The sequence below is a fragment of the Anaerobutyricum hallii DSM 3353 genome, assembly GCF_000173975.1.
GTDB classification, from domain to species: domain Bacteria; phylum Bacillota; class Clostridia; order Lachnospirales; family Lachnospiraceae; genus Anaerobutyricum; species Anaerobutyricum hallii.
Window position 1 is genome coordinate 1 of the sequence record NZ_ACEP01000106.1, and the last position, 57,671, is coordinate 57,671.

At 39.7% G+C, this 57,671-nt stretch carries 56 protein-coding genes, 3 pseudogenes and 2 riboswitches; of the genes and pseudogenes, 50 read left to right on the forward strand and 9 right to left on the reverse strand.

Going from position 1 to position 57,671, the window contains the following annotated elements:
• The 8 genes from EUBHAL_RS14905 to EUBHAL_RS10655 form a co-directional block, all read left to right on the forward strand.
• Nucleotides 1-665, forward strand: a 665-nt coding sequence (locus EUBHAL_RS14905) for a stage II sporulation protein R (RefSeq protein WP_005349249.1), incomplete at its 5' end; no start/stop codon positions are given.
• A 151-nt stretch (nucleotides 666-816) separates the two neighbouring features.
• A complete protein-coding gene (locus EUBHAL_RS10625) occupies nucleotides 817-1,776 on the forward strand; it encodes a transglutaminase-like domain-containing protein (RefSeq protein WP_005349252.1) in 960 nt (319 codons plus the stop codon).
• 354 nt (nucleotides 1,777-2,130) lie between these two features.
• Nucleotides 2,131-3,186 carry a type II secretion system F family protein gene (locus tag EUBHAL_RS10630; protein WP_005349253.1) on the forward strand — a complete coding sequence of 352 codons (1,056 nt, stop codon included), beginning with the start codon at nucleotides 2,131-2,133 and terminating at the stop codon, nucleotides 3,184-3,186.
• A 16-nt stretch (nucleotides 3,187-3,202) separates the two neighbouring features.
• A complete protein-coding gene (locus EUBHAL_RS10635; RefSeq protein ID WP_005349255.1) occupies nucleotides 3,203-3,541 on the forward strand; it encodes a hypothetical protein in 339 nt (112 codons plus the stop codon).
• A 179-nt stretch (nucleotides 3,542-3,720) separates the two neighbouring features.
• Nucleotides 3,721-4,206, forward strand: coding sequence for a DUF4860 domain-containing protein (locus EUBHAL_RS10640; RefSeq protein ID WP_005349256.1), 486 nt, complete (start codon nucleotides 3,721-3,723; stop codon nucleotides 4,204-4,206).
• A complete protein-coding gene (locus EUBHAL_RS14910; RefSeq protein WP_005349257.1) occupies nucleotides 4,203-4,619 on the forward strand; it encodes a PulJ/GspJ family protein in 417 nt (138 codons plus the stop codon). The genes EUBHAL_RS10640 and EUBHAL_RS14910 overlap by 4 nt, the downstream gene beginning before the upstream one ends.
• Nucleotides 4,620-4,834: 215 nt before the next feature.
• Complete coding sequence (locus EUBHAL_RS10650) at nucleotides 4,835-5,377, forward strand: hypothetical protein (protein ID WP_044923090.1); 543 nt, start codon at nucleotides 4,835-4,837, stop codon at nucleotides 5,375-5,377.
• Between the two features lie 26 nt (nucleotides 5,378-5,403).
• Nucleotides 5,404-6,468, forward strand: coding sequence for a type IV pilus twitching motility protein PilT (locus EUBHAL_RS10655; protein ID WP_005349260.1), 1,065 nt, complete (start codon nucleotides 5,404-5,406; stop codon nucleotides 6,466-6,468).
• Between the two features lie 53 nt (nucleotides 6,469-6,521).
• Here the strand turns inward: EUBHAL_RS10655 and EUBHAL_RS16925 are convergent, their stop codons facing one another.
• Complete coding sequence (locus tag EUBHAL_RS16925; protein ID WP_308806062.1) at nucleotides 6,522-6,587, reverse strand: DUF6783 domain-containing protein; 66 nt, start codon at nucleotides 6,585-6,587, stop codon at nucleotides 6,522-6,524.
• Nucleotides 6,588-6,719: 132 nt separating this feature from the next.
• A riboswitch (cyclic di-GMP riboswitch) is annotated at nucleotides 6,720-6,802 on the forward strand.
• A gap of 183 nt (nucleotides 6,803-6,985) precedes the next feature.
• Between EUBHAL_RS16925 and EUBHAL_RS14915 the strand changes: the two genes are divergently transcribed.
• The 20 genes and pseudogenes from EUBHAL_RS14915 to EUBHAL_RS14920 all read left to right on the forward strand — a co-directional run bounded on the left by EUBHAL_RS14915 (nucleotide 6,986) and on the right by EUBHAL_RS14920 (nucleotide 27,942).
• Nucleotides 6,986-7,996, forward strand: a complete 1,011-nt coding sequence (locus tag EUBHAL_RS14915) for an anthrax toxin lethal factor-related metalloendopeptidase (RefSeq protein WP_005349262.1) — start codon at nucleotides 6,986-6,988, stop codon at nucleotides 7,994-7,996.
• Between the two features lie 455 nt (nucleotides 7,997-8,451).
• Nucleotides 8,452-9,300, forward strand: a complete 849-nt coding sequence (locus EUBHAL_RS10670; RefSeq protein WP_005349266.1) for a transketolase — start codon at nucleotides 8,452-8,454, stop codon at nucleotides 9,298-9,300.
• Nucleotides 9,290-10,246 (forward strand): transketolase family protein, encoded by a 957-nt coding sequence (locus tag EUBHAL_RS10675; RefSeq protein WP_044923095.1) that lies wholly within the window; start codon nucleotides 9,290-9,292, stop codon nucleotides 10,244-10,246. The genes EUBHAL_RS10670 and EUBHAL_RS10675 overlap by 11 nt, the downstream gene beginning before the upstream one ends.
• Nucleotides 10,243-10,968 (forward strand): deoxyribose-phosphate aldolase, encoded by a 726-nt coding sequence (gene deoC, locus EUBHAL_RS10680; RefSeq protein ID WP_005349269.1) that lies wholly within the window; start codon nucleotides 10,243-10,245, stop codon nucleotides 10,966-10,968. Before EUBHAL_RS10675 ends, deoC (EUBHAL_RS10680) begins: the two co-directional genes overlap by 4 nt.
• Before the next feature lie 52 nt (nucleotides 10,969-11,020).
• The gene (deoC, locus tag EUBHAL_RS10685; RefSeq protein ID WP_005349271.1) at nucleotides 11,021-11,746 is read left to right on the forward strand and encodes a deoxyribose-phosphate aldolase; all 726 of its coding nucleotides are present in this window, start codon (nucleotides 11,021-11,023) and stop codon (nucleotides 11,744-11,746) included.
• A 196-nt stretch (nucleotides 11,747-11,942) separates the two neighbouring features.
• Nucleotides 11,943-13,460: an FGGY-family carbohydrate kinase gene (locus EUBHAL_RS10690; RefSeq protein ID WP_005349272.1), complete on the forward strand. Its 1,518-nt coding sequence runs from the start codon at nucleotides 11,943-11,945 to the stop codon at nucleotides 13,458-13,460.
• Nucleotides 13,461-13,692: 232 nt separating this feature from the next.
• Nucleotides 13,693-14,415 carry a GntR family transcriptional regulator gene (locus EUBHAL_RS16380; RefSeq protein ID WP_005349274.1) on the forward strand — a complete coding sequence of 241 codons (723 nt, stop codon included), beginning with the start codon at nucleotides 13,693-13,695 and terminating at the stop codon, nucleotides 14,413-14,415.
• A 389-nt stretch (nucleotides 14,416-14,804) separates the two neighbouring features.
• Nucleotides 14,805-15,650, forward strand: coding sequence for a class II fructose-bisphosphate aldolase (locus EUBHAL_RS10700; protein WP_005349278.1), 846 nt, complete (start codon nucleotides 14,805-14,807; stop codon nucleotides 15,648-15,650).
• A gap of 32 nt (nucleotides 15,651-15,682) precedes the next feature.
• Entirely contained in the window at nucleotides 15,683-16,624 is a 942-nt protein-coding gene (locus EUBHAL_RS10705) for a PHP domain-containing protein (RefSeq protein WP_005349280.1), read from the forward strand.
• A 124-nt stretch (nucleotides 16,625-16,748) separates the two neighbouring features.
• Complete coding sequence (locus EUBHAL_RS10710) at nucleotides 16,749-17,810, forward strand: D-alanine--D-alanine ligase family protein (protein WP_005349282.1); 1,062 nt, start codon at nucleotides 16,749-16,751, stop codon at nucleotides 17,808-17,810.
• Nucleotides 17,811-17,814: 4 nt separating this feature from the next.
• A complete protein-coding gene (locus tag EUBHAL_RS10715; protein WP_005349284.1) occupies nucleotides 17,815-18,240 on the forward strand; it encodes a YwiB family protein in 426 nt (141 codons plus the stop codon).
• A gap of 138 nt (nucleotides 18,241-18,378) precedes the next feature.
• On the forward strand, nucleotides 18,379-19,566 hold the full coding sequence (locus EUBHAL_RS10720; RefSeq protein WP_005349286.1) for a PucR family transcriptional regulator: 1,188 nt from the start codon (nucleotides 18,379-18,381) through the stop codon (nucleotides 19,564-19,566).
• Nucleotides 19,567-20,196: 630 nt separating this feature from the next.
• Nucleotides 20,197-21,327: an iron-containing alcohol dehydrogenase gene (locus tag EUBHAL_RS10725; protein ID WP_005349288.1), complete on the forward strand. Its 1,131-nt coding sequence runs from the start codon at nucleotides 20,197-20,199 to the stop codon at nucleotides 21,325-21,327.
• Between the two features lie 309 nt (nucleotides 21,328-21,636).
• Nucleotides 21,637-22,851, forward strand: coding sequence for an aspartate aminotransferase family protein (locus EUBHAL_RS10730; RefSeq protein WP_022170031.1), 1,215 nt, complete (start codon nucleotides 21,637-21,639; stop codon nucleotides 22,849-22,851).
• 218 nt (nucleotides 22,852-23,069) lie between these two features.
• A complete protein-coding gene (locus tag EUBHAL_RS10735) occupies nucleotides 23,070-23,675 on the forward strand; it encodes a cytidylate kinase-like family protein (protein WP_005349290.1) in 606 nt (201 codons plus the stop codon).
• 12 nt (nucleotides 23,676-23,687) lie between these two features.
• Nucleotides 23,688-25,205: an APC family permease gene (locus EUBHAL_RS10740; protein ID WP_005349291.1), complete on the forward strand. Its 1,518-nt coding sequence runs from the start codon at nucleotides 23,688-23,690 to the stop codon at nucleotides 25,203-25,205.
• 632 nt (nucleotides 25,206-25,837) lie between these two features.
• On the forward strand, nucleotides 25,838-26,401 hold the full coding sequence (locus tag EUBHAL_RS10745) for a helix-turn-helix domain-containing protein (protein WP_005349292.1): 564 nt from the start codon (nucleotides 25,838-25,840) through the stop codon (nucleotides 26,399-26,401).
• 91 nt (nucleotides 26,402-26,492) lie between these two features.
• Nucleotides 26,493-26,606 (forward strand): annotated as a pseudogene (locus EUBHAL_RS17285) (DUF6783 domain-containing protein); the annotation flags it as partial.
• 121 nt (nucleotides 26,607-26,727) lie between these two features.
• On the forward strand, nucleotides 26,728-27,438 hold the full coding sequence (locus EUBHAL_RS10750) for a DUF3990 domain-containing protein (protein WP_005349293.1): 711 nt from the start codon (nucleotides 26,728-26,730) through the stop codon (nucleotides 27,436-27,438).
• A 15-nt stretch (nucleotides 27,439-27,453) separates the two neighbouring features.
• Nucleotides 27,454-27,942 carry a hypothetical protein gene (locus EUBHAL_RS14920; protein WP_005349294.1) on the forward strand — a complete coding sequence of 163 codons (489 nt, stop codon included), beginning with the start codon at nucleotides 27,454-27,456 and terminating at the stop codon, nucleotides 27,940-27,942.
• Nucleotides 27,943-28,107: 165 nt separating this feature from the next.
• On the opposite strand, the gene EUBHAL_RS10765 is transcribed toward EUBHAL_RS14920, so the two are convergent.
• The 3 genes from EUBHAL_RS10765 to malQ form a co-directional block, all read right to left on the reverse strand.
• Complete coding sequence (locus EUBHAL_RS10765; RefSeq protein WP_005349296.1) at nucleotides 28,108-28,566, reverse strand: hypothetical protein; 459 nt, start codon at nucleotides 28,564-28,566, stop codon at nucleotides 28,108-28,110.
• A 205-nt stretch (nucleotides 28,567-28,771) separates the two neighbouring features.
• Nucleotides 28,772-29,497, reverse strand: coding sequence for a lysophospholipid acyltransferase family protein (locus EUBHAL_RS10770; RefSeq protein WP_044923100.1), 726 nt, complete (start codon nucleotides 29,495-29,497; stop codon nucleotides 28,772-28,774).
• A gap of 23 nt (nucleotides 29,498-29,520) precedes the next feature.
• Nucleotides 29,521-31,032, reverse strand: coding sequence for a 4-alpha-glucanotransferase (malQ, locus tag EUBHAL_RS10775; protein WP_005349303.1), 1,512 nt, complete (start codon nucleotides 31,030-31,032; stop codon nucleotides 29,521-29,523).
• A 616-nt stretch (nucleotides 31,033-31,648) separates the two neighbouring features.
• On the opposite strand from malQ, the gene EUBHAL_RS10780 reads away from it, so the two are divergent.
• The 13 genes from EUBHAL_RS10780 (at nucleotide 31,649) to EUBHAL_RS14925 (ending at nucleotide 47,946) form a co-directional block, all read left to right on the forward strand.
• A complete protein-coding gene (locus EUBHAL_RS10780) occupies nucleotides 31,649-32,674 on the forward strand; it encodes a LacI family DNA-binding transcriptional regulator (protein WP_005349307.1) in 1,026 nt (341 codons plus the stop codon).
• A gap of 3 nt (nucleotides 32,675-32,677) precedes the next feature.
• Entirely contained in the window at nucleotides 32,678-34,096 is a 1,419-nt protein-coding gene (locus EUBHAL_RS10785; RefSeq protein ID WP_005349309.1) for an L-fucose/L-arabinose isomerase family protein, read from the forward strand.
• Between the two features lie 182 nt (nucleotides 34,097-34,278).
• Nucleotides 34,279-35,106 (forward strand): transketolase, encoded by an 828-nt coding sequence (locus EUBHAL_RS10790; RefSeq protein WP_005349311.1) that lies wholly within the window; start codon nucleotides 34,279-34,281, stop codon nucleotides 35,104-35,106.
• Nucleotides 35,099-36,031: a transketolase family protein gene (locus EUBHAL_RS10795; RefSeq protein ID WP_005349323.1), complete on the forward strand. Its 933-nt coding sequence runs from the start codon at nucleotides 35,099-35,101 to the stop codon at nucleotides 36,029-36,031. Before EUBHAL_RS10790 ends, EUBHAL_RS10795 begins: the two co-directional genes overlap by 8 nt.
• Before the next feature lie 2 nt (nucleotides 36,032-36,033).
• Entirely contained in the window at nucleotides 36,034-37,515 is a 1,482-nt protein-coding gene (gene glpK / locus EUBHAL_RS10800) for a glycerol kinase GlpK (RefSeq protein ID WP_005349326.1), read from the forward strand.
• A gap of 203 nt (nucleotides 37,516-37,718) precedes the next feature.
• Nucleotides 37,719-38,756, forward strand: coding sequence for a D-ribose ABC transporter substrate-binding protein (locus EUBHAL_RS10805; RefSeq protein ID WP_005349328.1), 1,038 nt, complete (start codon nucleotides 37,719-37,721; stop codon nucleotides 38,754-38,756).
• A gap of 144 nt (nucleotides 38,757-38,900) precedes the next feature.
• Nucleotides 38,901-39,542: a DUF2291 domain-containing protein gene (locus EUBHAL_RS10810; RefSeq protein ID WP_022170040.1), complete on the forward strand. Its 642-nt coding sequence runs from the start codon at nucleotides 38,901-38,903 to the stop codon at nucleotides 39,540-39,542.
• 43 nt (nucleotides 39,543-39,585) lie between these two features.
• Complete coding sequence (locus EUBHAL_RS10815; protein WP_022170041.1) at nucleotides 39,586-41,115, forward strand: sugar ABC transporter ATP-binding protein; 1,530 nt, start codon at nucleotides 39,586-39,588, stop codon at nucleotides 41,113-41,115.
• Between the two features lie 93 nt (nucleotides 41,116-41,208).
• The gene (locus EUBHAL_RS10820; protein WP_005349334.1) at nucleotides 41,209-42,267 is read left to right on the forward strand and encodes an ABC transporter permease; all 1,059 of its coding nucleotides are present in this window, start codon (nucleotides 41,209-41,211) and stop codon (nucleotides 42,265-42,267) included.
• A 192-nt stretch (nucleotides 42,268-42,459) separates the two neighbouring features.
• Nucleotides 42,460-44,511 (forward strand): DHH family phosphoesterase, encoded by a 2,052-nt coding sequence (locus EUBHAL_RS10825; protein WP_005349336.1) that lies wholly within the window; start codon nucleotides 42,460-42,462, stop codon nucleotides 44,509-44,511.
• 279 nt (nucleotides 44,512-44,790) lie between these two features.
• Nucleotides 44,791-45,237, forward strand: a complete 447-nt coding sequence (gene rplI, locus EUBHAL_RS10830; protein WP_005349339.1) for a 50S ribosomal protein L9 — start codon at nucleotides 44,791-44,793, stop codon at nucleotides 45,235-45,237.
• An 83-nt stretch (nucleotides 45,238-45,320) separates the two neighbouring features.
• Nucleotides 45,321-46,670, forward strand: coding sequence for a replicative DNA helicase (dnaB, locus tag EUBHAL_RS10835; protein ID WP_005349341.1), 1,350 nt, complete (start codon nucleotides 45,321-45,323; stop codon nucleotides 46,668-46,670).
• Between the two features lie 385 nt (nucleotides 46,671-47,055).
• The gene (locus EUBHAL_RS14925) at nucleotides 47,056-47,946 is read left to right on the forward strand and encodes a helix-turn-helix domain-containing protein (protein WP_005349344.1); all 891 of its coding nucleotides are present in this window, start codon (nucleotides 47,056-47,058) and stop codon (nucleotides 47,944-47,946) included.
• A 401-nt stretch (nucleotides 47,947-48,347) separates the two neighbouring features.
• On the opposite strand, the gene EUBHAL_RS10845 is transcribed toward EUBHAL_RS14925, so the two are convergent.
• Nucleotides 48,348-48,518, reverse strand: a complete 171-nt coding sequence (locus EUBHAL_RS10845; RefSeq protein WP_005349347.1) for a DUF362 domain-containing protein — start codon at nucleotides 48,516-48,518, stop codon at nucleotides 48,348-48,350.
• Between the two features lie 238 nt (nucleotides 48,519-48,756).
• On the opposite strand from EUBHAL_RS10845, the gene EUBHAL_RS10850 reads away from it, so the two are divergent.
• From EUBHAL_RS10850 to ribH, 6 genes are all read left to right on the forward strand, one after another.
• The gene (locus EUBHAL_RS10850; RefSeq protein ID WP_005349350.1) at nucleotides 48,757-49,437 is read left to right on the forward strand and encodes a YARHG domain-containing protein; all 681 of its coding nucleotides are present in this window, start codon (nucleotides 48,757-48,759) and stop codon (nucleotides 49,435-49,437) included.
• Entirely contained in the window at nucleotides 49,412-49,618 is a 207-nt protein-coding gene (locus tag EUBHAL_RS16935; RefSeq protein WP_081452297.1) for a DUF6783 domain-containing protein, read from the forward strand. Before EUBHAL_RS10850 ends, EUBHAL_RS16935 begins: the two co-directional genes overlap by 26 nt.
• A gap of 171 nt (nucleotides 49,619-49,789) precedes the next feature.
• A riboswitch (FMN riboswitch) is annotated at nucleotides 49,790-49,930 on the forward strand.
• A gap of 255 nt (nucleotides 49,931-50,185) precedes the next feature.
• Nucleotides 50,186-51,421 (forward strand): bifunctional diaminohydroxyphosphoribosylaminopyrimidine deaminase/5-amino-6-(5-phosphoribosylamino)uracil reductase RibD, encoded by a 1,236-nt coding sequence (gene ribD / locus EUBHAL_RS10855; RefSeq protein ID WP_005349353.1) that lies wholly within the window; start codon nucleotides 50,186-50,188, stop codon nucleotides 51,419-51,421.
• A gap of 16 nt (nucleotides 51,422-51,437) precedes the next feature.
• A complete protein-coding gene (gene ribE / locus EUBHAL_RS10860; RefSeq protein ID WP_044923137.1) occupies nucleotides 51,438-52,106 on the forward strand; it encodes a riboflavin synthase in 669 nt (222 codons plus the stop codon).
• Between the two features lie 21 nt (nucleotides 52,107-52,127).
• Nucleotides 52,128-53,333: a bifunctional 3,4-dihydroxy-2-butanone-4-phosphate synthase/GTP cyclohydrolase II gene (locus tag EUBHAL_RS10865; protein WP_005349356.1), complete on the forward strand. Its 1,206-nt coding sequence runs from the start codon at nucleotides 52,128-52,130 to the stop codon at nucleotides 53,331-53,333.
• 75 nt (nucleotides 53,334-53,408) lie between these two features.
• Nucleotides 53,409-53,882, forward strand: coding sequence for a 6,7-dimethyl-8-ribityllumazine synthase (gene ribH, locus EUBHAL_RS10870; protein WP_022170043.1), 474 nt, complete (start codon nucleotides 53,409-53,411; stop codon nucleotides 53,880-53,882).
• 41 nt (nucleotides 53,883-53,923) lie between these two features.
• Here the strand turns inward: ribH and EUBHAL_RS17290 are convergent, their stop codons facing one another.
• Nucleotides 53,924-53,998, reverse strand: coding sequence for a DUF6783 domain-containing protein (locus EUBHAL_RS17290; RefSeq protein WP_334294534.1), 75 nt, complete (start codon nucleotides 53,996-53,998; stop codon nucleotides 53,924-53,926).
• Between EUBHAL_RS17290 and EUBHAL_RS17295 the strand changes: the two are divergent.
• Nucleotides 53,984-54,043, forward strand: a pseudogene (locus EUBHAL_RS17295) (DUF6783 domain-containing protein); the annotation flags it as partial. The gene EUBHAL_RS17290 and the pseudogene EUBHAL_RS17295 sit on opposite strands and share 15 nt — an antisense overlap.
• Nucleotides 54,044-54,410: 367 nt before the next feature.
• Nucleotides 54,411-54,623: a DUF1858 domain-containing protein gene (locus EUBHAL_RS10875; protein ID WP_005349368.1), complete on the forward strand. Its 213-nt coding sequence runs from the start codon at nucleotides 54,411-54,413 to the stop codon at nucleotides 54,621-54,623.
• A 203-nt stretch (nucleotides 54,624-54,826) separates the two neighbouring features.
• On the opposite strand, the gene EUBHAL_RS17300 is transcribed toward EUBHAL_RS10875, so the two are convergent.
• The gene (locus EUBHAL_RS17300) at nucleotides 54,827-54,919 is read right to left on the reverse strand and encodes a DUF6783 domain-containing protein (protein WP_370780841.1); all 93 of its coding nucleotides are present in this window, start codon (nucleotides 54,917-54,919) and stop codon (nucleotides 54,827-54,829) included.
• Between EUBHAL_RS17300 and EUBHAL_RS16950 the strand changes: the two are divergent.
• Nucleotides 54,881-55,006 (forward strand): annotated as a pseudogene (locus EUBHAL_RS16950) (hypothetical protein); the annotation flags it as partial. The gene EUBHAL_RS17300 and the pseudogene EUBHAL_RS16950 sit on opposite strands and share 39 nt — an antisense overlap.
• A 212-nt stretch (nucleotides 55,007-55,218) precedes the next feature.
• Here the strand turns inward: EUBHAL_RS16950 and EUBHAL_RS10880 are convergent.
• Together EUBHAL_RS10880 and EUBHAL_RS10885 are read right to left on the reverse strand one after the other, a co-directional pair.
• Nucleotides 55,219-56,085, reverse strand: a complete 867-nt coding sequence (locus tag EUBHAL_RS10880; protein WP_022170044.1) for an adaptor protein MecA — start codon at nucleotides 56,083-56,085, stop codon at nucleotides 55,219-55,221.
• Between the two features lie 728 nt (nucleotides 56,086-56,813).
• Nucleotides 56,814-57,521 (reverse strand): N-acetylmuramoyl-L-alanine amidase, encoded by a 708-nt coding sequence (locus tag EUBHAL_RS10885; RefSeq protein ID WP_022170045.1) that lies wholly within the window; start codon nucleotides 57,519-57,521, stop codon nucleotides 56,814-56,816.
• Between the last annotated feature and the right edge of the window lie 150 nt (nucleotides 57,522-57,671).

The window sequence follows — 57,671 nt, forward strand, 5'->3', positions numbered from 1 at the left end:
TCTTCGGTGGCGTCTGTTTATTCTTCGAATTAAATGGTAATACTCCACCTATGAAGACTTTTAATAAAATAACAATATCATTCACACTTTTAATATATTTACTATTTAGTTACAGCCTGCTGTATCAGGTATATTTAGAACAAACCGGTCCAATATACGATAACACTCTGCGATTTCATGTGAGAGCAGATTCTGATAAAAAGGAAGCCCAGGAAAGAAAGCTTATTGTCAGAGATGCGGTACTGCGTTATGTAAAGGAGGATGTATACAGAGCAGACTCCGCACAGGAATTGAAACAGAATCTTGCAGAAAAAACAGAAGAAATCGCACAGGTGGCAGCGAACGCTTCAGACGGGAAGCCTGTCCGTGTTTACTTTACCAAAGAAAGATTTCCAATACGCCATTACGGAACTGCTATTTTCCCCGCAGGAGAATATCAGGCACTCCGGGTAGATATTGGCAAAGCTGCCGGACATAACTGGTGGTGTGCATTCTATCCCAACCTCTGCTACACCCCGGAAAAAAACTTTACCCTCTCCGAAAGCGGAAAAAAACAGTGGAAAAAGATCACAGAATTAACTCAGGGAAAATGGCTGGAAAAAACAAAACATTATTTCACCAAATTAAAGAAGTTTCTGCCCTATTGGGCGAAAAGGAGCGTTTAGCACAACAGAATAAAATCAATACATTCTTCGGATGCTTTCTTCGTTACCAATAGCTTTAGCTAGTCGGCAAAAACATCTGTTTCTTTCTTGGAACTTTCCACCAAATGCGGTATAATCTTAAGTAACATTATCATAGGACGGTAACGTGAGAATGAAGAATAAAAAACAGATTATTTCTCGTCTATTATGGATAGGAAACATTTTTTTACTTATATTTTGCCTGGCAGGATGTGGGACTTCTGGAACTGGAACATCAGAGTCAGGAACAGAGCAACAGGAGAGTTCCAGCGCTGCTCCGAATTACTATCATAAAGGAAAGATTTTTCTTCCACAGGCAGATGGAAAAGTGACAGAAGAACATGAGGGCGTGAAGCTTGATTTATCGCATACAGATCAGGGATATTTTATGGCAGCGTATACGGGGAGTGCAGACAAGCTGTTGATTCAGGTAGAGGGCAGCGATAACATTCCGTATCGATATTATTTTGACCCAGATGGGAAATACAACGCTTTGCCGCTGACTGCCGGAGATGGAAGTTATGCAGTAACGGCATATGAGAATGTGGGAGATAACCGATATGCGGTTGTTTTTACCAAGATAGTAGATGTGACACTGGAGAATGAAGTTCTTCCGTTTTTATATTCTAATCAGTATGTGAATTTTGATGAGAATACAAAGACTGTTGCGCTGGCGAAGAAGCTTACAAAAGGTAAGACGGAGATTGAGGCAGTGCAGGAAGTGTATGAGTATGTTATAAAGAATATTGTTTATGACGATGAAAAGGCAGCAACGGTAAAAAGTGGTTATCTGCCGAATGTGGATGACACACTGAAGACCAAAAAAGGAATCTGTTTTGACTATGCGGCGCTGATGACAGCAATGCTACGCTCTTCGGGAATTCCGACGCGCCTTGATATTGGCTATGCAACGAACATTTACCATGCATGGATCAGTACTTATTTAGATGAGCAGGGCTGGGTAGATAACGTCATTAAATTTGACGGAAAGAACTGGACGATGATGGATCCGACTTTTGCAGCAGGAGGCGGCGAAGGAATTCAGGATTTTATTACCGATTCCTCAAATTATAATATAGAATATATACATTAAAACAGATTACTCAAAAGTATTATTGTCTAATTCAAGAATGCCCCGGCATTCTTGAATTACTTAAGCGATTATTTGAGTCTAAAAGAGCTGGTTTCTATAAGGCGGATAATTTAAATGAGAATTTGCAAATATTTTTGATTTGTAAATGATTACAAGTTCAAGTCGAACGTCCGTGAGACTTGGCGCGTGATTCTGGTCAGCGAAGCTGACATGTTCCTATCAGAATCACTGCGCATCCTCGCGGAGCGTTTATCTCAGTCGGAGATTGGACTCCCACTGAGAAAAATTTACTATTACTCATCACCTGAAGAGGTGGGAGTCTTCTCGACTGAGATAAATATAAAATAAATACATATGAAAGGACGCAAAATGTTATCAAATAGCGAAGTAGCTGTATTTTGTGAGCAGAGCGGGATGATTTTGGAGTCGGGATTATCAATGCTTGAAGGCATTTCCATTATGGAAGAGGATGTGGAGCTGCACAATACAGAATATAAAAAAATGTATGAGGATATGAGAATGTGTCTTGAAGAAACAGGTATCTTTCATGAGGCACTTACAAAAACTGGACTTTTTCCAAGTTATGTGATTCAAATGACGAAAATAGGAGAGGAAACAGGTAATCTGGATGTTGTGATGAAAGGGCTTGCCGCATATTATGAGCGGGAAGAGAATACGATGCAGGATATTAAGAATGCGATTTCTTATCCTTTAATGATTCTATGTATGCTTCTTGCAATTATGCTCGTAATGGTTGTAAAGGTTGTACCGGTATTTAATCAGGTGTATGAGCAGCTTGGAACGCAGATTACTGGGCCAGGTGCCGTTCTTTTAAAGGCAGGAGAAGCTTTGAAACAGTACTGGATTATTCCGACAGTACTTCTTTGCGTATTTGCAGTCGGGGTATGGTGGCTCTTAAAAACAACAAAAGGCAATGTGGCATTACGCAGACTGACAGGAAAGGTTTTTTCTACAAAGTCTATTGTAAAAAGACTGAACAGTGCCAGAGTATCGTCTGCTTTTTCTATGGCATTACAGAGCGGTATGGATTATGGACGTTCCTTTGACATGGCAGCAACCTTGCTTGAAAATGATGAGGAAACGAAGCAAAAGTTAATGAACTGCAAAGAAAAAATGTTTGAAGGAGAGTCTTTTTCTAAAGTAATCAGGGAAACAGAAATTTATTCCCCGCTTCAGTCAAGGATGATCATGATTGCAGAAAGAACGGGAGAGGCAGATCAGGCACTTTCTAAAATTGCAGTACAGATTGATGGTGAAGTAACTGCAGATATTCAGAATTTTGTATCAGTTATTGAACCAACACTTGTCATTGTGCTTTCTGTGCTTGTCGGAGGAATGTTACTATCCGTAATGATGCCTCTTATGGGGATACTTTCTGTGATTGGATAGCAGGTGATGAATTACGATGGAACAGAATGTAGAAAAAAAGAAAAAAGATTATAAAAAAGGATATATTTTGCCGGTATGCATTTTCATTTTGATGATGGTAATGTTATTTTATGGAGTGAATTCTGTGACGAATGCTACAGCACAAAAAGAGCAGGAAAGCCTGAAAAATGCAGTAGTTCAGTCAGCAGTACATTGTTATTCTGTAGAGGGAGCCTATCCAGATTCACTTGATTATCTGAAAAAGCATTATGGAATCACATGGGATGAAAGCAAGTATAAAGTGACCTATGAGATTATTGCTAAAAACATCAGACCGGAGGTCAAAGTGATACCTTTACAGGAAAGTAAAAAATGAAGAAGAAAAATTATGAGGGCAAAAACTTATTGAATCAAAGATAATTATGAAATTAAGAATTTATTAAATCGAAGATAAAAAGTAGGAGAATTGAAATTTAGAAGGGAAAAAGTCAATAAGTTAAAATCATGAGAGTAAAAGTATAAAAATAACTATAATAAAAAGAAAAGGGAAGCACTATGAACAATAAACAAAAACAAATACATACAATTGATACGGTTTTTCCTTTGATTTTTATTCTTCTTTTTGGATTTTGTGCACTGGCATTGGTTCTTTCCGGTGCCCATGTATACCAGGATACAACGGATGGATTAAAGCAGAATTATACTATTCGGACAGCGGCAACGTATTTGCAGGAAAAGGTGCGGGAGTACAGCAGTGAATCTCAGATAGAAGTTCTTTCACAAGACGGGCAGACAGTAATTGCACTTTATGAAGAGGGCGATAGCGACTATGTGACATACATTTATTTGTATAAAGGCAAGCTGCGGGAACTTTTTACAAAAAAAGGACGTGATGTTGTCTGGAGCAGCGGGCAGGAACTTGTTTCAGCAGATACATTTTCTGTTACGAAGCAAAAGGAGGATTTGTTGCAGATAGAACTTAGCGGAGACGGACAAGAAGAATTATTGTATATAAGAATATACGGGGAAGATAGCAAATGAAACGAGTAAGACATTCCAGATCGGGATTATTTTTAATTGAATTAATGATCTGTATTTTATTTTTTTCCATTACAGCGGGAATTTGTATACAGTTTTTTGTAAAGTCCCACAATATGAGTCAGGATGCAAAAAATCTGTATCAGGCTCAGCAGGAAGCGGCATCTATGGCAGAAATTTTAGAAAAGGATATAGATTCTCTGGATAATATTTCTGTTTATTATGATAAAGACTGGAATCAGTGTGATAAAGAAGAAAAGATGTACTGGCTGGAAGTAACGCAGGCACAGAATCAGGCGCAGGAAGACGATTTAAAAAAGGTAAAAATTGCGGTGTATTCTGGAGAGAATTCTAAAGGAGAAAGTTCGAAAAAAGAAGAAATCTATCATTTGAACCTGAGTATTTATATACCCTAAAAGAACGAGATATCATGGACAAGTACATTCCAGAGTCAACTACCCACGACCTAAAGGTCATGGGCTTGTAACTGCCCAGTCGTACTAACGGCTTACACCTCCGACCTTTAATCTCCGATAGATATTGCTAGCATATTGGGTAACAGTTAACAAGGCTCCTCCCACCACCTAAAGGTAGTGGGTTTCCGCCTATGGCAAACGAAAGGATTTTATTTATGAAGAAAAGAGAAATCCCTGTAATGAATGTCGGTATCTCACTTATCATTTTAATTTTTATGAATATTTGCCTTGCTGCATTTGCTGTTCTGTCTCTGGAAAATGCAGTTTCAGACTATTCTCTTAGTAAAAAGACAGCAAAGCATACCACACAATATTACGAGGCAGTGAATAATGTGCAGGAGCAGCTGGCGAAGAAGAATCAGGAACTTCGGGAAAAAGCAGAAACAAAAACTACAGAGGCTAAGAGTAGTCAAAAAAAAGCAGAAATAAAAACTGCGGAGACTAAGAGTACCGAGAAAAAGATAAAAGTGAAAACTGTAAAGAATATGCAGAAGCAGTCTCAGAAGGATATTAAAAAAGTTGCGAAAAGCCAGATAAAGTTGACAGAAAGCGTTTCAAAGAGCCAGCAGCTCGTTGTTACATTACAGCTAGATGAAACAGGAGGTTATCCACAGTATTACATACAAAAATGGAAACTTTGCTCATCAGATGACTGGCAGGCCGATGATTCTCTGGATGTATATCAGAGTGGCGAATAACATTATAACATTGGAGGGGAGACGAAATGGGAATACAGGAATATTTACAGGAAGCAACGGGAAAGGGTGCATCTGATTTATTTATCGTAGCCGGATTACCTTTAACTTATAAAATTAATCGAAAGATGATAAGGGTGGGGGATCGTCTGATGCCAGAAGATACCCGTAAGTTAATAGAAGATATTTATGTGATTGCACAGGAAAGAAAGATAGAAACATTAGAGAAAAATGGAGATGATGACTTTTCCTTCTCTATTCCAAACTTAGGAAGATTCCGTGTTTCTACTTACCGTCAGAGAGGCTCTCTGGCAGCAGTAATCCGTCTGATTGCATTCCGGCTTCCAAATCCAGAAGAGCTTAGTATCCCATCTCAGATTATGCAGCTTGCAGAATACAGAAAGGGTCTTGTTCTTGTAACAGGTTCCGCAGGAAGTGGAAAGTCTACAACACTTGCCTGTCTGATTGAACAGATTAACAGCACGAGGGAAGAACATATCATTACATTGGAAGACCCTCTGGAATTTTTGCATCGTCATAAAAAGAGTATTGTAAGCCAGCGTGAGGTGAGTTCTGATACAGAAAGCTATAAAGTAGCGCTCAGGGCTTCTCTTCGTCAGAGCCCCGATGTTATCCTCCTTGGAGAGATGCGTGACTATGAGACTATTAATATTGCGATGACAGCCGCAGAAACGGGACATCTTGTTTTTTCTACACTTCATACACTGGGGGCAGCCAACGCGGTAGACCGAATTATTGATGTATTTCCGGCTAATCAGCAAAGACAGATTATCGTACAGCTTGCCTCCGTACTGAATGCGGTTGTTTCCCAGCAGCTTTTACCAGATAAAGAAGGGAAACTCATTCCGGCATTTGAACTTATGACAGTCAACCGTGCGATTAAAAATATGATTCGAGATAATAAAGTGCATCAGATAGATGGACTCATCGGTTCTTCTGGGCAGGAGAAAATGTTCTCAATGGATTCGTATATTACAAAGTTATATAAAGAAGGGAAAATAACGAGGGAGACGGCACTGGATTATGCAACGGCTCCGGAATTAATGGCACAAAAGCTTTTAGAGCGTGTTTGAAAAATCATTCCAGCAACCTGCACGCCTCAATTTACGGTATATTTTGCCTTCATTCAGTTGACGTAGCCCGCTACGCCGCCCTCATTCAGGCGAAATCTCCCGCAAATTGCGACGCACATCTTGCAGAAAGCATTTTTCAAACACGCTCTAGTATGGTGGATAACTTTTAAAGGTGTACAATTAGTACGGATTTGGGAAAAAATATTGACGTGACGAATCCTCTGTGTTATTATAAAAATAATAAATTAATATGTTCTAGTGGGCAAACCTTGTGAAAGCAGGGGACGCAAAGCCAAGGGTCTAAGGGCATAGCCTATGACAGCCGGTTGCCGCGTTTTGATGCGTATGGATAATATTATCGAATATTATGAGTGGCCGTGTGTATCTGCTAGAGATATAGGCGGTTTTTTTGTAGAATTAAGAGGACATAGTCCTCATCCCCGCATATTCTCATAATAAACTCGTAACATTTGATAATGCCATAAGCGAGGCACTTATCAGAAAAGGAGGAGTTTTTATGAAGAAAAGAAGTAACAAGTCGTTTTTAGCTTCTGCAGCTTATTTAGTAGTAGCTCTTGTTTTATGTGCGGGTGTTATTTTTTATACAGGTAATGGCGGTACAGGATTAACAGTTGCAGATATCACAGATACTATGCCGGAGACAGGTACAGATGAGATCGTAGCTGGTGAAGAAGAAGTACCATTAGCCAGCGCACCAAAGGTTTCTGTTAAGAAGTCAACTAAGACAACGACAAAGAAGAAGACTTTAAAGAAAGCAGCGAAAAAGACTAAAACAACGACAAAGAAGAAGACTTCTAAGAAGAAGAGTACAAAGAAGACAGCTACCGTACAGACTGTAACAGAGACAACTGTTCAGACTACAGAGAAGACATCTACTAAGAAGAAATCCAAAGTACAGACAATTCGGACTACAGTAGTTACAACTGTTAAGACAACAACTCAGACATTTGGAACAACTACAACAACTACAACGAATAATGCTGCTTCTGTAGGAGCTTCTACAGCAGTTTCCAGTTCAGGATTTGCAATTTCCAAGTTCAGTGATATTAAAGGCCATGTAGATTCTAAAGTTTATGATGCCTTTGTAAACCTTGGATTTGAACTTAAGATTAATTCCAAATTAGCAACAACTGGTGTGTTTAGTACAAAGAATCATAATATCCAGTTAAAGAGAGGTCAGTCCTCATACTTACTCCATGAGTTAGGCCATTTCGTATCTGCATTAAAGGGACGCAATGGTAAGAAGATTGATCAGTCCTCAGAATTTACAAGAATTTATAATGAAGAGAAGTCCGCTTATGTAGGCAACAATAAAGCATATGTAACACAGGATGCAGCAGAATACTTTGCAGAATCATTCCGTGATTACACAGAGAATCCATCTGCATTAAAGAGCCAGCGTCCTAAGACATACAGCTATATCAGCCAGATGGTAAGCTCCCTTTCCAGCAGTGATGTGAAGGCTTTCCGTAATGCATATGGATGGTATTGGAGCATCAACAAATAATATGAGTTAATTATTCTAATTTTAGATTAATTGAATAATTAAAAGGGTCAGGTAATGTAGTACCTGGCCCTTTAGTAATTTTTTAGAATAAACAGACGGTCCCAGAGAAGGACAATATATAAAAATGCTTCGTTTCACTGAACTCTTAACACTTGCTTACCGCACTCGTGTTAAGAGCTTGCTCAAAGGCACATTTTTATATATTGTCCTTCTCTGGGACCTGCCCTTGTATGGAGAAAAAATTATTAAAGGGCTGGGAAAAAATAGAGGGATGAGAGAGAGGCATGTTATTTGTTGGTTTTTTGCTTTCAGGATGCTTTTAAGGAGGAGTATGTATAAAAATTCATATAAAATATAAAATCTAATGAAAAAACCTTGACATTTTGTATAATGTGGCATATAGTTGTATATACAAGAACGACACGGAATATTTAAGGTGTTGGAGGGGGAGAAAGATGAGAAGGGAGACTATACGCTGTTTGAAAGAAACAGCAGCGAAATGCAGGCTGAATGTAGTTCGAATGTTGAGAGCCAGTGGTCATGGTCATATTGGAGGAACGTATTCTTCTATAGATATGGTTACCGCATTATATTTTTACAAGATGAATGTAAATCCAGAGAAGCCTGATTGGGAGGACAGGGACAGGTTCCTTTTATCAGCAGGACATAAGAGTATGGTACAGTACGCAGTCTTAGCTGAAAAAGGATATTTTCCAAAAGAAATTCTGGATACATACGGACATTTACATTCTAAGCTGGCAGGACATCCGAATATGCATAAGCTTCCAGGAGTAGAGGCAAGTACTGGTGCGTTGGGGCATGGCCTTTCTATTGCGACAGGAATGGCAATGGGATTACGGCTGGATAAGAAGCCATCTAAGGTATACACCATTTTAGGAGATGGCGAATTAGCGGAAGGTTCTAACTGGGAAGCAGCAGCGGCAGCAGCGCATTATAAACTGGATAATCTTACAGCAATTGTAGATTTTAACGGATTACAGATTAGTGGTAAGGTTACCGATGTAATGGATTTTACTCCAATTGGAGATAAGTTTAGAGAATTTGGCTGGGCGGTAAGAGAAATTGATGGAAACAATATGGATGAAATCGTGGAAGCATTTGATGCATTACCATTTGAAGAAGGAAAACCATCTATGATTGTTGCTCATACTGTAAAGGCAAAGGGACTGAAAGAAGGAGAAGGCAAGGCGTCCTATCATTACTGGAATCCAAGTAAGGAAGATTGTGATGCATTAGAAAAAGATTTGATGGAACAGCTTAGGGGGTATGAAGATGAAATTTGATAATTACATGGACCCGAGAAAAACATTTGGAAAAGCTGTGACACAGGAGGCGGAAAAGAATGAGGATATTGTTGTTCTTTCTGCCGACAGTGGTAAAAGTTCTGGATTTGGAGAATTCATTGAGAAATATCCAGACAGATATTTTGAATGTGGAATCATGGAACAGGGAGTCATCGGAATTTCCTCTGGACTGGCCACTACAGGAAAAGTACCTGTTTTTTGTGCAATCGCACCGTTTGTAACGGCAAGACCATTTGAAATGTTTCGAAATGATCTTGGATACATGAAGCAGAATGTAAAGGTAGTAGGCCGAAACTGTGGGATTACTTATTCCGATCTTGGTGCGACACATCATTCGTTAGAAGATTTTGCAATTGTTCGAATGATTCCGGGAGTTACTATTTTAGCACCGCAGGATCCATATGAGATTGAAGAAGCAGTAAAGGCAATGCTTTCCATGAATGGCCCGGTTTATATGCGAATCGGAAACCCAAAGATTCCGGTACTTTTTGAAAGAGAACCATTTGTCATTGGAAAAGGACGTAAGATTACAGAAGGCGAGGCACTTACGTTAATCACGACAGGTTCAATGACAATGGCAGCAATGGAGGCAGTAGAGCGATTAGAAGAGGAAGGCATCCAGGTGGAACATATAGGAATGCCGACTGTGTGGCCGATTGATGCAGAGCTTATTTGTGATTCTGTAAAGAAAACAGGCAGAGTCATGACGATAGAGGAACATTATATCAAAGGTGGATTGGGAACAATTGTCATGGAAACATTGAATGATAATGGTATAAACGTTCCGATAAAAATGCATGGAATTCCGCACTGCTATGCCAGCAATGGCCCTTATAATGAACTGATGGCTTATTATAAGTTAGATGCAGATGGAGTTTATGGGGGTATAAAAGAATTTTTAAAAAATGAGGAGGGTAACAAATGATTGATTTTTCAAAGATTAAATCCAAAAAAGAAGTAGGAAAGTGTTTTGACTATGCTATTTTACCGAAACAGACAACAGAGCAGACTATCCGTGACTGCTGTAAAGAAGCAATTAAGTATAATTGTAAGGCATTTTGTTTTTCATCTTCTTATTGGACTCCAATTGTAGCAGAAGAATTAAAGGGGACGGATATCCTGGTTGGAGCAGCGATCGGATTCCCATTTGGACAGCAGACAAGTGCAGTAAAAGCATTTGAGACAGAAGAAGCCGTTCGTATGGGTGCAACAGTGCTTGATAACTGTATGAATGTTGGAGCATTAAAAGATAAAAGATACGATGAGATTAAACAGGAATTTAAAGAGTATGTAGAAGCTGCACAGGGCGTAATGACGAAGATGATTATTGAAGTATGCTACCTGACAGATGACGAGATTAAGGCAGCATGTGAGCTTTGTATTGAGGCTGGAATTGACTGGGTTAAATCTTCCACAGGACAGTATGCAGGACCAACTCTCGAGCAGGTAATCTTAATGGCTGACTGTTGTAAGGGAACAAATACAAGAGTAAAAGTATCTGGTGTAAAAGATCCAAGACCACAGAACGCATATGTATTCTTAAGAGCAGGAGCAGACCTTATCGGAACAAGACAGGCTCCACAGATTATTGATTCCTTTGATACAATGAGAAAGATTGGAATTATTCCTCCATATGAAGGAGAATAAATAATAGCAAAGTATAGATGATTTGAAGATATGAAAACGGGAGGGCAAAGTTATGGTTGATTTATCTAAAATGACAAAATGGGATATGGGTAAATTATTTGATTTCTCTGTATTACCAAAACAGTCAACAGAAGCAGACATCAGAAGAGGGTGTCAGATTGCAAAAGAATATAACTGTAAAGCATTTTGTTTTTCATCTTCTGAATGGACTCCAATTGTAGCAGAAGAGTTAAAGGGAACAGATATCATGGTCGGAGCAGCGATCGGATTTCCATTTGGCCAGCAGTCAAGTGCGGTTAAGGCTTTTGAGACAGCTGAAGCGGTACGTTTAGGAGCAACAGTACTTGATAACTGTATGAACGTTGGAGATTTAAAAGATAAAAAATACGATAAGATTCTTGCAGAATTTAAAGAGTATGTGGATGCCGCACAGGGCGTAATGACAAAAATGATTATTGAGACCTGTTTCCTTACAAAAGAGGAAATCGTGACGGCAACAAAGTTAGTCTGTGAAGCAGGAATTGACTGGGTTAAAACATCTACAGGCCAGTATGGCGGGCCATCTGTTCAGGATGTTATGCTCATGGTAGATGCAGTAAAGGGAACAAAGACAAAGGTAAAGGTTGCGGGAGTGAAGGACCCAAGACCACAGAATGCGTTCTGTTTCATTCAGGCGGGGGCTGAATTGATTGGAACAAGAGCCGCAGTAGAAATTCTTGATGCAGTAGATGATTTAAGAAAAATCGGCTTAATACCAGCGTACACAGGAGATAAATAAGAATAAGCCGATAATTTAATATAAGGCGGCAGGCCGATATATTAAGAAAAAATACGGTTTATACATAAGGACAATATAAGGTGCTTGAACCGAGATAAGGTATAAGGGAAATACCAGTAGAGATACAAACGATATATCTTTGGAGGAGGTATTCGTTCATTTACGGAGACGTTAATTGAATAGGGAGGAGTTACATATGGCACAGTATTTAGTAGGATTAGACGGGGGAACTACAGGTTGTAAAACATGTATCTTTGATCTTGATGGAAAGTTAGTAGGAAGCGATTATCGTGAATATCCTTCTTATTATCCAGAACCAGGATGGGTAGAGCAGACTACGGAAGACTTACTTCCTAACTTTTATGACAGTATCAAGACAGCAATTAATAAATCTGGAATTAATCCGGAAGATATTATTGGATTTGGATTCTCAAGCCAGGGTTCCGTAATCGGAATGTTAGATGAGAACGGCGAATTATTAAGACCTTGGGTTGGATGGCAGGATCTTCGAGGTGAGGGCGAAGGTATTGAATACCTGACAAGCCGTATTCCAAGAAGCGAGATCTACAAACAGACAGGTGACCCGGTAGGAACTACTTTTTCCAATGCAAAACTGGCATGGCTGAAATTACATGAGCCGGAAAACTGGGAAAAGACAGCATTATTCTCCACAATGCAGGACTATTTCTTAAAGCAGTTCGGAGCAGATGATTACTATACCGATTATTCTTCTGCAAGCCGTGAGGGAATGATGGATGTTGATAACGAGTGTTGGTCAAAAGAAATGCATGATATTTTGGGAATCGACCTTTCAAAACGTGCAAAGATCGTGAAAGAACCAGGAAAAGTTGTAGGTCATATCGGAAAAGAAGTTTCGGAAAAGTCAGGACTTCCAGTAGGCACACCAATCTGTATGGGCGCACATGACCAGAACTGCTGTACATTCGGTGCGGGCGCAGTTGATGACGGAACTGCTGTTTTGGTAATGGGAACATTTGGCTCCTGTTTCGTAGTATCTGATAAATCCATTCGTGATCCAAAAGAAAGACTTGTAGTAAAAGGAAATCATGGATGCGGAAACTTCACCATTGAAGCATTTTCCAATACTGCTGCTTCCTCATACCGCTGGTATAGAGATACGTTCTGCGACTATGAAAAACTCATGGCAAAAGAACAGGGAGAAGACCCATATGATTTAATTAATAAACAGATCGCAACTTCACCGATTGGAGCAAATGGTATTACCTTCCTTTCATTTCTTCAGGGTGCTGGAGGAGCAAGAATCAATGGAAAAGCAAGAGGAACTTTTGTAGGAATGACACTTGGAACAAGAAAAGCAGACATGGCCCGCGCCGTTATGGAAGGAATCTGTTATGAAATGTATGATATTATTCGTGCAGAGGAAAATTCTGGAATTAAGATTGACAAGATTCGCCTGGCCGGTGGTGCTGCAAAATCCCCATTATGGTGTCAGATGATGGCAGACATTTTCAAACATCCAATCCAGATTCTTGAAAATGGAGAGGCAGGATGTCTTGGAGCAGCTCTTTACGCAGGTGTTGGAGTAGGCGCTTATAAAGACTGTCATGAGGCAGCAAAAGTAGCCAGAACTACAAAAGAATACACCCCTAATCCAGATAACTACGCAGCCTATGATGCGGCTTATAAGAGATTTTGTGATGTATATGATGCTTTAGATAAGAAGATTTTCTAAAAAATAATAGCATTTAAATAATCGTATTTAGTATATCTGATTTTTAAAAAGAATGAAAAGCCGCGCCTGGGTATCATGTGCCTGGGCGCGGCTTTTTGATATATTTATTCATTTATTTATAAATTATATTACAGATAACTATGAAAAAATGGCAGATATATTAGTATAACTTGACTATTATTAGATATTATTTTATAGTTTATTATAAGATTGTACAGGTAAGGAGAAAAATATGTTAGAGAAAAATAGTCCAAAACCATTGTACCAACAGTTAAAAGATATTCTCGTTGATGCAATAGATTCTGAAAAGTGGAAAGCGAATGAAAAGATTCCATCAGAGAATGAATTGAGTTCTATTTATGGACTGAGCAGAATGACGGTCCGTTCTGTACTTACCGATCTGGTAAAAGAAGGCCTTCTTTACAGAGTGCAGGGAAAGGGAACGTTTGTTGCAGAGAAGATTGTGACAGTCAGTCCATCCTATATCGGTATTCGTGAGCAGTTAGAGAAGATGGGATATGAGGTTGAGACAAGGATTGTTGAATGTCAGGAAGAGCGTTCAAGTGAGACAGTAGCTAAAAAGCTCAATCTTTTACCAGGAGAGTCTGTATTTAAGATTAAGAGAGTTCGTTATATTAAGGGAGATCCGATCAGTCTTCATATATCTTATATTAATGCAAGATACAAAGAAAAGCTAACAGTAGAGATGTTAGAGAAAGAACAGCTTTGTGTGCTTTTGAGCGAGAACTATGGGATTCACAAAAAGAAAGTATCCGAAACATTAGAATCTGTGGTTGCTTCTAACGAAGAAGCAGAACTTTTAGCGGTAGAAAAAGGTCACCCATTATTATTGTTAAGGGATGTTCTTTATGATGAGATTAGCCGCCCATATGAATATACGAAAGTCGTATTTCGTGGAGACCGAATTAAAATCCGTTTACAGTATGAGGAATAAAGACGATAGAATAGATGTATTAATGATTAGAAAGAATAGCGTCAGAGCGTGTTTGAAAAATCATTCCTGCAACCTTCACGCCTCAATTTGCAGAAAGTATTCTTTAAATATGCTGTAGTGTGAATTTATATATTGACTTGTATATACAAGTATGATATTATGGGACTATCAAAAGAGAATATAAGTTAAATATTGTTATGGGAATATGTACTCGTGGAGTCTTTCCCGCACTTGATTTTACGGCTGATTTTCCGCCAGCTGCACCCGGATTTTATCAACGTACGCACTGCGTACACCTCAAAAATCTGGGCACAACTGACAAAAATTTTCTTACAAAATCAAGCACAAAAAGATTCCGAGAGTGCATGACAAAATAAGGAGGAAACATCATGAAAAATAACAGATTTATGAATGTACTGTTAAAGGCAAAAGAAGAGAATATCGCAGTAGGAGCAGTAAATATTTTTAATTATCTGACAGCAGAGGCAGCAGTAAAAGCAGCAGAGGAAATCGGTGTTAACCTGATTATCCAGACATCTGCGGGGACAGTAGAACATTTTGGAGCGCAGAAGCTTTATGATATTGTGGACGCTGCGAGAAAAGGTGCGAAAATAGAAGTTGCATTACATCTTGATCACTGCCGTAATAAAGAACTTGGAAAGCTTTGCGCAGATACTGGATGGGACAGCATTATGATGGACTTTTCTCATCTGCCATTTGAAGAAAATATCGCAAATACAAGAGAGATGGCAGAATATGCACATAGCAGGAATGTTGCGATTGAGGGAGAAATCGGAGTTATTTCCGGTGTGGAAGAAGAAATTGTAAGTGATGAAGCCGTTGGTGCTGACTTTGAAGAGACGATGGAATTTGTAGAGCGCTCCCAGATTGATGCGGTAGCACCGGCAATCGGTACAGCGCATGGTATTTATCACGGTGTTCCTAAAATTAATTTTGAACTCGTTGAGAAACTTGGAAAAGAAAAAACTCCAGTCGTAATTCACGGCGGTTCTGGATTATCTGCAGAAACATTTACCCGTCTTATCGAACTTGGCGGAAGAAAGGTAAACATTTCTACATTAGTGAAGAATGCGTACCTTGATAAGACAAAAGAACTCATTCTTTCCGGTGAAAAGTTTGCGCCGATTCCATTTGATACCGAAGTGGAAAATGCGGTAAAAGAAGAAGTGAAGAAGCATCTGGAAGTATTTTCGGGAAAGAGAACAAGTTTCTAGTTTAAAATACACGTTTTCAGGGAGGGAAAAGTATGCTGGCAAATTATGAATGTGATTTACATGGACATACCAATCGTTCTGATGGAAATGACAGTCCTGTAGAGTATATTCGACACGCGGTACATCGCGGTGTGAAGATTTTGGCAATAACAGACCATGATATTGTTCCGCCAGAGATGATAGAGTTAGGCGGGGGCAAAAGACAGGAGATTACGGCCTACGCAAAAGGTATTGGAGTTGAACTTCTCAGAGGAATTGAGATTTCCTGTGAGACATATATTGATGATGTACATCTTGTCTGTCTTGGCTGTGACTGGAATGCCCCATATTTTAAAGAATTAGATGAATTTACGATTAACAGTAAGGTCAACAGTTACCGTAAGCTGATTGATCTTCTGAACGAGCAGGGAATGGAAATGACCTGGGAGGAAGTTCTTCAGAATAACGGTTACCCAGTCCAGGAGCAGTTTGTTCAAAAGAAAATGATTTTTGAACTTATGGCGAGAAAAGGCTATATGGAAAGCTGGAAAGAAGCAAAGTTATATGTGAAAAACAGTAAGGAAGTTAGCGTGAAGAGAGAGAAGCCGGATGCAGTTTCTGTTATCAAAGAGATTCATAAACTTGGCGGTATCATTATACTGGCGCATCCGTATCTTATTTCTGAGCCGGTATCTTATAAAGGAAAAGAGATGTCCAGACAGGAATTTATAGAGGTTTTAATTGAAGCTGGACTTGATGGAATCGAAGCTTCTTACACATATGATAAGACCAGTTACGGCGGCACGATGACAAAGGACGAGATAAAAAAAGAAGTGATAGAACGTTATGCAGGCCGTGGCTTAATTATTTCCGGCGGTTCCGATTATCATGCGGATGGAAAGAAAGGTGTAAAGAATCCCCGGGAAATTGGAGAGTGTGGAATTACCAGAGAGGATTTCATGAAATATGAGAAATTAGTGCGGATTTTGCCGTAAAAAGGGAAAATTTTTGTAAATGTTACATCTTAATTATTTTAAAATCCAGTGTTCAAAAGCTTTTCAATGTGCTAGAATAAGGCGTGAAATGAATTAAAATGAGCTTTTGAAAGGATGAATTATATTGGCTAATAAAAATATAGTAGTGCTTATGGGAGGAAAATCCTCTGAACATGATGTTTCTCTCGTTTCAGCAAAAACAGTAATCGAAAACATTGATAAAGATCTTTATAACGTAATTATGGTAGGAATCACAAAGGATGGACAGTGGAAGTTAGTTGACAGACTGGATCATCTTGAGGATGGTTCCTGGGTAAATAGTAAGACGAGTGCTTATATCTGCCCGGATACAGGAAGAAAGGAACTTCTCTTAGAAAGAGACGGCAAGGTTGATCGTATTTCTATCGATGTTGTTTTCCCTGTCCTTCACGGAATGAACGGAGAGGACGGAACGGTTCAGGGGCTTTTAGAGTTAGCAGCAATCCCATATGTAGGATGTGGCGTGTTAGCTTCTGCATGTTCTATGGATAAGTTCTACACTAAGATCGTTGTAGATTCCATCGGGGTACGTCAGGCAAAGTTTGTTGGCGTAAGAAGACATGAACTTACACACATGGATGAAGTAGTGGCAAGAGTAGAAGCAGGTGTTCCATATCCTGTATTCGTAAAGCCTTCTAAAGCTGGTTCTTCTCAGGGTGTCAGCAAGGCAGAGAACAGAGAGGAACTGATTGATGCACTGAATCTTGCAGCAAAACACGATTCTAAGATTTTAGTGGAAGAGACAATCGTAGGTCGTGAGATTGAGTGTGGTGTTCTTGGAATGAATGAGCCTAAGGCTTCTGGTGTTGGCGAAGTATTATCTGCTGAAGAATTCTACAGCTACGATGCGAAGTACAACAACGAAGAATCCAGAACGGTCGTAGATCCTGAACTTCCAGAAGGAAAAGCAGAAGAAATCCGCAAAGATGCCGTAGCAATCTTTAAAGCATTAGACTGCTCCGGATTATCAAGAGTAGACTTCTTCCTGACAAAAGATACAAACGAGGTTGTATTTAACGAAATCAATACACTTCCAGGCTTTACAGCTATCAGTATGTATCCAATGCTCTGGGAAGCAAGAGGTTTAAGCAAAAAGGCTCTTGTCCAGAAACTTATCGATCTTGCAATGAACAGATACGACGTGTAAAGTTATGGCAAGAAAGGTCTGGCTTACGATAACAGGTATCCAGAAAGGGTTCGATCAGGAAGAACCCGTCACTCTGGTTACCGAAGGAAGTTATATTCATAAAAATGGTGTGCATTACATTTTTTATTCAGAGCGGACAGAAGAAGGGGCGGTCATTAAAAACCGCCTCACCATCTCTCCGGGTAACGTAGAACTCCGCAAAACTGGAGCGGGCAACTTCAACTCTGTACTCGTATTTGACACAGAGCATAACAAGAACTGCCTCTATCAGTCCCCGGCAGGCCCGATGGAACTGGTGTCCGACACGAAGAAAATCCGTGTATTACACGGAGATGCACATTTTAAATTACAGCTTAAATATTCTCTTATCATGAATGGAATGTTGGTATCAGATTATGATTTGACGGTGCTGGCGAAGTTTATGGAGTAGGAAGAAGAACTATGGCAATACTATAAATACTGCAAAGCATTTAATATTCCAAGACGTGAATTACTAATCTATGTATCATTATTTGTCTGGCAGTATTTTGTGAAATGACTTATAGAAGAAACTAAAAAAGAGGTAACAATGGCGATAATATTGGAAGAAATCTATGAGGTGGCATTACACCGTTACAATATGAAGCTGGTTGCCGGAGGAAGAGGCTTAAGAAATCTCGTTGACTGGGTACATACCGTCGAGGAGATGGATTATGTCTCTTTTTTAAAAGGCAGAGAGCTTATTATCACAACTGGAATCAGGGAAAAGGACGAAGAGACACTCGTCCGATTTGTAAAAAGCCTGCATGAAACAGGCGCAAGCGGTCTGGTTATTAATATTGGAAAATACATCACCAGAGTACCGAGGGGCGTTATTGCATACAGTGAAGAAGCAGGATTCCCTGTTTTTACATTACCGTGGGAAGTCCATCTCGTAGACTTTAACAGAGATTTATGTAACCTGATCTATAAAACGATGCAGGAGCAGGACGGATTGGAAACTGCACTCCAGAAAGCAATCTTTTCCCGTAAAGAAGAACAACAGTATATGCCTGTCTTGCATGAGAATCATATCCATAAAGACACAGAATTCTTCATGATTCAGTGCTATTTCCCAGCCAATAAAGATATACAGGCAGACGATAAATTCGACAATACCCAGTTCTTCTACCGCTTTATCCGGCAGTGCCAGCAAATATTTGCTGAGAAAAAGGTACTCTCCGTCATTTTTCAGCGAGATTTGTATATCACACTCGTAGCAAAAATGCCTACAGGCACAGAAAGGGAAAATGTAATCCAACAGATAAAAACATTTTCAGAAAGCTTTGCCCGGCAAAAAGAACTTTACATGGCAGTCGGTGACGAAGAAACTGTGGTAGAAAACCTGTGGGAAAAATACAGAGACTTATCCTATTTATGTCGCTGGGGAAGACAAAAAGGCAAAAATATCTGTCAGGAAGAAGAACTCGGCATAAGCAGACTCTGGCTCTCAATCGGCAATATCAAAAAACTGGAAAAGTATCGAGAAAAAATGCTTGGCGAATTAGAGCGATTCGATCAGGAAACCGGCAGCGAATACATCCGTATTTTAAAATGCTACCTCGAAACTAACGGAAATATCGGGGAAGTCGCAACCGAATGCTATCTGCATAGAAATACTGTCTCCTATCATCTGAAAAAAATCGCTGAAATCACGGGTAAAACACTCAACTCCACGAAAGATAGAAGCGACTGGTATATGGCATATCAGATTGATGAATTTTTGGGATTGATTTGAGGGCTGACAGTAGCTGGCCTGAATCAAATCAAAGCCCTCAACTTTCATCCTCAAATCATCCTCCCCGCAGCATCTCATCCCTTCCTGTCTAATTCAAACAAAATCCAGCCAAAGACAGCCCGAGAAGAGAACCTTGCCCCTATATTTGTGGCCTGGGAGCAAGGTTTGAATGGGAGCGCGCAAGCGAGCATTCAAACCGCCGCGACGAAAGTCACAAATATAGGGCATAGGCTCTCTTCTCGGGCGTCTGTCCTTCTGCTTTTGCCTTGAATGAAACAGCAATTATGAATGCTGCACAACAACCTTGTGTATTGTGACGATGGCAATATCAAAGAATTGTGTTATAGTAATGCCATGAAATAAATAAGTAACAAAAATAAATAGGAAACAAGCAAAGGTGCAATAACAGCAAACGCTGGGATTACACCTTTTTCTTTTAGAATTAAGGAGAAATTCGATATGTTAAGAGAAGCATTACCAAAAATAGTTACAGGAAGTGTACCAGGAGCAAAGGCAAAGGCTATTTTAGATAGAAGAAATGAGTAAAAAAATACTGGCAAAAAATAAAAGCTGGTGTTAAATATATTTTAGAAACATAATATTTGCAAAGTAAAGAAAGAGGGAAGCATCATGGAATTTAATTATTTTCTGCCGGTAAACATTGTATTTGGTTCTGGAAAAGTTTTAGAGACAGGGGAACTGACCAGACCTTATGGTAAAAAAGCATTGATTGTTACTGGAAAAAGCAGTGCAAAAAAGTCTGGACTTTATGATAAGGTAAACGACAGCTTAAAAGCAGCAGGTTTAGAAACAGCTCTTTTTGACAAAGTAAGCCAGAATCCACTCACAACAACAGCGCAGGAAGGCGCAGATTTTGCAAAGGCAAATGGCTGTGATGTTGTCGTTGCCATCGGTGGTGGAAGTATCATGGACTGTGCAAAAGCGATTGCATTTTTAAGTAAAAATGATGGGGATATCAACGATTACATCTATAATCGCCTGCGTAGCGATAACGCCCTGCCATTAGTGCTCATCCCTACAACCTGCGGTACCGGTTCAGAAGGAAATGGATTTGCTGTTCTCACCAATCCTGATAACGGGGATAAAAAGTCTCTCCGCTGTAATGCCATCGTAGCCAAAGTGTCCATCGTAGACCCGGAATGTATGATGACAATGCCGAAAAAAGTACTCGCATCCGTTACATTTGACGCATTATGCCATAATATTGAAGCATACACATCCAAAATCGCACAGCCACTCACAGATGCACTGAGCTTATACGCTATTGAACTCATTGCGAATAACCTTGTTTCTGTATACAACGGAACTGGAAACAAAAAAGAGTGGGAAAATATCACAATGGCAAGTACAATCGGCGGTATGGTAATCAACACAGCCAGAGTAACCCTCGCACATGGAATGGAACATCCAGCCAGCGGACTGAAAAACATCGTACACGGCCAGGGACTTGCAGCCTTAACACCAGTAGTCATTGATGCATCCTATAAAGGAGACGAAGAAAAATTCGGAAACATCGCGAAAATCTTTGGCGGAAAATCCGCAGCTGACTGTGCAGATAAAATCCGTGAACTCTTAAAAGCCATTGATTTAGAATGCAAACTGTCCGACCTCGGCATCGCAGAGGAGGATATTCCGTGGATGGCGGAAAACTGCATGAAAGTATCCGCCGCAGGCGTAGCAAACAATCCAGTGGTATTTACGCAGGAAGAAATCGCTGAGATATATAGAAAGGCTTTGTAGTAATTCTGGGATTGTCTGTCAAATTGTATGAACAATATAATAGACAAAATGCAATGGAAAAACCAAAAACATTCGAATTTAGAGTCTGAAATCTACAAAAAATCTTTTTAAATTACCTGTTGACAGATTAAGAGAGACGTGATATTGTATAAGCGTACAAAATAATAGACAGTTAAAGCAAAGGTGCTTACAACAATTTGTAAGTGTCTTTGCTTTTTTTGTTTCATGGGGAAGATGTCATTTCCCATATGATAAAAACCGGTTTGTAAAAAGAAAATGAAAGTTTTAGATAATAAGGAGGATTTTATCATGAAATTAAAAGATACAGGACTTACAGTACAGGATATTAAGGACAAAGTAAATAAATATATGATCGAGACTTACGAGCGTTTTGATTTCTTAGCTGAGACAGCAGAGGGAATGTATATTTACGATGAGAATGGTACACCATATCTTGATTTTTATGCAGGTATCGCTGTAAATAACGCTGGTAACAGAAATCCAAAGGTTGTTGCAGCAGTTAAGGATCAGGTAGACGATATCATGCATACATTTAATTATCCTTACACAATTCCACAGGCATTACTTGCTGAAAAGGTTTGTAAGACTCTTGGAATGGATAAAATCTTTTATCAGAACTCCGGTACAGAAGCGAACGAAGCGATGATTAAGATGGCTCGTAAATATGGTATTGAAAAATACGGCCCTAATAAATATCATATCGTAACTGCTAAGATGGGATTCCACGGAAGAACATTTGGTGCCATGTCCGCAACAGGTCAGCCGGGTAATGGATGCCAGGTTGGTTTTGGTCCGATGACTTATGGTTTCTCCTATGCGCCATATAATGATTTAGAAGCATTTAAGAATGCATGTACTGAGAATACAATCGCTATCATGGTTGAGCCGGTACAGGGCGAAGGTGGTGTTCATCCTGCAACACCAGAGTTCTTAAAAGGACTTAGAGAATTCTGTGATGAAAAGGGAATGCTCTTATTGTTAGATGAGGTACAGACTGGATGGTGCAGAACCGGAGCAGTAATGTCTTATATGAATTATGGAGTAAAACCAGATATCGTTTCTATGGCAAAAGGTCTTGGCGGCGGAATGCCAATCGGTGCTATCTGTGCAACAGAAGAAGTATCTAAAGCATTTACCCCAGGTTCTCATGGAACAACTTTTGGTGGACATCCAATCAGTTGTGCAGCAGCTTTGGCAGAAGTAGAAGAACTTCTTGACAAAGACTTAGCAGGAAATGCAAAGAAAGTTGGAGATTATTTCGCAGCAAAATTAGAGAAACTTCCACATGTAAAAGAAGTAAGACATCAGGGACTCCTCGTTGGTGTAGAATTTGATGATGAGATTTCCGGTGTGGAAGTAAAACATGGATGCCTTGACAGAAAGCTTCTTATCACAGCAATCGGGGCACATGTCATTCGTATGATTCCACCACTGATTGTTACAGAAGAACAGTGCGATGAGGCTTGTGCGATTATTGAAGAAGCTGTAAAAGCATTATGTTAAGACGTTATTAGGCAAGGGTGTCACAAGTGAGTTTGTGATGCCCTTTTCTTTTTCTAGTTGAAAGAACAGAAAAAGCAGACAGAGATAGAAACGTCGCAGATATATTTGGCGAATGAATTCTGAATAGTTACAAATTTTTAAAGATGACATTTTTATAAAGTGAGCATTATAGCCGACATTTATATTAAAAGATTATAGAAGTTAGAAAGGAAAAAAATATGGCACATCTTGTTATTACGATAGGATGCGAATATGGCGCGAAAGGCAACATGATCGGAAGAAAAGTTGCAAAGGATTTGGGAATAAAGTTTTATGACCGTGATACGGTTGATAAGATTATCAAGGAAGTTGGTATTCCTAAAGACATCATGGAAAAGGTAGAAGAAGGTGGAACAATCGCCGGAAAAGGTGCAGAAGGTGATGTTCGAGGTTCTTTCTCCAAATATGCGGATTTAACGCAGCGCGCGATTCACGTCCAGAAAACAATTATCCGTAAACTTGCAGACAGAGAATCCTGTGTAATTATCGGACGTTCTGCTGATTACATTTTAAAAGAGCAGAAACCAATACTGCGAATCTTTATTTATTCCCCGGAAGATGTTCGAATTGAAAATGTTATGAAGAGCCATAACTTTTCTGCCGAGGATGCAAAGTTATTTATTACAGAAAAAGATAAACGTTATCATAAGAGACATCTTGCTCTGACAGGAAGTAACCGTGGTGACCGTCATAACAGAGATATGCTGATCGACAGCAGTCTTTTAGGCGTTGACGGAACTGCAGAACTCATTGAAGAAGTAGCAAAGAAAGTATTTCACGAATAGGAGGGACAGGATATGAACAAGAAAGAATCGGAATTTAACAAAGTATTTAGTGCCTGGGATATCCTCGTAATCGCCTTTGGAGCTATGATTGGATGGGGCTGGGTTGTATCAACCGGAAACTGGATTGAAAAGGGCGGCGTTCTTGGAGCGGCACTTGGATTTTGCCTTGGCGGCGTTATGATTTTCTTCGTAGGCCTGACTTACGCAGAGCTGACAGCTGCAATGCCACAGTGTGGTGGAGAACACGTATTCAGTCATCGTGCAATGGGTCCGACAGGTTCTTTTATCTGTACCTGGGCAATCGTTTTAGGATATGTCAGTGTAGCGTGTTTTGAAGCTTGTGCATTTCCAACAATCATCACTTACCTGTGGCCGGGATTTTTAAAAGGGTATCTGTATACTGTTGCAGGATTTGATGTATATGCTTCATGGCTTGCAGTTGCAATTATAGTCGCATTTTTGATTATGCTGATTAACATTATGGGAGCGAAAACAGCCGCTATTTTACAGACGGTACTTACCTGTATCATCGGTGGTGCAGGAATTTTATTGATTGTAGCTTCCGTAATTAATGGTACTGTGGATAATTTAGATGGACAGATGTTTGTCGGAAACACCGCAGGACTTAATATCAAAGCAATTCTCGGTGTTGCAGCAATGTCACCATTTTATTTTATTGGTTTTGACGTTATTCCACAGGCAGCAGAAGAAATTAATGTTCCTCCAAAGAAAATCGGTAAAATGCTTATTTTATCTGTAATTTTAGCCGTTGTTTTCTATGCACTTGTAATTATCGCCGTAGGACTTGTTCTTGACTCAGGTGCGATCATAAAATCACAGGAAGCAACCGGACTTGTTACAGCCGATGCAATGGGAACAGCATTTGGAATGAAAATCATGGCAAAAGTAGTTATTGTCGGTGGTATGTGCGGTATTATCACATCCTGGAACTCCTTCTTAATTGGTGGTTCTCGTGCAATGTATTCCATGGCAGAATCCTATATGATTCCAAAAACATTTGCAAAACTTCATCCAAAACATAAAACGCCAATTAATGCACTTATTCTTATTGGTGTCCTTACAATGCTTGCTCCATTTGCCGGAAGACAGCTTCTTGTATGGATTTCTGATGCAGGTAACTTCGCATGCTGTCTTGCTTACTGTATGGTAGCGGTTTCCTTTATGATATTAAGAAAAAAAGAACCCGATATGCCAAGACCATATAAAGTTCCAGCTTATAAATTCTTCGGAACAATGGCAGTCATCATGTCCGGATTCATGGTATGTATGTACTGTATCCCGGGCAGCGGCGGAAGCCTGATCCTTCCTGAATGGGGAATGGTAGGAGCCTGGAGTTTACTCGGTGTAGTATTTTATGTTGTATGTAAGAGAAAATACAAAGAATCCTTCGGTGATCTTGTTGAACTTATTTCTGATGAAGACGCAGCAACACTTATGCCAGAAGCAGACGATAAAGAACTTGATAAAGTTATTGACGCAGCAATTGACAGGGTGCTGGCTTCTATTTGAGAGTAACAACAGACGAAACCGGGAGAATCGTATACTAGCATCTGTGGCTTTAGTCGCGGCGGTTTGAATGCTCGCTTCCCCGCTCGTATCCAAACCTTGCTCCGAGGCCACAGATGCTAGTATACGATTCTCCCGGTTTCTGTCTTTGATAAATAGAAGCCCTGCGAGGATTTGAGTTGTGAGCAGTTAGCCTTGTTGTGGTTGCTCAAGTATGGTGATATGATTTTTGCCTTCGATAACTAGAAGCTTAATGTGGATTTGGGTTGTAGGCTTCTGATTGTTTTGATATTATGGTAATATTAATTAGTGATTTCGATTTATTAAAGGGCAATTTGGAAATTTGGATTGATATTTTCTACATTACTTAGAAAATATCAAAATATTCTTTATCTGTGGCCTCGGAGCTGCGAGTGAGTAAACTTATGTTAGAAAAGTTCTCATGAAAAGTTATTGATTTTGCGACTTTGTGTTTTTTGCAACGGAGTTAAAATCAATAACTTTTCATGAGAGGCTTTTCATAGAAGACTTTTTCTCGCAGTGACTAAAGTCACAGATAAAGAATATTGTATTCTCATGGTTCGTCTGTTAGCCTACATTCCCCAATAAATTAAATCACACAAAGGAGGAGTTTCATGGATTATTTATCTCATAATGTGGCGGTTAATTTAAAACAGATTCGCCTGTCAAAGGGAATGAGCCTTGGCGAGGTTGCGGAGCAGACTGGAGTCAGTAAAAGTATGCTCGCTCAGATTGAAAAAGGTACAGCTAATCCCTCTCTTGGCGTACTTGGAAAGATTACAAGCGGTCTCCGTATAGAATTTCAGACACTTATTGATCCTCCAAGAGAAGACTTTTGCCTTGTAAGTCCAAAAGAAATTTTTCCTACAAAAGAACTGGAAGGGCAATATAAAGTCTGGACGTGTTTTCCTTATGAAGATTCTCATTCCGTAGAAGTATATCGGATTGACATAGAACCCGGTGGGGTCTATATGAGTGGGAGTCATGGAGAAAAAACAAGAGAGTACATTACAGTAACAGAAGGTGTACTTACGATAGAATGTCATGGACATACGCAGACGATTAATAAAGATCAGGTCTATAAATTTGAGACAGATCAGGCACATATTTATCGGAATGAGGGAGCGGAAATGGTGAGTTGTACTTGTTTCTTTCTTGATTATACTGGGTTGAGATGATAAACAGACGGGCCGCTGAACCCCATAAATCGGCTATCTTCCCTCTTTGGGAACGTCATCTTTACCCAAAAAAAGATTCCGAGAGTGCATTATGGTTAGAGCGTGTTTGAAAAATCATTCCAGCAAGCTACACACCCCAATTTACGGTTTATTTTGCCTTCATTCGGTTGCCGTAGCCCGCTACGCCGCCCTCATTCAGGCGAAATCTCCCGCAAATTGTGATGTACATCTTGCAGAAAGCATTTTTCAAACACGCTCTAGAGAGGAGGGTGGATTGAGTAGTGTTGTATCAAAACTTATTTAAGTAATGTGTTATAAATAAGTTTATGTTGAACTTATATACATTTGCTTTTGCTAAAAATATAAAGATTAATAAATTAAAGGAAATGTTTTGGAGAGATGATTTAAAAAAACATGAGAAATTACTTTTTCACGGAGCTAAAAGTAAAATTGATGGGAAGATAGATATTCACAGAGGCAGACATAATAATGATTTTGGTCAGGGTTTTTATGCAGGAGAAAGTTATGAACAGGCAATATCGTTTGTTTCAGGATTTGAGAATTCATCGGTATATTATATTTGTTTTAATGATGATGATCTTACATGTAAAAGATATGAAGTAAATCAAGAGTGGATGATGACAATTGCGTACTATAGAGGTGCGTTAGATGAGTATAAGAATCATCCAGTTATTAAAAAAAATATAGAACAGTCGAGAGCTTGTGATTACATAATTGCACCAATAGCAGATAATCGTATGTTTCAAATCATTAATTCATTTATTGAAGGAGAACTTACAGATGAACAATGTAAACACTGCCTTGCAGCAACAAATCTTGGAATGCAGTATATCTTTGTAAGCGAAAAAGCAGTATCGCAGGCAAAACTTATAGAACGTTGTTATATTTCGCAAAATGAAAGAAAATACTATAAGAATATACGACTTGAAGAGTCGAAGTTAGGAGCTAATAAAGTAAAATTGGCCAGAAAGCAATATAGGGGCAAAGGCCGGTACATTGATGAAATTTTGGTGTAAGGAAGTGGATAATGTATGAAAAAGATAGATAGGGATGGTTTGCTTTTATGTGAACTTCAGGCAACAGCCTTTGAAAATTCTATAGATAAAATGGATTCAAGTTCTGAGATTTTTATTAGAAGATTTATGAAAAGTAATATAGCCAAAAGAATGGATGACGAATCAATCCTTGAAAGTAATCTTCAGGCAAATGATATTTTACAGTTAGTGGATGAGGAATATGGAGTTTCACATTATGGAACGGTAAAATATACTCATAATGAGATGTACTGGATTGGATACATCTATAGATATTTTGCAATTACCTACGAATTCACATCAGCACGAGTTTATAAAATCATAAAACCTAAAGAATTACGGGAATTATTTTTGCCATATCATACATTAGACCCATCTCAGGCTATTGAAAGAATATTAGAAGCAAAAGGATTATTACTTGATGAAGAAGCAGAGCTACAGCGACAGTACGAGATATTCAGAAAAATAAGGATGGGTTCAAAATGATTTCATCTACTTTATTAGTAACTTGACTTTTGAAGAACCGCCAAGCTTATTTTGCCTGCTCCATTAGCAATTTGATTTTTGCCCCAACAAACAGAAACTAAAAAAGAAGCCCTTATAATAAGGGCTTCTTTTTAGGTTCGTCTGTCTGTTCACACAAAAACAAACTTATTTAGTAGTCATATCATCTGCCTTCTTACGAAGCTTAGCCATCATTCCCTTTTTCTCTGGTTTTGGAACCGGAGCTTTACGGAAGTTATTGATACTTGTGATGTAGATACCGCTGATCATTGCTTTAATCTCAGCTTTTACTGGAATTAAATCGTATACATTTTCATCAGCGATAAGGCTTGTAACCTTAGGTCCGATCTTAGCCTTTACTACAGGTACTTTTGCGCGGCGGGCTCTCTTTGGAGTCTGGTCAATTACAATCTGTGGAAGACCGGAATCTTTTAAAGGGAGTCTCTTTTTATCTATTACCAGCATAGTAACCGGAGTAGCGGCGCTAAATAACTGTTCTTTTTGTTCTTGTTGTTCTTTCTGAAGCTTGGAACCTTTGTAATAAAGGAATCCGAGAATGGCGAGTGCAACTAAAAGGATAATTGCAAAAACAATCCATGGGTTCATAATATTCCTCCTATTCTTTCTTTTTTTGATAACACAAATTTCATTCTAACATTATTTACGTTAATTGAAAAGAAAAAATTACGGTTTTATGCTACTTTTTCGTATAAATAAGCTTTTTAAAGCTGGTTACTACTGGGTAAGCATAATCTTTGATCGTTTTTTTAGTATTGCATCCAGATTAATATAATAATCTGGATGTGATTTGTTACTGTTGAGCTGCCAGCATATCCTCAATAGCTTTCTTAACATACTCGCCAGCAAATTTCTTCTCAGCCGCAGGAAGGTCAGAAAACTTGAATGGCTTGCCAAAAGAAATTGTTACATGCGAAGGATAAACACGAAGTCCCGGATTATTTTCAAAGATGTCGCGTGTGCCGGTGATGGCAACAGGAACAACAGGTGCTTTGGCTCTTTGTGCCATTTTCAGGCTGCCGCCCTTGAATTCTCCAAGTTCGCCGGTTGTACTTCTTGTGCCTTCTGGATAGATGCACATGGAGTACCCTTCTTTTAAATAGTCTACACCTTCAAGAATTGTCTGTAATCCTTTACGCACATCGCTGCGGTCTAAGAACAGACAGTGGATGCACTTCATCCAGGAAGAAAGTCCGGGAATCTTTCCGAGACTGTCTTTTGCAACGAAGCCTACACCGCCGGGAATAGTAGCACCTGTAACGATGATGTCAAAGTAACTGCTGTGGTTTCCGACAAAGAGTGAAGCTTCATCCGGGATATTTTCCAGTCCATTTACCTCTATGGTAACACCGGATATTTTCAAAAGATGCTTAAATACTTTCTGAACTTGCTCCTGTGCAATGCGAGAAGCTTCCTGTGGATCCGTCTTCTCCAGCTTTTTTAAACGAGCCCGCATTGGGGTCGTAAATATTAAATAGAAAAATACATAAACTGCAATGCAGATAGAACGAAAAGTCATAATTTCCCCCTTTCAAACACACTCTAGCGTCCGTAAAGTTTTGTCACATCATAAAGGCGTTTTGCAACATCGCTTGTAAGAAGTTCCTTCTTCATGCGGTAAGCCCAGTTGCCGTCTGCTTTTCCTGGTGTATTCATGCGACAGTCACTTCCCTGGCAGAATAAATCCTGAACAGGAATGATCGCAAAACGTGCAGGAGAACCGAAACAGGTGCGGATGAAGTCCCAGCTAACCTGCGAAGCGTCTGTATTCATGTAGCGGCGTACTTTATCGCGGGCTTTCTCAGATGCGGTTGCATACCAGCCTGTAGTTGTGTCGTTGTCGTGAGTTCCTGTATAGCATACGCAGTTATATGGCTGATTATAAGGAAGATAATTGCTGTCTTCGTCCTCAAATGCAAACTGAAGAATCTTCATGCCTGGTAATCCAAACTTGTCGCGTAATGCGCGTACATCATCGGTAATGATACCAAGATCTTCTGCGATAATTGGAGGTTCTTCTCCAAAAGTCTTAATTAATACTTCAAAGAATTCATCCTTTGGTCCGTCAACCCATTTACCATTTAAAGCAGTTTCAGAGTCGGCAGGAATCTCCCAGTAACTTTCTAAACCACGGAAATGATCAATGCGGACGATGTCGCTTAATAAGAACTGTGTTTTGAAACGTTCCATCCACCATTCGTAATTAGTCTTTTTGTGGTATTTCCAGTCATAAAGAGGATTGCCCCATAACTGACCTGTTGCGCTGAAATAGTCTGGTGGTACTCCGGCTACAACAGTAGGAAATCCATCGGAATCTACCTGGAACAGTCTTGGCTCAGCCCATACATCAGCACTATCGCCGGAAACAAAGATAGGAATATCTCCGATTAAAAGAATATCTCGCTCGTTAGCGTAGGCCTTTAACTGGCTCCACTGACGGCAAAATGTCCACTGAAGAAACTTCTCATAAAGAATCTCATCTTCAAACTCACGCTCAATAACAGCTTTCTGGGACTTTGTAGGTTTACGGTATTTCTTCTCCCACTCTAACCAGTGAGCGCCGCCTTTGGACTTCTTGATTGCCATAAACATTGCATAATCATCAAGCCAGTGTGCGCTCTTACAAAACAGTGCAAGCTCAGATTTTAACGGATTATCCTCTGGAAGTTCTTTAAAGCGGGCAAATGCTTTCTTAAAGAGTTCTTCTTTATATTCTCCTACAGCAGCGAAATCTACTTCCTCGTCTGAAAAGTGAGGAACATTACTTAAATCAGCGTCTGTGAGAAGTCCTTCATCTTTCAGAAGTTCAGGGCTGATTAACAATGGCTGTCCTGCAAAAGAGGAAAAGCACTGATAAGGACTGTTATGTCCGCCAGTAGGTCCAAGCGGAAGAGTCTGCCATAAATGCTGGCCGGATTCCTGTAAGAAATCTACGAAACGGTATGCTTCTGGGCCTAAGTCTCCAATACCAAACTTTCCTGGTAAAGAAGTTGGGTGAACTAAGATACCGGAAAGACGGCGCATTCTTTTTAAAAGTGAAAATTTATCGTTCATACGAACCTCCCTTAAACTAAGTAGTACTGATAAATATTATACTGAATTTTGACAAAAATCGCAATGATTGATGAATGGAATTTGTCAAAGGAAAAGAGACGCCTCCGAAGAGAGGATAACCCCTATATTTGTGACTTTAGTCGCGGCGGTTTGAATGTTCGCTTCACGCGCTTACATTCAAACCTTGCTTCGAGGCCACAAATATAGGGGCTATCCTCTCTTTGGAGGCTGACTTTGGCTGGGAAGGTGCAAATTGTCATTTGTGCTGGGAATTTGAGGGAGAGGGTAGAAGTCTTCTGCTTATAAGGGTTTGTTGGTTCGTCTGTTTATTTGCCAAACCTGCCAATTCCTTCAGTTAAATAAAACCCTAAAATTTTCAGAAAAACAGCATCTAAATGTTCATATAAAATATTTATATAAATATTTAGATGTCAAAATGTTTAAAAAGAATGAAATTGGAAAAAAGATGCAAAAATCATTGTGAAGTTGCATAAAATATGCATTCTACATATAGTTATATTTCACATATTTGATTTTTTCTACTTCTTTTTAACAAAAAGTTATTGAAAAAGTTATGTAAAAATTTTATAATGAACACAGCAAGGAGGAGTGAGACATGAAAGCCAGTATAAAACAGATTAGTGAGATTACAGGCTTTTCTCCGGCGACCATTTCGAATGCGCTGAATCACAAAAAAGGTGTGAATCAGAAGACCGCAGAAAGAATCTTTCAGGTAGCGAAGGAGATTGGATATATCTCAGAGAATAAAATTACAAAAATAAAACTGGTTATCTACAAGAGAAATGGGTTGATTATTGATGATTCCCCGTTCTTTCCTATTTTATTGAAGGGTGTAGAGAATGAGTGCCGGGTTTCTGGATATGAGATGGTTATATGTAATGTAGACCGTAACGATCCAGATTATGAGGAACAGGTAAAGCTGATTCTGAATGATACCTCTTCTGCGATACTTTTGCTTGGAACAGAGATGATGGATGAGGACTTTCCTCTATATATGAGTGGAAATTGTCCGATGGTGCTGTTGGATTGCTGGAGTTCGAATTACTCTGTGAATGCCGTACTTATTAATAATGCAGATTCTGCGGTGACGGCAGTTCAGTACCTTATTAATAAGGGACACAGAGAAATAGGATATCTCAGAGGAAGATTTCGAATCAAGGCATTTACTTCCCGGTGTGCGGGATACAGCAGAGCACTTTCCAAGAATAACATTGAGTTAAACAGCCAGTATATTTTCACAGTGAGTACCACGATGGATGGGGCTTACAAAGATATGAAGGAATATCTGGCAAAGGGAGCGAAGATGCCGACCGCATTTTTTGCAGATGATGACATGATAGCTCTTGGATGTATCAAGGCTTTTCAGGAAGCAGGATACAGAGTACCGGAAGATATTTCGGTCGCTTCATTTGATGATCTTCCGTTCTGCGAGATTTCTTCACCGCGACTGACGACGATCAAAGTATTTAAATACGAGATGGGCCAGATTGCAGTCAGACGATTGATAGAAGTCATGAAGGACGGCGGTAAAATAAATACAAAGACACAGGTATGTACGGAGTTTGTAGAGCGCGACAGCGTAATTGATTTAAACTCCGCCTCAAAAGAAGGAGGAAATTAGAGGATGGATAAGGTAGTACTTGGTTTTGCACCAACAAGAAGAGCAATTTTTTCAGCACCAGCAGCTGTAGTATATCGAGGATTAACAGCAAAGAGATTAAAAGAGTTAAATGTAGATTTCGTAGATATTGACGATGTAAATGATGAAGGTCTTCTCTATGATGACGCTGGAATGGAAAAAATCTACGAAAAGTTTAGAGATGCAAAAGTAGATGGTTTATTCGTTCCTCACTGTAACTTCGGTACAGAATACGAAGTATGCCGCCTGGCTAAGAAGTTAAATGTTCCTGTTTTATTATGGGGACCAAGAGACGAATGTCCAGATGAGAACGGTATGCGTCTTCGTGACAGCCAGTGTGGATTATTTGCAACAGGTAAAGTTTTAAGAAGATTCGGAATTCCATTTACATATTTAAAGAACTGCAACCTTGAAGATGAGTGCTTCGCAGAAGGAATTGACCGTTTCTTAAGAGTTTGTAACGTAGTAAAAGCGTTCCGTAACACAAGAGTTCTTCAGATTTCCACAAGACCATTTGATTTCTGGTCAACAATGTGCAACGAAGGCGAATTACTTGAGAAGTTTGGAATTCAGCTTTCCCCAATCCCAATGCCAGAATTAACTCAGGCAATGAAAGATGTAAAGGAGAATTCTCCAGAAGAGATTAAAGAAGTAACAGATTACTGCCGTGAGAAAATGTGCATCAAAGTTACACCAGAACAGCTTGATAACGTAGCAGCATTAAAGATTGCTATGACAAGATTAGGAAAGAAATACGGATGTAACTGTGGAGCGATTCAGTGCTGGAACGCACTTCAGGATGAAATCGGAATCATGCCATGTGCAGCAAATGCACTTTGCAATGATGAGGGATTCCCAATCGCATGCGAGACAGATATCCACGGAACAATCACTTCTGTATTAGTAGAGGCTGCAGCAATGGGAGAGACAAGATCTTTCTTCGCTGACTGGACAGTTCGTCATCCATATAATGACAACGCAGAGCTTTTACAGCACTGTGGTCCATGGCCAATCTCCATCGCCAAAGAAAAACCAACGATCGACACACCAGTTGCATTCGATTGTTCTGGTTCCTTAATGGCACAGGCAAAAGACGGAGAACACATTTCCTTAGTACGTTTTGACGGAGATAACGGAGAATACTCCTTACTTCTTGGAAACGCTAAGACAGTAGATGGTCCTTATACAAAAGGTACCTATATGTGGGTTGAAGTTGAGAACCTTGACCGCTTAGAAGATAAACTCGTTCAGGGACCTTACATCCACCACTGCGTAGGTGTTCATCAGGATGTTGTACCTGTATTATACGAAGCATGTAAGTACATCGGTGTTACACCAGACTTATATGACCCAATCGAGGAAAAAGTAAAAGCTATCATCCGCGGTGAAAAGGTAGAAAAATAATTAGTAGTTTAAGTTAACAATTGTAATTTGATAACTATTCAGATTCGGATAATTTTTGAATGATGTTTACATGAAAAATATATAAAAAATATATAGCGAAGCAAACTTATTTGCAAAAGAGCATAAAAGATGAACTCTGAATAGTTATCGCATTTATTTACATTTATATAGGAGGCATAAAAGTGAATTTAGAAGCATTATCCTTTGAATGCAGACAAAATGTCCTTGATATGATCATGGAAGGAAGAGCCGGTCATATCGGTGGAGACTTCAGTGTAATGGATATCCTCATTACTCTGTACTTTAAACAGATGAATATTAGTCCTGATAATCTTGACGATCCTGACAGGGATTTATTCGTTATGAGTAAAGGACATTCTGTAGAAGCATACTATGCTGTTCTTGCAGCAAAAGGCTTCCTAGATATCGAAGATGTAATTAAGAACTTCTCCAAATTTGGTTCTCCATACATCGGACATCCAAATAACAAACTTCCAGGAATCGAGATGAACTCCGGTTCTCTTGGACATGGACTTCCAGTTTGTGTTGGTATGGCACTTGCAAATAAGATGGATGGAAAGACAGGCCGTGTTTACACAGTTATGGGTGACGGCGAGCTGGCAGAAGGTTCTGTATGGGAAGGTGCTATGGCAGCCGGACATTACAAATTAGACAACCTTTGTGCAGTAGTTGACAGAAACCGTCTTCAGATTTCCGGTAACACAGAAGATGTTATGGCTGATGATGACTTAGATGCACGTTTCCGCGCATTTGGATGGAATTCCATTCATGCACAGGGTAACAACATCGAATCTTTAAATGAAGCATTTGAAGAAGCAAAGACCTGCAAAGGAAAACCAACGGTAATTATCGCAGATACAATTAAAGGTTACGGCGGTGGCGAGATCATGGAAAACAAAGCTGACTGGCACCACAAAGTACCTACACAGGAAATGTACGAGACAATTTCCGCTGAACTTTTAAAGAGGAGGGACGCAGCAAATGAATAAGATTGCAAACCGTCAGGTAATCTGTGAGACATTAATGGAACAGGTAAAAGAGGATAAGAGCATTGTTGCTTTATGTAGTGACTCTCGTGGTTCAGCATCCATGACACCATTTTTCAATGCTTATCCTGAAAATAGTGTAGAAATCGGTATTGCAGAGCAGAACTTAGTAAGTATTTCTGCTGGTATGGCAAAATGCGGCAAGAAGCCTTTCTGCTTCTCCCCGGCAAGTTTCATTTCTACAAGAAGTTACGAGCAGGCAAAAGTTGACGTTGCTTACTCTAACACAAACGTTAAGTTAGTTGGTATCAGTGGTGGTATCAGCTACGGTGAACTTGGAATGAGCCATCATTCCGCACAGGACATTGCAGCAATGAGCGCAATTCCTAACATGAGAGTGTATCTGCCAAGTGACAGATTTCAGACAAAACACCTCATCGAAGCGTTATTAAAAGATGAAAAACCAGCTTACATCCGTACAGGACGTAACCCGGTAGAAGATATTTACTCTGAAGACAACTGCCCATTTGAGATGGACAAAGCTACTGTGATTAAAGAAGGTACAGACGTTGTATTAATTGGCTGCGGCGAGATGGTAAGACCTTGCGTAGAAGCAGCGGAAATCCTTGAGAAAGAGGGAATCAGCGCAACAGTTCTTGATATGTACTGCGTAAAACCTTTAGATACAGAAGCAATCATCAAGGCAGCTACAAACGCCAAAGCAGTTGTAACAGCAGAAGAACATGCTCCATTTGGCGGACTTGGCTCCATGGTAGCACAGGTTGTTGGCGCAAACTGCCCTAAGAAAGTAGTTAACGTAGCACTGCCAGATGCACCAGTAATCACTGGTAATTCCAAAGCAGTATTTGATTACTACGGAATGAACGGCGAAGGCATTGCAGCAAAAGCAAAAGAGGCTTTAGCATAATTATGAAGAAATACGTATTGGGTATTGATCAGAGTACGCAGGGAACAAAAGGTATCATTTTTGACGGTTCAGGTAAGATTATTGCCCGAACCGACCTTGCACATGATCAGATTATCAACGAAAAGGGCTGGGTAGAACATAACCCGGATCAGATTATGAAAAATGTTATCCAGGTCGTAAAGAATGTTGTGGAGAAGGCGGGCATTGATAAAGAAGAGATTCTTACCCTGGGTATCAGTAATCAGCGTGAGACCGCAGTATGCTGGAACAAAAATACTGGCAGACCGGTTTACAACGCAATTGTATGGCAGTGTGCCCGTGGTGAAGCAATCTGTAACAAGATTGCAGAGGACGGTTACGCACAGATGGTACAGGAACATTCCGGAATTCCGCTGTCTCCATATTATTCTGCAGCAAAGATCGCATGGGTACTTCAGAACGTACCAGAAGCAAAAGAGGCAGCAGATAAGGGAGAACTTGCAGTAGGAACGATGGACAGTTACCTCGTATACCAGCTTACAAAAGACCATGCGTTTAAAACAGACTATTCAAACGCCTCCCGGACACAGATGTTTAATGTGTCTGCCCTTGACTGGGATGAAGAATTAATTTCCTTATTTGGAATTAAAAAAGAAATGTTAGCAGAAATCTGTGATTCCAATGCCTTATATGGCTATACAGATTTTGATGGATATCTTGAGGAAGCCATTCCGATTCATGGTGTGATGGGAGATTCCCACGGAGCCTTATATGGACAGGGATGTGTGAATCCAGGAATGATTAAAGCAACTTATGGAACAGGTTCTTCTATTATGATGAACGTTGGTGAGAAGCCTATTTTCAGTGACAAGGGAGTTGTTACTTCCCTTGCATGGTCTCTTTCCGGTAAAGTGAATTATGTTCTTGAAGGAAATATTAATTACACCGGAGCAGTTATCACATGGCTGCAAAAAGACCTCGGACTGATTGCCTCCGCAAAGGAAACAGAAGAACTGGCTAAGAGTGCCAATCCGGGAGATACTACCTATCTTGTACCAGCATTTACAGGTCTCGGCGCCCCTTACTGGGACAGTAAAGCGAAAGCTGTTGTCAGCGGAATCACCCGCACAACAGGTAAGGCAGAGCTGGTAAGAGCAGCACTTGACTGTATCGTTTATCAGATCAGCGATGTAGTTAATGCAATGGCAGAAGATTCTGGCATCAAGGTTGATGAGCTTCGCGTAGATGGCGGCCCAACTAAGAATGGTTATCTTATGCAGTTCCAGAGTGATATTTTAGATATTCCGGTACAGGTACCAGATGCAGAGGAATTATCTGCTATGGGCCCGGCATATGCCGCTGGAATCGCTATGGGAATTTACGAACAGACTGCATTATTTGAAAGTCTTAACCGCACCAGATTTACCCCTGAGATGGATGCGGAGACAAGATGCACAAAATATACAGGCTGGAAAGAGAGTGTTGGACTCGTATTAACAAAATAGTATAGGGGAATTCCCAATACTATGTTAAATTCATAGCAAAGTAAACAAAAAAATACAAGACTTTTTAATAAAATAGTATTGATTTCACAAAGAAATTGGAGTACACTTGTATTATCGCAAAACATCCTTGAGATTTGCGCAGAAGGGCTAACAGCTTCTGTGTTATCTAGCATATATTTTTCAAAATGAGGAGGAAATGAAAAATGAGAATGTTTAAGAAAGTTTTAGCTGGCTTCGTTGCAGCAGCAATGGTAGCTACAATGGCTGGATGTGGAAGCAGCAATAGTAGTACAAAAGATAGTGGATCAGATAAGGCAGCAGCAGAGGCTACAACAGAAGCAGCAGCTCCTGCAAAAGTTCTTAACACTAACGCAGCTAACAAGCTGATCTACTGTATCACACCATCTACTTCTAATCCTTACTTCGGTACTGTTCAGACAGCATGTAAAGAAGAAGGCGAGAAGTTAGGATACAAAGTTAAATGTGTATCTCATGATGATGATGCTACAAAACAGTCCGAATTATTCGATACAGCTATTTCCGAAGGCGCATCCGCAATCGTTTGTGATAACGCCGGAGCAGATGCTTCTATCGAAGCAGTTCAGAAAGCTTATGATGCTGGAATCCCTACATTCATGGTTGACCGTGAGATCAACAAAGAAGGTCTTTGCGTATCTCAGATCGTAGCTAACAATGACCAGGGTGCTCAGGCAGCAGCAGAAGCATTAGTAGAAGCTACAGGCGGAAAAGGTGACTACGCAGAATTATTAGGACTTGAGTCCGATACAAACTGCCAGGTTCGTTCTAACGCTTTCCACAGAGTTCTTGACCAGACAGACATGAAGATGGTTGCTCAGCAGTCCGCTAACTGGGATCAGACAGAAGGCCAGTCCAAAGCTGAAACAATCTTACAGCAGTATCCAGACATTACAGCGATCGTTTGTGGTAATGATACTATGGCTTGTGGTGCAGCAGCAGCAGTTGCAGCAGCAAACCTTGACCATGACGTATATATCATCGGTGTTGACGGATCTAACGATATGAGAGATAACATCAAAGATGGTAAAGCACTTGCAACAGCTCTTCAGCAGATTGATAAGATCACAAGAAATGCAGTTACTCAGGCTAACGATTACCTGACAAACGGAACTACAGGTCTTGAAGAGAAGCAGTTAGTTGACTGTGTTGTAATTACAAAGGATAACGCTGACAAGTTAGATAACTTTGTTTTCGCAGAATAAGAGAAGTTCGTAGTATAAATTTAATTGAATCTGTTAGGTCTGAAGGGGGTTAGGCTCTCTTCAGTGTGTGGAGGGGTGCCAATAAGTTATTCGGCACCCTTCTCACATGTAGGGACAGCAGGGAATAGAGAAAGGAAGAAAACCATGGCAAAACGTTTGATAAGTACTGTTTTAACAGTAGTAATGGCAGCCGTTTTATTAACAGGCTGTGTGAAGGTAGTAAAGATTGGTCATGAGGGAGATCTTACAGGGCAGAAAGAGTTCAATCCTGGTGACAGTGTAGAAGCAATCTGGGATTCAGAAGTAATTCCAGAATGTGAGAAAAAAGCAGTAGATGTATCTGACATTTTAGCAAAGTATGATGGCAAGCTCACAGAAATGGGCGAAGAATTTGATGGCTTAAAGACAAAAGCAGCTTCTTATTATAACTATGCAGTAAAATTAGAAGGTGCAAAGATTACAAAAGTAGATAAAGATTCTTTCTACGGAACAGTAACATTAGAAGTTCCTGGCTACACAGGAAAGACAGTAGTTACCTGTCAGATTGGTAAATATAAGAATTCATCTATTCGTGATGATATGAGTTTCATTAACTTCTCTGATTTTACAAACCAGACAGAATGGGGTCAGGTAAATACAAGTATGCTTGAAAAAGTTGAAGAAGCAGTTGTAAAACCTGTATACGATGACCTTGCAGAAGGAGCAACAGTAAACCTTGTTGGATGTTTCACTGCTGATTCCAATGATGCAATCGTAATTACTCCGGTTGTTCTTGAAGTAAAATAACAGACAGAACACAGTAAGAATCAGTTAGAGGAGGATGAATTGGATGGCTGAGAATAAAGATAAAGATATCGTAATGAAATGCCGGCACATGGAAAAGGTTTATCCTGGTACAAAGGCTCTTGACGATGTTGACTTTAACATTTACCGTGGAAAAGTTAACGTATTAATCGGAGAAAATGGTGCAGGCAAGTCCACATTAATGAAGCAGATTGCCGGAATCGAGCAGCCTTCTTCAGGAAAGATGTATCTTGACGGCGAAGAAGTAAGCTTCAAAAATACAACAGAGGCGAGAGCAAAGGGAGTAGGTATCATTCATCAGGAACTTTCCCTTTTTCCCAACTTAAACGTATACCAGAACATTTTTATGAACAACGAACAGAAAAAAGGTGTCGTTGTAAATAATGAAATACATAAACAGAAGACCAAAGAGGTTCTTGAAAGACTGGAGTATCCGATTGATCCGGAGGCGAAAGTCGGAGACCTTCGTGTAGGTCAGCAGCAGATGATCGAGATTGCCCGTAACTTAATTCAGGATGACTTAAAGATTCTCATCATGGATGAGCCTACATCTTCCTTAAGTCAGTCAGAGGTACAGGTACTTTTCAAGATCATGCGTGAGTTAAATGCCCAGGGCATTTCCATCGTATATATTTCCCATCGTCTTGAAGAGATTATGGAGATTGGTGACCATGTTACTATTCTTCGAGATGGTAAATATGTAGATGATGCAGCAGTTAAAGATATTGACGTTCCTTGGATCGTACAGAAGATGACAGGTAGTAACAAATCCTACCCTAAGAAAGAAAGAGATATTGACTGGGAGAAACAGGATACTGTTCTTGAAGTTAAAGACCTCTGTCTTCCAAAGAAAGGTGGCGGATGGCTGCTTGATCATGTAAGCTTTAAGTTAAAACGAGGAGAGATTCTCGGAATTTACGGCTTAATGGGAGCCGGACGTACAGAAGTATTTGAATGTCTGATGGGACTTCATCCAGAACACACTGGAGAGGTTTATGTTGACGGCAAGAAAATTAAGATTAAGAACATTGCAGAGCAGATCAAGAATGGTTTTGCCTTAGTTCCTGAAGACCGCCAGGCAGAAGGTCTTGTACAGACACTGGATATCGAAAAGAATATTTCCCTTTCCAGCTTAAAGACCTGCTGTAATAAGTTCGTTTTATCCAAACAAAAGGAAGACGAATATGTAGATGCACAGATTAAAGATATTCATATTAAAGTAGCAGATAAACATCTTCCGATTTTATCCCTTTCCGGTGGTAACCAGCAGAAATGTGTAATCGGTAAAGGTGTGTTGACAGATCCTAAGATTCTTCTTATGGATGAGCCGAGCCGTGGTATTGATATCGGTGCCAAGACAGAGGTATTTGATATTATCAACCAGTATGCAGACCGTGGACTTTCCATTATCTGTGTAAGTTCAGAGCTTAAGGAGATGCTGGCAATCGCCAACCGAGTTGTCGTTTTATCAAACGGTATTAAGACCGCAGAATTTACAGATGACGAGATCACAGAGGATAATCTGGTATTAGCATCCTACAAAGGTCATCACTAAAACTAATAATGTATTTTGGAATTTTTCTATGCCAGCTTAACAGAAGCCGGAAAAGTCTTCCGAAGTACATAACAAGGAAAAGGAGAAATCAAAATGAATAAGAAAAAAGATAATTCGAATCTTATGATGACACTTTTAAAGGGAAGAACATTATTCGTACTCATAATTTTATTTATATTCTTCTCTATTAAAGCCGATTCTTTCTGCACAGTTAACTCATTACTTTTAGTATGTAAGCACGTTGCACAGTATGGTATTCTTGGTATTGGTATGACCTACGTTATCATTACCGGCGGTATCGACCTTTCCGTTGGTTCCGTAGTAGGTTTAGTCGGAATGATCGCCGGTGGTCTTATCCAGGAAGGTCTTACTTTAAAATTTGCCGGAGTTACACTTTACTTCAGCGTTCCAGCTATCACAGTAATCTGTATCATTATCGGTATTATCATCGGTATTGTTAACGGTGCATTAATCGCAAAATGTAAATTAGCACCTTTTATCGTAACATTAGGTACAATGTACATCGGCCGTGGTCTTGCAAATATCCGTTCCGGCGGAAATACATTCTCAAGTATCAAAGGTCAGGAAGCACTCGGAAACGTAGGTATCATGCAGTTTGATAGCCGTGTATTCGCAGTTGGCGGATTTCCTGGTATTCCAATCGCAGCGATCCTCTTCCTTATCCTCGCAGTAATCGCAGCATTTGTACTTAAGAAAACTCCTTTTGGATGGCATATCCTTGCTATTGGTGGTAACGAAAAGGCAGCTCGTCTTTCCGGTATCAAAGTAGAGAAAAACATTATTCTTGTATACGCAATCTCCGGTGCATGTTCCGCATTGATCGGCCTTGTAACAATGGCACAGATTGCAGCTTCTCATCCAAATACAGGTGATACTTGGGAAATGAACGCCATTGCAGCCGTTGTACTCGGTGGTACATCTATGGCAGGTGGTGTTGGTACAATCGGTGGTACAGTAATCGGTGCATTCGTAATCGGTATCATCAATGATGGTATGACAATGTGTGGTGTATCCGAGTTCTGGCAGAAGGTAATCAAAGGTCTTGTAATCATTCTGGCTGTATTAATTGACCAGTTCCAGAGAAACTTACAGGCTAAGATGGCTCTTCAGGCAAGAAATGAGAATAAATAATTAATATTGTTGATAACTATTGCCATAGTTTTCATCCGGCAGACCAGTTGCCCGCTGGCCTGCCGGATTTTTGCTTTCAAATTATTTTCCTTTTAAATTAGGGGAAACAGTGTTATAATAATTTTTACTATATCTGTAATAATTTAAACTCAGAGAAATAGACAATGTATATTTCCTAATTGGGAGAAAGAAATGAAACGAGAAAAGAATATATCAAGAAGGGTCGCTCTGAATTTATGGTTGCCTATTATCGTGGTAGTCTTTATATTAGTAGCGGCCTTAGGTGTGATAGAAGTGAATCCCGGTCTTGGATATACAATCTTGGTAGGAGATGTTATTTATCTCATTGCGGCTGTTTTATGTTATGAATATACGGAGAAGATGATTAGCAAGGAATTTCTGGCGGCTGGTTTTGAGCAGAGTCAGATTCAGAAGCAGATTCTTAAAGAACTGCCAGTACCGTATGTAATGACGGACCAGGATGGTACGATTATCTGGCATAATGAACAGTTTTCAGAGATTGTAGGACAGAAGATCACAAAGAAAAGTATCACACAGATTTTTCCAGGACTTTATAAGAAGGTTTTCCCTCAGAATGGACAGATGAAGGAGTACTGTATCACACATGAGGAGCACAAGTATCATGTGGAATGTCGAAATATGGTATTTAAGAATTTGGAACAGACAGAGGGAGAGATACAGGAAGATAAAGAGACACAGGGAGATATTCTTCAGGTATTTTACTTTTTTGATGAGACGCAGCTTATTGGTTACAAAGAAGAGTCCAGGAAGAAGAGTCTGGTTGCTGGATTGATTTATATTGATAACTACGAAGAAGTTCTTGAAAACATGGAGGAAGTAAGACAGTCCCTTCTTCTTGCTTTAGTAGAGCGAAAGATCATGAAGTATATGCAGGGACTCGATGCGATCATTAAGGGATTTGAGAAGGACAAGTTTCTTTTTGTATTTGAAGAAGAAAAACTGGAACAGCTGATGGAATCTAAGTTTTCGATTCTTGATGAAGTCCGGCTTATCAATATCGGTAACGAGCTATCTATGACACTGAGTATTGGTGTTGGTGTGAATGGCGGAAGCTACACGGAGAATTATGAGAGTGCACGGGTAGCGATGGATCTCGCTCTTGGCCGCGGTGGTGATCAGGCTGTAGTAAGAGATGGAGATGCCATTTCCTATTATGGAGGTAAGACCCAGAAAGTCGAAAAGAGTACAAGAGTAAAAGCCAGAGTGAAGGCACATGCACTTCGGGAGATTATGCTGACACATGATAAGATTTTTGTTATGGGACATAAGAATCCAGATGCAGACTGTGTAGGCGCAGCGCTTGGTATATACCGCCTGTCGAAGGCACTAAACAAAAGCACATATATTGTTATGGACAAAGACTGTCCGGCAATTGAGCCAATCGTAGATGGCATTTACCGTGAGCGGGCAGATGAAGAGGAAGATATTTTTGTAACGAATGAGGAGGCAATGCTTCTTAAAGATAAGTCGGCAATGCTTATTGTTGTGGATGTGAATGTCCCGGCAATGACAGAATGTCCGGAATTATTGAAGTCCATCTCAACAATTGTTGTTCTTGACCATCACAGGCAGAGTAATGAGACGATTAAGAATGCGGTTGTTTCTTATGTAGAGCCGTATGCATCATCGACTTGTGAGATGGTAGCGGAGATTTTACAGTATATTGTAGATAAACCAAAGCTTAAGAATATTGAGGCTGATGCCATGTATTCAGGTATTTTGGTGGATACAGATAACTTTGTTATCAAAGCGGGTGTCAGAACATTTGAGGCGGCAGCCTACCTGCGGAGAGCAGGAGCAGATGTAACTCGTGTAAGAAAGATGTTCCGTGAAGATATGGAACATTGCCGTATACGAACAGCGATTATTAATAAAGCAGAAATTTACATGGATGAATTTGCTATTTCAACCTTTGATGGGGAAAATGTCTCCGGAGCGACTGTTGTCGGAGCCAAAGCGGCAAATGCATTGCTGAATATACAGGGAATCAGAGGAAGCTTTGTGCTGACTGCTTTGCAGGATTGTATATATGTCAGCGCGCGCTCTATTGATGAACTTAATGTACAGGTAATTATGGAGAAGTTTGGCGGTGGCGGACATCTGACGATGGCAGCAGCACAGCTAAAAGACGTATCCCTTTCTGATGCGGCAGAGATGTTAAAACATACATTGCGGAAAATGCATGAAGATGGGGATATATAGACGGTATTTATCTCCTTACAGCAAGAAGACTCCGACCTCTAAGGTGAGAGATGAATTGCGTCTGCTGCCTACTTGATATGATTATTTAGAATCAGAGGATGCTGGAGTATAGATTTTTAAAAATATATTTGCAGGAACACACTCTGAAGAGAATATCAGATATTAGTATGATAAAGATAGAGTAAAAATAGTGATTTAAAAAGATAGAGTTATATGAAAGAAGTTTTGTATGACCTATAAAAAAGAGTTAAAAACAGACTCGATATAGGAGGATTTAAAATGAAAGTTATTTTATTAGAAGACGTAAAGTCTCTCGGAAAAAAAGGTCAGTTAGTAGAAGTGAACGCAGGATACGCAAGAAACTTTATCCTTCCAAAGAAGCTTGGTATAGAAGCTACAAGTAAAAACATCAATGACTTAAAGCTTCAGAAAGCACACGAAGATAAAGTGGCAGCAGAACAGTTAGCCGCAGCCAAAGTTCTTGCAGAAGAACTCAAAAACAAGAGTGTAGAACTCAAAATGAAAGTCGGTGAAGGCGGACGTACATTTGGAGCAATCTCCACAAAAGAAATCGCAGCCGCAGCCAAAGAACAGCTCGGATACGAGCTCGACAAAAAGAAAATCTCCGTAGACGAACCAATCAAGAGCCTTGGCGTACACAATGTAAAGATTAAGTTACATCCTAAGGTAACTGCTGACTTAAAAGTAAAAGTAACTGAAAAGTAATATTAAAGTAGAAGACAGGCGAGAATTGAGATTATAATCTCAATTCTCGCTGTCATCCTCTCACGCTCTAGAAAGGATCATCAATGCCGACAGTAGACGAGAATTTTGTAAAAAGAATACAGCCTCACAGTGAGGAGGCGGAACGTTCAGTTTTAGGCTCTATGCTGATGGACAGAGACGCAATCGTTGAGGCAGAAGACATCCTCACTAAAGAGGACTTTTACCAGCGCCAGTACGGAATCGTATTTGAGGCTATGGTAGAACTTTACCGGGAGGGTAAAGCAGTTGACCTGATTACTCTTCAAAACAAATTAAAAGAAAAAGAAGTTCCAGAAGAACTAATGAGTCTTGACTTTTTCCGTGATTTAGTAGAAGTTGTACCAACGGCGGCCAATATCGGACAGTATGCAAAGATTGTTCACGATAAGGCAACACTCCGCGCTTTGATCAAAGTGACGGAGAACATTGGAAATGAATGTTATCTTGGCAAGGAAGACACAGAGACAATTCTTGAAAAGACAGAGAAAGACATTTTCGGGCTTCTTCAAAACAGAAACCGTATGTCCGACTTTGTTCCGATTCAGCAGATTGTTTTAAATTCTTTAAGTGCCATAGAAGAAGCATCAAAGACCAAGGGAAGAGTCACAGGAGTTGCTACCGGCTTTACCGAACTTGATTACAAGCTTACCGGACTGCATCCGGCAGAACTTATATTAGTAGCGGCCAGACCAGCGATGGGAAAGACAGCATTCGTCCTTAACATTGCACAGTATGCAGCATTTAAAGATAATCATGCCGTAGCGATGTTCAGTCTCGAGATGTCAAAGGAACAGCTCGTAACAAGACTTATGGCATCAGAATCTATGGTAGATTCCCAGCAGATGCGTACTGGTGATTTAAGAGATTCCGACTGGGAGAAGCTCTTAGAAGGAGCGGCCCTCATTGGTAACTCCAAGCTTATAATTGATGATACAGCAACGACTTTGGCAGAGATTCGTTCTAAATGCCGAAAGTACAAACAAACTTATGGAATTGAGCTTGTTGTAATCGATTACCTTCAGCTTATGAGTGGAAGTGAATCAAGACGAAACGAATCAAGACAGCAGGAAATTTCAGAAATTTCCCGAGCACTTAAAGTTTTAGCGAGAGAATTAGATGTTCCGATCATTGCACTCTCCCAGCTCTCCCGAGCGGTTGAGGCAAGACAGGACCACAAACCAATGCTTTCTGACCTTCGAGAATCAGGAGCAATCGAGCAGGATGCCGACGTTGTTATGTTCCTGTACAGAGATGAATATTATAATCCGGATTCAGAGAAAAAGAATCTGGCGGAAGTTATTGTAGCCAAACAAAGAAATGGTGCGACCGGAAGCGTCGAGCTGGTATGGCTCGGACAATACACGAAATTTGCAAACAAAGAGCGGGTTATGTAGAGTGGCTCGCTCTTTTCTTTTTTGTTTTACCGATATATGCTTTTGCTCAAATGAAATACAAATAATTTTGCCAGCATCTATTTTCATAAATAAAATCCGAATAATTTTGTCGTTATTTATCTTTATTTGAAAGAATTGAGAAGAATTTAGAATACGAATAGCGTTGAGACTGTTTTCTTAAAGTTGTTATAATAATACTGTAACCATCCGGACGCATTCACATAATGCTGTAACTATTTAGGCTCAATCGTATATCAATTGAGAATTTGTATGTTTCTGAATTGTTACATAATACTGTGTTTGAGTGTATTTTGCACGTAAATTCATCATGTGATTTACAATGAGATTCCGGTAAAATATTTGTGGAACAGGAGCGGATTATATTATGAAAGAAAACAAATATACCATCTCGGAAGCGGCCAGGCTTCTATCGGTGGAAAACCATGTTCTTCGTTACTGGGAAGAAGAACTCGAACTCAACATACCAAGAAATGAATTGGGACACCGCTATTACCGCGAAGAGGAAATACAGCTATTACACTGTATTAAAGAATTAAAGAATAAAGGATTTCAGCTAAAAGCAGTAAAAGAAGTACTGCCAGATTTAGAACAAAAAAAGCTGATTGATATACATAAACTACTGACAACACAGGAAGAACTTGAAAATCAGGAATTAGAAGAAGCACAAAAAGAAGCAGAGCAGCAAAGGGATTCTCAAACAGAACGGGAAATGCAGCGGGGAAAAGAGAGACAGAATGGAAAAGAAAATGAACAACAAAGAAATTCCAAAGTATATTTTTCCGAAGAAAATGACAGAGATACTTTTGAAAATAGTTCAGGCAACAACAAAAAAGGCAGGACAAACAATAGAAATTCTGACAGAAATCACAACAGTACCAACAGCAATGGAACTGTAAAAGAAGACCGAAACTGCAAAGTCGTAACCATCCACCAAAATGAAAAATCCGCCCTCGCTGAGCACGAAGAAAAAATGCAGCAATTTGAAGAAATCATGGGACGAATCGTAGGCAAAGCCCTCCGTGAACAGGCAGAAAACCTCGGAGATGCTATGGGAAACCATCTTTGCAATAAAATGCTCCGCGAAGTGGACGAGCTAATGGTAGAACAGGAACAGCGGGAAGAAGAACGCTACAAAAAACTCGATGAAGCCATACGAAGCACCCAAAAAGCAAGACAGGAAATCGCAGTTTCCAAAGATGGAATCTTCAAGAAAAAGAGTCGGTTCTTCCGAAAGAATAAACGGAAGGGTATTTGACAAACAGACGAAAACAGGAAAGGGATTTTACCGCATAAAAGAACTGTTTTGTTCCCTTGCGTTAAACGCTCTGTTCTGCCTGATAAAACAGCCTCGCTCAAAAACGAGCCCGCGAGGCTACAGTCAGAACGCCGCAACGCAAAAGTCACAAAATCAGTTCTTTTATGCGGTAAAATCCTTTTCCTGTTTTCTGTTCGTAGAAAACCCCTCCTAAATCCCCTGTTAATATTTGCCGAATATAAAAGAAAGACATAGAATAACGATGCCTTATTTTTATTGAGACAGCCGCGCAAAATAAAGAAACCTACATCAAGTCGGCTTAGAGCGGCGCCTGACCACAAAAAAAGAAGACACCGCAAACACGATGTCCTCTTATAATAGTTCGCCGTAAAATTAACGAATTATTCCTGGCTGATAGCACCTGCTGGGCAAGCACCTGCACAAGAACCGCAATCCATGCATGTATCAGCATCGATTTCGTATTTTCCATCACCTTCGCTGATTGCTCCTGCTGGGCATTCACCTTCACAAGTTCCACAACTAATACAATCGTCAGAAATTACATATGCCATTATAGTATCCTCCTTTAGATTAGATAAAATTGAACTTTATGTTCTGTATTCATTATTCTATACTAGATTCTCATTAATATCAAGCATAAACTGACAGAAAAATTGTATTAAATTTTGTAAGATATTAAATTAGTTTTAACTATTGACGTTTGGGCTTGTATAGAAATGGAAATTCTTTTATAATATTAACAAAAGCGATTCAGACAGGACATGGCTAATGCCCAAAGGAGGCTGAATAATGGGACGTAACGAAAAGAAATATGGAACGATAGGTTTGATGATTCTAACAGTGATCATCATTTTTTCTGTAGTTGGAATTGTAATTGCAGGCTTTCGTATGATTAAGAAGAATGAGGATGCCAGGCTGATTTCTGCTGCGGATACAGAATATAATAAGGATAAAGAGAAAAGGCAGGAGATAGAAGATCACCTGGAGTCTGATGGTACGCAGGAAGCGAACACAGAAACAGAAACGAAGGGAGAATCCGAAGAGGCAGCTTCAGACTCTGAGACGGATAATAAGGAAGAAGTCTTTAGTGCTGATGAGAATGAAAACGCTTCATCTGATGAAGAAGCAGATGGTGAGACAGAAGACAGGATTTACCTTATTCCAGGGGATGATAAGAGCTCAAACCGATATGAGAAGGCACAGCATTTGTCTTATACGACAACGGTTAAGTATACTATACAGAATCTTTCTGTACTTGATTCCTATGGACTGAAGATTACGAGGAATGAAATCTATGCGCGACACGGAAGAATTTTTAATGATCAGGAGTTACAGGAGTATTTCCAGAGACAGAACTGGTATGTGCCACAGACAGCATCGAATGACTTTGATGATTCTTGCCTGAATGAAGTGGAGAAGTACAATATACAGCTTATCAGTACATATGAACAGCAGGCAGGCGGAAACTAGAGCGTGTTTAAAAAATCATTCCTGCAATCTGCACGCCCCAATTTGCGGTATATTTTGCCTTCATTCAGTTGACGTAGCCCGCTACGCCGCCCTCATTCAGGCGAAATCTCCCACAAATTGTAACGCACATCTTACAGAAAGCATTTTTCAAACACGCTCTAGAGCGTGTTTAAAAACATAATAGTTTGATTTGTAACAAACTTTGAACAAGATTTATAATAAGGATTACATTTGCAAAAAAGTAGCGTTATTTAAGGTTGGATTGGAACTTTTGTACATATCTCATTGTGGAAAATGTATAAAAAACAGTTGAATAATATAGCATAATGCGATATAATACCGATGGAAATAAAATATTCTTCAGGGCAGGGTGTAATTCCCGACCGGCGGTAAGCGTTTTGAAGTTTTAGGAGGAAGCGTAAGCCCGCGAGCGATAGCATGATCCGGTGTGATTCCGGAGCCGACGGTACAGTCCGGATGTAAGAAGAAGAAAGAGACTATGTAAGTATATGAACGATTAAGATAAATTAAAGCCCTGGAATTTATAAACGTAGATTTCAGGGCGTTTTTTATTTCCAAGAAAGTGCTTTTATATAAGCTTATATAATTTCCAGGAAGTATTTTTATATAATGTAAAAAGCATTTTCTTATAGAAAGAGGAATCGCTTATATAGCTGTCTGATATTTAGATGGACGAATTTTTACTGGCTTCTTTCTGATCTGATTTTACTTGCAGGAGGTTTTAGATATGCCAGAAGAGAAGTATATGAGAAGAGCCATAGAGCTGGCGAAAAAAGGAAGCGGTCATGTGAACCCGAATCCATTAGTCGGAGCCGTTATTGTGAAGGATGGAGAGATTATAGGAGAGGGTTATCACGAATGTTACGGACAGCTTCATGCAGAACGTAATGCGATAGCGAATGCCAGGAAGAGAGGCAATAATATTGAGGGAAGTACCATTTATGTAACGTTAGAGCCTTGCTGCCATTACGGAAAGACACCTCCTTGTACAGAAGCAATTATTGAGGAGAAGATTGCAAGAGTTGTCGTTGGTTCTGATGATCCGAATCCGCTGGTATCCGGTAAGGGATTTAAGCTTCTTCGTGAAAAAGGAATCGAAGTTATCCCACATTTCCTCAAGGAAGAATGTGATGCCATGAATCATGTGTTTTTCCATTATATCAGTACAGGAACGCCTTATGTTGCAATGAAGTATGCGATGACTATGGACGGTAAGATTGCCTGCTATACTGGAGATTCCAAGTGGGTAACTGGAGAAGAGTCCAGAGCACATGTCCAGACACTTCGCAATCATTATAAAGGAATTATGGCTGGAATCGGAACAGTTCTTGCTGATGACCCGATGCTCAGCTGTCGTATCGAAGGTGGAAGAGACCCGGTTCGTATTATTGCAGACAGCCATTTGCGGATTCCGATGGATTCTCAGCTTGTACGAACAGCGAAGCAACAGCCTCTTATCGTAGCCTGCCTGCCAGATGCCGATGAGACAAAGGCGGTGCAGCTTGAAGAAAAGGGTGTGGAAGTGTTAAGGATTCCGGGAATTGCGGTGAATGACTTTTCAGGAAGCAGTTCAGATTCAGTTTTAAAATATAAGGACAGACTTTTGGCAGATAATTTAGCAGATAATAATATTAGCAGAGAAGTCGATAGTGATATTATAGAAGAGAAGCAAAAAGAAGTAATTTCTCTGCCAGTTCTCATGAAGGAACTTGGAAGCCGTAAGATTGACGGTATTCTTTTAGAAGGCGGCGGACAGCTTAACGAGAGTGCATTGCAGGCAGGAATCGTACAGAGAGTATATTGCTACATTGCTCCTAAGATTTTTGGAGGTGCACAGGCAAAGACTCCGGTAGAAGGTCAGGGACTTGCGAAAGCTGCCGATGCATGGCATTTTACCAGAATAGGAATGCAGGAATTTGGGCAGGATATTCTTTTAGAATATGAAAGAACAAAAGAAAATTAATAGAAAGGCAGGTTGTATGTTTACAGGAATTATTGAGGAAGTTGGAGAAATCCAGAGCATCAAAAAAGGTGCGAATTCCGCTGTCATTACAATTAAGGCAAATACTGTTTTAGGAGATCTGCATCTTGGTGACAGTGTGGCACTTAACGGTGTCTGTCTCACCGCAACATCCATCGGAAAAAATAATTATTCTGTAGATGTCATGCATGAGACATTAAGGCGAACCAATCTTGGCGAGTTGAAGAGTGGAAGTAAGGTTAATTTAGAGAGAGCGATGGCGGCAAATGGACGCTTTGGCGGACATATTGTGGCAGGTCATGTCGATGGAACCGGAACTATTTCTTCCATGAAAAAGGATGATAATGCTGTATGGATTACGATTGATACATCCGCAGCAATATTAAAATATATCATAAGTAAAGGCTCTATCACTATTGATGGAGTAAGTCTTACCGTAGCAAAGGTAGATAATAAGAGCTTTGCGGTTTCTGTCATTCCACATACGGGACAGAATACGACCCTTCTTGATAAAAAGCCGGGAGATACCGTAAATCTTGAGAATGATATGGTAGGCAAGTATGTTGAGAAGCTTCTTCAGTACGGAAGTATTCCTGCTGAGGAAGAAGAAGGCACGACTGAGAAAACAGGCATTACAATGGATTTTCTCATACAAAATGGATTCTAATTAAGGGAGGACCTAAGATAAATGAGCGACATTAAGTTTAACACAATCGAAGAAGCAATTGCTGATTTTAAAGCAGGCAAAATGGTTATCGCAGTAGATGACGATGATTTAGAGAATGAAGGTTCCCTTCTGGTAGCCGGCGAATTTGCCACACCAGAAGTTATCAACTTTATGGCAACCAATGCCAAAGGTTTGATCACTATGCCAATTTCTGAAGAAGTGGCAAGACAGCTTGGCTTAGAAGCCTTAATCTGGCAGGGTTCTGATGGAGAACCATCTGTATCTACAGTATCTTTTGACAAGGCAGATGCTCCTACTGGAATTTCCGCACAGGATCGTTCTGCAACAGTTATCGCTGCGACAAAAGCAGATGCTAAGCCAGAAGATTTCCGTATGCCAGGTCATATGTTCCCTAAGGTAGCAAGACAGGGAGGCGTGTTAAAGAGAACTGGTTTTACAGAAGCAGCTGTAGATTTAGCAGTAATGGCCGGTCTTCGTCCAGTAGGTCTTTGTTGTGATATCCTCGACGAAGACGGATTCGTAGGCAAGCTTCCAGATCTTGTAGAATTTGCAAAGAAATACGACTTAAAGCTTATCACAATCGCTGATATGATTCAGTACAGAAGAAAGACAGAATGTTTCGTAAGCCGTGAAGCAGAGGCAGATTTCCCAACACATTATGGACATTTCCGTATTTTCGGATACATCAATAAGTTAAATGGTGAGCATCATGTGGCCATCGTAAAAGGTGACGTATCAGACGGTAAGCCAGTATTATGCCGAGTTCATTCTGAATGTCTTACAGGTGATGCATTAGGTTCTCGCCGCTGTGACTGTGGTCAGCAGTACCGCGCAGCCATCCAGATGATTGAAAAAGAGGGCAGGGGCGTTCTTTTATACATGCGTCAGGAAGGTCGTGGAATCGGTCTTATCAATAAGTTAAAAGCATACCAGCTTCAGGATACAGGAATGGATACCGTAGAAGCAAACCTTGCATTAGGATTCCCAGAAGACTTAAGAGATTACGGAATCGGCGCACAGATTCTTGCGGACTTAGGAATCAAAGAACTTCGTCTTATGACAAATAATCCGGCCAAAGTAGTTGGATTATCCGGATACGGCATCGAAATCGTAGAACGTGTTCCAATTATCATCGAGCCAAACTCAGATGACTTATTCTACCTGAAGACAAAACAGGAGAAGATGGGACATTATACAAAATACTAAATAAAGCAGCTTGACCCGATCAGACTTTATAAAGAACAACTTGTTAAATATTTAAAATAAATGGAGGATAAAAAGATGGCTTATCATGTAATCGAAGGAAAAGTAGTAGGTAAAAAAGAGAAAATCGGAATCGTATGTGCACGTTTCAACGAATTTATCGTATCTAAATTATTAGGCGGAGCAGTCGATGGTCTTGTACGTCACGGAATCTCCGAAGAAAATATCGACGTAGCATGGGTACCAGGAGCATTCGAAATTCCATTAATCTGCGAGAAAATGGTTAAAACAGGAAAATACGATGCAGTAATCGCTCTTGGAACAGTAATCAGAGGTTCAACAAGCCACTATGATTATGTATGTAACGAAGTATCTAAAGGTGTTGCACAGGTTGGCTTACAGGCAGGCGTTCCAGTAATGTTCGGAATCCTTACAACAGAAAATATTGAGCAGGCAATCGAGCGTGCAGGAACAAAAGCAGGAAACAAAGGTTATGACTGTGCTGTAAGTGCAATCGAGATGATTAACCTTATTAAGGAAATTGAGAATTAATTATATCTGTTTAACTAGCAGTTGTTCCGTCTGATTTGTTTTTATAGCCTAGAGCATGTTTGAAAAATCATTCCTGCAATCTGCACATCCCAATTTGCGGTATATTTTGCCTTCATTCAGTTGACGTAGCCCGCTACGCCGCCCTCATTCAGGCGAAATCTCCCACAAATTGTAACGCACATCTTTCAGAAAGCATTTTTCAAACACGCTCTAACGGTAGTAAATTAAAATACGGATATAGAGATTTTGAGTGATTAGAAATTTTTCCTTAAAAATAGCTTTTTGAGAAATAATCAGGAATAACTGCAAATATAACAGTTGAACTTTTTTATTTCATGTATTATACTGAAATTCAGGCTTGCAAAAGTCAGAACAAAACAAGTAAAAACGCTTACCAATATTTTTAATATTTCTTTTAAAGAGCTTGAGGACATTAAAGACAGATATAATGAGACATAATATCAGTACAGCATACTTTAAAATGGTTAAGAATGCGTAGGCACGATATACGAACTGGAGGTATATATTATGGCACAGCAGATTACAAAACAGACATTAATTGGCGAAATGCTTCAGATGGATATGGGAATTGCAGCAATCTTAATGGCAGCAGGAATGCACTGTGTAGGATGCCCATCTTCTGCAATGGAAAGCTTAGAAGAAGCTTGCATGGTACACGGAATGGACGCTGATCAGGTATTAAAACGCGTAAATGATTACCTTGCAAATAAGGATAAATAATTCCTGATTTGCCGCAGGCAAGGTAAACGCTCCCAAAGAGAGAAGAAGCCCTATATTTGTGACTCTATCACTGCGGGTTGAATGTTCGCTTAACGGCTCGCATTCAATCCTCGCTCTAAGGCCACAAATATAGGGCTTCTTCTCTCTTTGGGAGCTGTTTTTTGGCTGTTGGAGGTTTATTAGCTGTTAGAAAATTAGTTTATTCAGTTGACGTAGCACATTACACCGTCCTCATTCAGGAAAAATTCTCCACAAATTGTAACATACATCTTACAAAAAGCATTTTTCAAAAACATTCTAAAAAACAAAACTCGGAAAGCAATACTTCCTCGAAAAATCCTCAAATCCCTTTCCTCAGCATTTTCAGCTATACTACAAGATAATACCGTTAAAATGCTGAAAAATCAGCTATAGATTTTTCAGTAACTTAAGCAACCCAAAAACAGAACTCCGAAAGATAAATAAAGCATATTTGTGGCCTGGGAGCAAGGTTTGGATGCGAGCGTTAAAGCGAACATTCAAACCGCCGCGACGAAAGTCACAAATATGCTTTATTTATCTTTCGGAGTTCGTCTATTTATAAGTCATTCCAAACCTAAGCCAATTCCCCCAGCATCTCAACTGCATTCTCCTCCAGTATCGTCTCAAAATGCTCCCTAAAATACGCTGGTGTCGCATAAGAAGCAGAGATTCTCACGCCAAAATCAGCTGCGATATTGCAAGCACGGTGGAAAGTATCATTTTCGCTTTGTGTTTTGCGAAGAATCATATAATAATTATTGGAAAAAGAATCTTTGTACAAAGAACTTTCTCCCTCAAAAAATGGAGCGAGGAAAGCGCCAAGCTGTGCTGCCTGTGAGAAATTCTGGAAAGAATAGTACTGGCAGTCCTGTACAGAAGAACGGTTCTCCTTTTTCTTTCTCATGGCTTCCTTTTTAGCCTGAGCGATTGCCTGGGTAAATGGGGCAATCAGGTCTAATGCATCATCAATAGCAGAACGTTCTTTGGAAGAAGTGGAAGCATCAGAATCAGCATTGTCAAAATCAGAAGAAGGGCTGAATGGAAGAGGTTCATCGTCCATATCTATATCGTCCTCATCGTCGAGGAAATCCATTTCTTCAAAATCGGTATCATCTATGTCAGAAAAATCTTCGTCAAATGAGTCATCCACATTTATTTTAGAGAATCTTGAAAAGCGAGTGTCAAGTTCGTCAGGATCCTCCACTTTAGTAACGACTAAAACAAGGCAGTCATTAGATATTGGAATAGCCTCTATCATAAGTGGAATATTATCTGCTTCGAAACCGAGCTCAATAGATGCCTGCTGCATCATATCACGGAATAATTCTTTTGCTTTTTCAGAACCGTAGGCAAGTTCAGAAAGGTGAAGCTGTCTCTGGCTTAAATCTTCTTTACTTAAAGTGCAGCGTATTTGTGTGTCACTTAATTTCTCTAACTTCATGAAATCACTTCCTTTTTCAAAAAATAATCTGTCAGCGGGTACAAATAAATGAATCTTAATCACAAATCTACTTTTCTTTCATTTTTAGAATGTTTTTAGAATAGCTATTGCCGTGTATAAACAAATGGCAGCTGATTACAAATTATATAGTAGATTATATGTGGGCTGTGTAATAAGACAGCCGTTTATGTGCTGACAGATATCTGTGTGTGTATAGTATAAACATTATTCCCTAAACTGTAAAGTGTTAAAATGTGCCGCAGACAGCGGATTCTTGCACTTTAAGAAAAAGGAAAGAAAATTTTAGAGGAAAATATTGTAAAATAAAAACAAAAATGGTATAGTGTATCTGCGCCAGTATTTTCAGGCGAAGAAGAGACAGTATAATAAGGCGGCAGTAAGATACGAGTATTTTTGATAATGAATATTCACAGGAGGATTGGTATACTATAACTACATTTTTTATGTAATCGGCAGGTATTATAAATTTTAAAAGCAGATTTCGGATGAAGCCTATTCCCAGATAATATTGTGAACCATAGTCATTAGAGCAGGTTTGAAGAATCATTCCTGCAGTATACACACCTCGTGGCAAGAATGCCGGGGCATTCTTGAATTTGCAGAAAGCTTTTTTCAAACATACTCTGGAATAATTATTATAAAAGAATAAATAATACAGAAGAGGAAGGTTTTAATTTAGCAGATATTTGCTTTAGTTTAGGAGATATTTACTGCGGATTAAAAGAAGGAGAATGTAGAAACTGCATGATTCCCATAGCAATTTGAAAGGCAGCTTTTTCTTGTATTGTCTCTTCTGTAATCATGGCAGCTTCTGATGGATTGGAAAGAAAGCAGACTTCTGCGATAACAGTTGGAGTATTATTATCACGAAGGAGGTAATAGTCAGTGTTTGCTTTAATTTTGCGATGGTTTTGGATGCCGGTAAGGTTTTGCATCTGTGCCTGAATAAGAGAAGCCAGACGCTTGCTGTCAGGGTTTTGCGGATGATAGAATACCTGAGCTCCATGTGAGGAAGTATCAGGAAAGCTGTTTTGGTGTATACTTACTGCACAGTTTATTTGGCTTTCTTTGATAAGTGCTTTTCGTTTTTTTAAGTCGCTGGCTTTTTTATTAGAGGCATTCGAATCTGCTAAGCTGCAATCACTATTTCGGGTCAGGATAACTTTTACACCATTTTGTTCAAGAACTGATTGACATTTTAAAGTGATGGCAAGGTTAATATCTTTTTCTTTTACACCGGAAGAACTGACCTTACCGGGATCATTTCCTCCGTGCCCGGCATCAAGAAGGACACAGAAGTTTTCTGCTGACTGGAACGTAGCGTAGGAAAGTGCCGCATGGCCGATAAAGAATGCCCCAGCACAGAAGCATAGTAAGAATACGGACAGAATGATGGGATGAGAGAGTAATTTCATAATGTTCATCCTTAATTTATCGTTTCTTTATTATGTATATGAAAGAGGTAAAAGCATCATAACCGATAAAAAGTGTCAAAATGCTGAAAAATGCCGATAAAAATGAGCCTATTTTTGACTTTATAGCCAAAACGTGATATGATGCAAGGG

Excerpts from the sequence above, each read along its gene's own strand:
- glpK (WP_005349326.1), top strand. The coding sequence starts at position 36,034 with ATGAAGAAATACGTATTGGGTATTGATCAGAGTACGCAGGGAACAAAA.
- EUBHAL_RS10875 (WP_005349368.1), top strand. The coding sequence starts at position 54,411 with ATGGCACAGCAGATTACAAAACAGACATTAATTGGCGAAATGCTTCAG.
- EUBHAL_RS10725 (WP_005349288.1), top strand. The coding sequence starts at position 20,197 with ATGGAATTTAATTATTTTCTGCCGGTAAACATTGTATTTGGTTCTGGA.
- EUBHAL_RS17300 (WP_370780841.1), bottom strand. The coding sequence starts at position 54,919 with ATGTTTTTGAAAAATGCTTTTTGTAAGATGTATGTTACAATTTGTGGA.
- EUBHAL_RS10850 (WP_005349350.1), top strand. The coding sequence starts at position 48,757 with ATGGGACGTAACGAAAAGAAATATGGAACGATAGGTTTGATGATTCTA.
- EUBHAL_RS10765 (WP_005349296.1), bottom strand. The coding sequence starts at position 28,566 with ATGAACCCATGGATTGTTTTTGCAATTATCCTTTTAGTTGCACTCGCC.
- EUBHAL_RS10735 (WP_005349290.1), top strand. The coding sequence starts at position 23,070 with ATGGCACATCTTGTTATTACGATAGGATGCGAATATGGCGCGAAAGGC.
- ribH (WP_022170043.1), top strand. The coding sequence starts at position 53,409 with ATGGCTTATCATGTAATCGAAGGAAAAGTAGTAGGTAAAAAAGAGAAA.
- EUBHAL_RS10885 (WP_022170045.1), bottom strand. The coding sequence starts at position 57,521 with ATGAAATTACTCTCTCATCCCATCATTCTGTCCGTATTCTTACTATGC.
- EUBHAL_RS16380 (WP_005349274.1), top strand. The coding sequence starts at position 13,693 with ATGTTAGAGAAAAATAGTCCAAAACCATTGTACCAACAGTTAAAAGAT.
- EUBHAL_RS10845 (WP_005349347.1), bottom strand. The coding sequence starts at position 48,518 with ATGGCATATGTAATTTCTGACGATTGTATTAGTTGTGGAACTTGTGAA.
- rplI (WP_005349339.1), top strand. The coding sequence starts at position 44,791 with ATGAAAGTTATTTTATTAGAAGACGTAAAGTCTCTCGGAAAAAAAGGT.
- deoC (WP_005349271.1), top strand. The coding sequence starts at position 11,021 with ATGGTTGATTTATCTAAAATGACAAAATGGGATATGGGTAAATTATTT.
- EUBHAL_RS10630 (WP_005349253.1), top strand. The coding sequence starts at position 2,131 with ATGAAAGGACGCAAAATGTTATCAAATAGCGAAGTAGCTGTATTTTGT.
- EUBHAL_RS10655 (WP_005349260.1), top strand. The coding sequence starts at position 5,404 with ATGGGAATACAGGAATATTTACAGGAAGCAACGGGAAAGGGTGCATCT.
- EUBHAL_RS14910 (WP_005349257.1), top strand. The coding sequence starts at position 4,203 with ATGAAACGAGTAAGACATTCCAGATCGGGATTATTTTTAATTGAATTA.
- EUBHAL_RS10740 (WP_005349291.1), top strand. The coding sequence starts at position 23,688 with ATGAACAAGAAAGAATCGGAATTTAACAAAGTATTTAGTGCCTGGGAT.
- EUBHAL_RS10625 (WP_005349252.1), top strand. The coding sequence starts at position 817 with ATGAAGAATAAAAAACAGATTATTTCTCGTCTATTATGGATAGGAAAC.
- EUBHAL_RS10640 (WP_005349256.1), top strand. The coding sequence starts at position 3,721 with ATGAACAATAAACAAAAACAAATACATACAATTGATACGGTTTTTCCT.
- EUBHAL_RS10675 (WP_044923095.1), top strand. The coding sequence starts at position 9,290 with ATGAAATTTGATAATTACATGGACCCGAGAAAAACATTTGGAAAAGCT.
- EUBHAL_RS14925 (WP_005349344.1), top strand. The coding sequence starts at position 47,056 with ATGAAAGAAAACAAATATACCATCTCGGAAGCGGCCAGGCTTCTATCG.
- EUBHAL_RS16935 (WP_081452297.1), top strand. The coding sequence starts at position 49,412 with ATGAACAGCAGGCAGGCGGAAACTAGAGCGTGTTTAAAAAATCATTCC.
- ribE (WP_044923137.1), top strand. The coding sequence starts at position 51,438 with ATGTTTACAGGAATTATTGAGGAAGTTGGAGAAATCCAGAGCATCAAA.
- EUBHAL_RS10815 (WP_022170041.1), top strand. The coding sequence starts at position 39,586 with ATGGCTGAGAATAAAGATAAAGATATCGTAATGAAATGCCGGCACATG.
- EUBHAL_RS10750 (WP_005349293.1), top strand. The coding sequence starts at position 26,728 with ATGTTGAACTTATATACATTTGCTTTTGCTAAAAATATAAAGATTAAT.
- EUBHAL_RS14915 (WP_005349262.1), top strand. The coding sequence starts at position 6,986 with ATGAAGAAAAGAAGTAACAAGTCGTTTTTAGCTTCTGCAGCTTATTTA.
- EUBHAL_RS10865 (WP_005349356.1), top strand. The coding sequence starts at position 52,128 with ATGAGCGACATTAAGTTTAACACAATCGAAGAAGCAATTGCTGATTTT.
- ribD (WP_005349353.1), top strand. The coding sequence starts at position 50,186 with ATGCCAGAAGAGAAGTATATGAGAAGAGCCATAGAGCTGGCGAAAAAA.
- EUBHAL_RS10700 (WP_005349278.1), top strand. The coding sequence starts at position 14,805 with ATGAAAAATAACAGATTTATGAATGTACTGTTAAAGGCAAAAGAAGAG.
- EUBHAL_RS10715 (WP_005349284.1), top strand. The coding sequence starts at position 17,815 with ATGGCAAGAAAGGTCTGGCTTACGATAACAGGTATCCAGAAAGGGTTC.
- EUBHAL_RS10745 (WP_005349292.1), top strand. The coding sequence starts at position 25,838 with ATGGATTATTTATCTCATAATGTGGCGGTTAATTTAAAACAGATTCGC.
- EUBHAL_RS10650 (WP_044923090.1), top strand. The coding sequence starts at position 4,835 with ATGAAGAAAAGAGAAATCCCTGTAATGAATGTCGGTATCTCACTTATC.
- EUBHAL_RS10730 (WP_022170031.1), top strand. The coding sequence starts at position 21,637 with ATGAAATTAAAAGATACAGGACTTACAGTACAGGATATTAAGGACAAA.
- malQ (WP_005349303.1), bottom strand. The coding sequence starts at position 31,032 with ATGAACGATAAATTTTCACTTTTAAAAAGAATGCGCCGTCTTTCCGGT.
- EUBHAL_RS10690 (WP_005349272.1), top strand. The coding sequence starts at position 11,943 with ATGGCACAGTATTTAGTAGGATTAGACGGGGGAACTACAGGTTGTAAA.
- EUBHAL_RS10880 (WP_022170044.1), bottom strand. The coding sequence starts at position 56,085 with ATGAAGTTAGAGAAATTAAGTGACACACAAATACGCTGCACTTTAAGT.
- EUBHAL_RS10810 (WP_022170040.1), top strand. The coding sequence starts at position 38,901 with ATGGCAAAACGTTTGATAAGTACTGTTTTAACAGTAGTAATGGCAGCC.
- dnaB (WP_005349341.1), top strand. The coding sequence starts at position 45,321 with ATGCCGACAGTAGACGAGAATTTTGTAAAAAGAATACAGCCTCACAGT.
- EUBHAL_RS10780 (WP_005349307.1), top strand. The coding sequence starts at position 31,649 with ATGAAAGCCAGTATAAAACAGATTAGTGAGATTACAGGCTTTTCTCCG.
- EUBHAL_RS10820 (WP_005349334.1), top strand. The coding sequence starts at position 41,209 with ATGAATAAGAAAAAAGATAATTCGAATCTTATGATGACACTTTTAAAG.
- EUBHAL_RS10720 (WP_005349286.1), top strand. The coding sequence starts at position 18,379 with ATGGCGATAATATTGGAAGAAATCTATGAGGTGGCATTACACCGTTAC.
- EUBHAL_RS10795 (WP_005349323.1), top strand. The coding sequence starts at position 35,099 with ATGAATAAGATTGCAAACCGTCAGGTAATCTGTGAGACATTAATGGAA.
- EUBHAL_RS10635 (WP_005349255.1), top strand. The coding sequence starts at position 3,203 with ATGGAACAGAATGTAGAAAAAAAGAAAAAAGATTATAAAAAAGGATAT.
- EUBHAL_RS10770 (WP_044923100.1), bottom strand. The coding sequence starts at position 29,497 with ATGACTTTTCGTTCTATCTGCATTGCAGTTTATGTATTTTTCTATTTA.
- deoC (WP_005349269.1), top strand. The coding sequence starts at position 10,243 with ATGATTGATTTTTCAAAGATTAAATCCAAAAAAGAAGTAGGAAAGTGT.
- EUBHAL_RS10670 (WP_005349266.1), top strand. The coding sequence starts at position 8,452 with ATGAGAAGGGAGACTATACGCTGTTTGAAAGAAACAGCAGCGAAATGC.
- EUBHAL_RS10805 (WP_005349328.1), top strand. The coding sequence starts at position 37,719 with ATGAGAATGTTTAAGAAAGTTTTAGCTGGCTTCGTTGCAGCAGCAATG.
- EUBHAL_RS14920 (WP_005349294.1), top strand. The coding sequence starts at position 27,454 with ATGAAAAAGATAGATAGGGATGGTTTGCTTTTATGTGAACTTCAGGCA.
- EUBHAL_RS10825 (WP_005349336.1), top strand. The coding sequence starts at position 42,460 with ATGAAACGAGAAAAGAATATATCAAGAAGGGTCGCTCTGAATTTATGG.
- EUBHAL_RS10705 (WP_005349280.1), top strand. The coding sequence starts at position 15,683 with ATGCTGGCAAATTATGAATGTGATTTACATGGACATACCAATCGTTCT.
- EUBHAL_RS10785 (WP_005349309.1), top strand. The coding sequence starts at position 32,678 with ATGGATAAGGTAGTACTTGGTTTTGCACCAACAAGAAGAGCAATTTTT.